This is a genomic window from Mannheimia granulomatis, assembly GCF_013377255.1.
Lineage (GTDB): Bacteria > Pseudomonadota > Gammaproteobacteria > Enterobacterales > Pasteurellaceae > Mannheimia > Mannheimia granulomatis.
The window spans coordinates 2,133,974-2,191,644 of record NZ_CP016614.1 but is presented as its reverse complement, the minus strand read 5'-3'; the positions used below and the strand labels follow the sequence as shown (position 1 = coordinate 2,191,644).

46 protein-coding genes (2 of these 46 running past the window's edge) are annotated in these 57,671 nt (G+C 40.2%); 25 read left to right on the top strand and 21 right to left on the bottom strand.

The window, feature by feature from the left end:
- The 3 genes from mrcB to A6B41_RS10310 all read left to right on the top strand — a co-directional run.
- Positions 1–1,082: the end of a penicillin-binding protein 1B gene (mrcB, locus tag A6B41_RS10320; protein ID WP_027073561.1), read on the top strand. The gene continues 1,321 nt to the left of window position 1, outside the view; 1,082 of the gene's 2,403 nt are visible here — the last part of the coding sequence; its start codon lies beyond the left edge, outside the window; the stop codon is at positions 1,080–1,082.
- A 169-nt stretch (positions 1,083–1,251) separates the two neighbouring features.
- Positions 1,252–1,758 (top strand): Dps family protein, encoded by a 507-nt coding sequence (locus A6B41_RS10315; protein ID WP_027073562.1) that lies wholly within the window; start codon positions 1,252–1,254, stop codon positions 1,756–1,758.
- A gap of 60 nt (positions 1,759–1,818) precedes the next feature.
- Positions 1,819–2,529 (top strand): tRNA1(Val) (adenine(37)-N6)-methyltransferase, encoded by a 711-nt coding sequence (locus A6B41_RS10310; RefSeq protein WP_237052475.1) that lies wholly within the window; start codon positions 1,819–1,821, stop codon positions 2,527–2,529.
- 98 nt (positions 2,530–2,627) lie between these two features.
- Here the strand turns inward: A6B41_RS10310 and dnaJ are convergent, their stop codons facing one another.
- From dnaJ to dnaK, 4 genes are all read right to left on the bottom strand, one after another.
- Complete coding sequence (dnaJ, locus tag A6B41_RS10305) at positions 2,628–3,764, bottom strand: molecular chaperone DnaJ (RefSeq protein WP_027073564.1); 1,137 nt, start codon at positions 3,762–3,764, stop codon at positions 2,628–2,630.
- 185 nt (positions 3,765–3,949) lie between these two features.
- The gene (locus tag A6B41_RS10300; protein WP_027073565.1) at positions 3,950–4,252 is read right to left on the bottom strand and encodes a hypothetical protein; all 303 of its coding nucleotides are present in this window, start codon (positions 4,250–4,252) and stop codon (positions 3,950–3,952) included.
- A gap of 31 nt (positions 4,253–4,283) precedes the next feature.
- Positions 4,284–4,709 (bottom strand): virulence-associated protein VapD, encoded by a 426-nt coding sequence (locus tag A6B41_RS10295; protein ID WP_027073566.1) that lies wholly within the window; start codon positions 4,707–4,709, stop codon positions 4,284–4,286.
- A 140-nt stretch (positions 4,710–4,849) separates the two neighbouring features.
- Positions 4,850–6,748, bottom strand: a complete 1,899-nt coding sequence (dnaK, locus tag A6B41_RS10290; protein WP_027073567.1) for a molecular chaperone DnaK — start codon at positions 6,746–6,748, stop codon at positions 4,850–4,852.
- 354 nt (positions 6,749–7,102) lie between these two features.
- Between dnaK and A6B41_RS10285 the strand changes: the two genes are divergently transcribed.
- The 5 genes from A6B41_RS10285 (at position 7,103) to A6B41_RS10265 (ending at position 26,435) form a co-directional block, all read left to right on the top strand.
- Entirely contained in the window at positions 7,103–13,210 is a 6,108-nt protein-coding gene (locus A6B41_RS10285) for an Ig-like domain-containing protein (protein WP_032847157.1), read from the top strand.
- A gap of 111 nt (positions 13,211–13,321) precedes the next feature.
- Positions 13,322–13,660: a P-II family nitrogen regulator gene (locus tag A6B41_RS10280; RefSeq protein WP_027073568.1), complete on the top strand. Its 339-nt coding sequence runs from the start codon at positions 13,322–13,324 to the stop codon at positions 13,658–13,660.
- Between the two features lie 217 nt (positions 13,661–13,877).
- A complete protein-coding gene (locus A6B41_RS10275; RefSeq protein ID WP_237052474.1) occupies positions 13,878–14,600 on the top strand; it encodes a hypothetical protein in 723 nt (240 codons plus the stop codon).
- A gap of 35 nt (positions 14,601–14,635) precedes the next feature.
- Positions 14,636–14,872 carry a zinc ribbon domain-containing protein gene (locus tag A6B41_RS10270; protein ID WP_027073570.1) on the top strand — a complete coding sequence of 79 codons (237 nt, stop codon included), beginning with the start codon at positions 14,636–14,638 and terminating at the stop codon, positions 14,870–14,872.
- Positions 14,873–15,389: 517 nt separating this feature from the next.
- On the top strand, positions 15,390–26,435 hold the full coding sequence (locus A6B41_RS10265; RefSeq protein ID WP_050436763.1) for a YadA-like family protein: 11,046 nt from the start codon (positions 15,390–15,392) through the stop codon (positions 26,433–26,435).
- A 168-nt stretch (positions 26,436–26,603) separates the two neighbouring features.
- Here the strand turns inward: A6B41_RS10265 and hflX are convergent, their stop codons facing one another.
- The 6 genes from hflX to mutL all read right to left on the bottom strand — a co-directional run bounded on the left by hflX (position 26,604) and on the right by mutL (position 31,985).
- Complete coding sequence (gene hflX, locus A6B41_RS10260; RefSeq protein WP_027073571.1) at positions 26,604–27,989, bottom strand: ribosome rescue GTPase HflX; 1,386 nt, start codon at positions 27,987–27,989, stop codon at positions 26,604–26,606.
- Positions 27,990–28,008: 19 nt separating this feature from the next.
- Positions 28,009–28,284, bottom strand: a complete 276-nt coding sequence (hfq, locus tag A6B41_RS10255; RefSeq protein ID WP_027073572.1) for an RNA chaperone Hfq — start codon at positions 28,282–28,284, stop codon at positions 28,009–28,011.
- A 72-nt stretch (positions 28,285–28,356) separates the two neighbouring features.
- Entirely contained in the window at positions 28,357–29,310 is a 954-nt protein-coding gene (miaA, locus tag A6B41_RS10250; RefSeq protein ID WP_027073573.1) for a tRNA (adenosine(37)-N6)-dimethylallyltransferase MiaA, read from the bottom strand.
- 49 nt (positions 29,311–29,359) lie between these two features.
- Complete coding sequence (locus A6B41_RS10245; RefSeq protein WP_027073574.1) at positions 29,360–29,719, bottom strand: HepT-like ribonuclease domain-containing protein; 360 nt, start codon at positions 29,717–29,719, stop codon at positions 29,360–29,362.
- Positions 29,719–30,009 carry a nucleotidyltransferase family protein gene (locus tag A6B41_RS10240; protein ID WP_027073575.1) on the bottom strand — a complete coding sequence of 97 codons (291 nt, stop codon included), beginning with the start codon at positions 30,007–30,009 and terminating at the stop codon, positions 29,719–29,721. Before A6B41_RS10240 ends, A6B41_RS10245 begins: the two co-directional genes overlap by 1 nt.
- 62 nt (positions 30,010–30,071) lie before the next feature.
- On the bottom strand, positions 30,072–31,985 hold the full coding sequence (gene mutL / locus A6B41_RS10235) for a DNA mismatch repair endonuclease MutL (protein ID WP_027073576.1): 1,914 nt from the start codon (positions 31,983–31,985) through the stop codon (positions 30,072–30,074).
- Between the two features lie 216 nt (positions 31,986–32,201).
- On the opposite strand from mutL, the gene proA reads away from it, so the two are divergent.
- From proA to dtd, 3 genes are read left to right on the top strand one after another with little or no spacing between them, the layout of a single operon-like run.
- Positions 32,202–33,440 carry a glutamate-5-semialdehyde dehydrogenase gene (proA, locus tag A6B41_RS10230; protein ID WP_027073577.1) on the top strand — a complete coding sequence of 413 codons (1,239 nt, stop codon included), beginning with the start codon at positions 32,202–32,204 and terminating at the stop codon, positions 33,438–33,440.
- 1 nt (position 33,441) lies between these two features.
- Positions 33,442–34,284, top strand: coding sequence for a virulence factor BrkB family protein (locus A6B41_RS10225; protein WP_027073578.1), 843 nt, complete (start codon positions 33,442–33,444; stop codon positions 34,282–34,284).
- Positions 34,259–34,693: a D-aminoacyl-tRNA deacylase gene (gene dtd, locus A6B41_RS10220; RefSeq protein WP_027073579.1), complete on the top strand. Its 435-nt coding sequence runs from the start codon at positions 34,259–34,261 to the stop codon at positions 34,691–34,693. Before A6B41_RS10225 ends, dtd begins: the two co-directional genes overlap by 26 nt.
- Before the next feature lie 61 nt (positions 34,694–34,754).
- On the opposite strand, the gene mutM is transcribed toward dtd, so the two are convergent.
- From mutM to ispB, 7 genes are all read right to left on the bottom strand, one after another.
- Positions 34,755–35,579, bottom strand: a complete 825-nt coding sequence (mutM, locus tag A6B41_RS10215; protein ID WP_027073580.1) for a bifunctional DNA-formamidopyrimidine glycosylase/DNA-(apurinic or apyrimidinic site) lyase — start codon at positions 35,577–35,579, stop codon at positions 34,755–34,757.
- Between the two features lie 49 nt (positions 35,580–35,628).
- Positions 35,629–36,924, bottom strand: a complete 1,296-nt coding sequence (brnQ, locus tag A6B41_RS10210; protein WP_027073581.1) for a branched-chain amino acid transport system II carrier protein — start codon at positions 36,922–36,924, stop codon at positions 35,629–35,631.
- A gap of 116 nt (positions 36,925–37,040) precedes the next feature.
- A complete protein-coding gene (gene fabG / locus A6B41_RS10205; protein ID WP_027073582.1) occupies positions 37,041–37,763 on the bottom strand; it encodes a 3-oxoacyl-ACP reductase FabG in 723 nt (240 codons plus the stop codon).
- Positions 37,764–37,793: 30 nt separating this feature from the next.
- Positions 37,794–38,273: a hypothetical protein gene (locus tag A6B41_RS10200; protein WP_027073583.1), complete on the bottom strand. Its 480-nt coding sequence runs from the start codon at positions 38,271–38,273 to the stop codon at positions 37,794–37,796.
- 15 nt (positions 38,274–38,288) lie between these two features.
- Entirely contained in the window at positions 38,289–39,224 is a 936-nt protein-coding gene (gene fabD / locus A6B41_RS10195; RefSeq protein ID WP_027073584.1) for an ACP S-malonyltransferase, read from the bottom strand.
- A 97-nt stretch (positions 39,225–39,321) separates the two neighbouring features.
- Complete coding sequence (locus tag A6B41_RS10190) at positions 39,322–40,068, bottom strand: epoxyqueuosine reductase QueH (protein ID WP_027073585.1); 747 nt, start codon at positions 40,066–40,068, stop codon at positions 39,322–39,324.
- A 105-nt stretch (positions 40,069–40,173) separates the two neighbouring features.
- Positions 40,174–41,169 (bottom strand): octaprenyl diphosphate synthase, encoded by a 996-nt coding sequence (gene ispB / locus A6B41_RS10185; RefSeq protein ID WP_027073586.1) that lies wholly within the window; start codon positions 41,167–41,169, stop codon positions 40,174–40,176.
- Positions 41,170–41,454: 285 nt separating this feature from the next.
- Here ispB and rplU point away from each other — a divergent pair, with 285 nt between their 5' ends.
- The 3 genes from rplU to A6B41_RS10170 all read left to right on the top strand — a co-directional run bounded on the left by rplU (position 41,455) and on the right by A6B41_RS10170 (position 43,058).
- Positions 41,455–41,766 carry a 50S ribosomal protein L21 gene (gene rplU / locus A6B41_RS10180; RefSeq protein WP_027073587.1) on the top strand — a complete coding sequence of 104 codons (312 nt, stop codon included), beginning with the start codon at positions 41,455–41,457 and terminating at the stop codon, positions 41,764–41,766.
- Positions 41,767–41,786: 20 nt separating this feature from the next.
- The gene (gene rpmA, locus A6B41_RS10175; protein WP_027073588.1) at positions 41,787–42,044 is read left to right on the top strand and encodes a 50S ribosomal protein L27; all 258 of its coding nucleotides are present in this window, start codon (positions 41,787–41,789) and stop codon (positions 42,042–42,044) included.
- A 90-nt stretch (positions 42,045–42,134) separates the two neighbouring features.
- Positions 42,135–43,058, top strand: coding sequence for a DMT family transporter (locus A6B41_RS10170; protein WP_027073589.1), 924 nt, complete (start codon positions 42,135–42,137; stop codon positions 43,056–43,058).
- Positions 43,059–43,102: 44 nt separating this feature from the next.
- Here the strand turns inward: A6B41_RS10170 and A6B41_RS10165 are convergent, their stop codons facing one another.
- Complete coding sequence (locus tag A6B41_RS10165) at positions 43,103–43,930, bottom strand: Cof-type HAD-IIB family hydrolase (RefSeq protein WP_027073590.1); 828 nt, start codon at positions 43,928–43,930, stop codon at positions 43,103–43,105.
- 117 nt (positions 43,931–44,047) lie between these two features.
- Here A6B41_RS10165 and A6B41_RS10160 point away from each other — a divergent pair, with 117 nt between their 5' ends.
- Together A6B41_RS10160 and A6B41_RS10155 are read left to right on the top strand one after the other, a co-directional pair.
- The gene (locus A6B41_RS10160; protein WP_027073591.1) at positions 44,048–44,725 is read left to right on the top strand and encodes a phosphoribosyltransferase family protein; all 678 of its coding nucleotides are present in this window, start codon (positions 44,048–44,050) and stop codon (positions 44,723–44,725) included.
- Positions 44,726–44,856: 131 nt separating this feature from the next.
- Entirely contained in the window at positions 44,857–45,267 is a 411-nt protein-coding gene (locus A6B41_RS10155) for a DoxX family protein (RefSeq protein ID WP_027073592.1), read from the top strand.
- A gap of 76 nt (positions 45,268–45,343) precedes the next feature.
- On the opposite strand, the gene A6B41_RS10150 is transcribed toward A6B41_RS10155, so the two are convergent.
- On the bottom strand, positions 45,344–46,678 hold the full coding sequence (locus A6B41_RS10150; protein WP_027073593.1) for an anaerobic C4-dicarboxylate transporter: 1,335 nt from the start codon (positions 46,676–46,678) through the stop codon (positions 45,344–45,346).
- Between the two features lie 279 nt (positions 46,679–46,957).
- Between A6B41_RS10150 and A6B41_RS10145 the strand changes: the two genes are divergently transcribed.
- Together A6B41_RS10145 and A6B41_RS10140 are read left to right on the top strand one after the other, a co-directional pair.
- Positions 46,958–47,806: a PhzF family phenazine biosynthesis protein gene (locus A6B41_RS10145; protein WP_027073594.1), complete on the top strand. Its 849-nt coding sequence runs from the start codon at positions 46,958–46,960 to the stop codon at positions 47,804–47,806.
- A gap of 73 nt (positions 47,807–47,879) precedes the next feature.
- Positions 47,880–48,884: an ornithine carbamoyltransferase gene (locus A6B41_RS10140; protein ID WP_027073595.1), complete on the top strand. Its 1,005-nt coding sequence runs from the start codon at positions 47,880–47,882 to the stop codon at positions 48,882–48,884.
- A gap of 56 nt (positions 48,885–48,940) precedes the next feature.
- On the opposite strand, the gene A6B41_RS10135 is transcribed toward A6B41_RS10140, so the two are convergent.
- The gene (locus tag A6B41_RS10135) at positions 48,941–50,743 is read right to left on the bottom strand and encodes a DUF4153 domain-containing protein (RefSeq protein WP_027073596.1); all 1,803 of its coding nucleotides are present in this window, start codon (positions 50,741–50,743) and stop codon (positions 48,941–48,943) included.
- A gap of 171 nt (positions 50,744–50,914) precedes the next feature.
- Positions 50,915–51,868, bottom strand: a complete 954-nt coding sequence (gene corA, locus A6B41_RS10130) for a magnesium/cobalt transporter CorA (RefSeq protein ID WP_027073597.1) — start codon at positions 51,866–51,868, stop codon at positions 50,915–50,917.
- A 311-nt stretch (positions 51,869–52,179) separates the two neighbouring features.
- Here corA and ubiE point away from each other — a divergent pair, with 311 nt between their 5' ends.
- The 7 genes from ubiE to hemB form a co-directional block, all read left to right on the top strand.
- Positions 52,180–52,968 carry a bifunctional demethylmenaquinone methyltransferase/2-methoxy-6-polyprenyl-1,4-benzoquinol methylase UbiE gene (gene ubiE, locus A6B41_RS10125; protein ID WP_027073598.1) on the top strand — a complete coding sequence of 263 codons (789 nt, stop codon included), beginning with the start codon at positions 52,180–52,182 and terminating at the stop codon, positions 52,966–52,968.
- A 64-nt stretch (positions 52,969–53,032) separates the two neighbouring features.
- A complete protein-coding gene (locus tag A6B41_RS10120; RefSeq protein ID WP_027073599.1) occupies positions 53,033–53,710 on the top strand; it encodes a ubiquinone biosynthesis accessory factor UbiJ in 678 nt (225 codons plus the stop codon).
- 10 nt (positions 53,711–53,720) lie between these two features.
- Positions 53,721–55,358: a ubiquinone biosynthesis regulatory protein kinase UbiB gene (ubiB, locus tag A6B41_RS10115; protein ID WP_027073600.1), complete on the top strand. Its 1,638-nt coding sequence runs from the start codon at positions 53,721–53,723 to the stop codon at positions 55,356–55,358.
- Positions 55,359–55,462: 104 nt separating this feature from the next.
- Positions 55,463–55,708, top strand: coding sequence for a Sec-independent protein translocase subunit TatA (gene tatA / locus A6B41_RS10110; RefSeq protein ID WP_027073601.1), 246 nt, complete (start codon positions 55,463–55,465; stop codon positions 55,706–55,708).
- A 3-nt stretch (positions 55,709–55,711) separates the two neighbouring features.
- Positions 55,712–56,347, top strand: coding sequence for a Sec-independent protein translocase protein TatB (gene tatB / locus A6B41_RS10105; protein ID WP_027073602.1), 636 nt, complete (start codon positions 55,712–55,714; stop codon positions 56,345–56,347).
- A complete protein-coding gene (tatC, locus tag A6B41_RS10100) occupies positions 56,334–57,089 on the top strand; it encodes a twin-arginine translocase subunit TatC (RefSeq protein ID WP_027073603.1) in 756 nt (251 codons plus the stop codon). Before tatB ends, tatC begins: the two co-directional genes overlap by 14 nt.
- Before the next feature lie 58 nt (positions 57,090–57,147).
- Positions 57,148–57,671: the 5' portion of a porphobilinogen synthase gene (gene hemB / locus A6B41_RS10095; protein ID WP_027073604.1), read on the top strand. The gene runs 496 nt beyond the window's last position; only the first 524 of its 1,020 coding nucleotides appear in the window; it begins with the start codon at positions 57,148–57,150; its stop codon lies beyond the right edge, outside the window.

Genomic DNA, 57,671 nt, shown 5'->3' with positions numbered 1-57,671 from the left:
CCGGTAAGGTAAGAGCAATTGTGGGCGACCGCTTAACTCAATTTGCCGGCTTTAATCGTGCGATTCAGTCAAAACGGCAAATCGGTTCTTTGGTTAAGCCCTCTATTTACGCGATTGCATTGGCTCAACCTGAATTATTTCGCCTGAATACGCCGATTCAAAATAAACAGATTTCGATTAAAGTGGGATCAAACTATTGGACACCGCGAAACTATGACCGCAGCTTTAGTGGCTCGGTAATGTTTATGGATGCTTTGGTGCGGTCGTTGAATATCCCAACAGTGAATATTGGGATGAAAGTAGGCTTGAAAAAAGTGATCGCCAAGCAAAAAGAGATGGGCTGGGACAATGCAGAAATTCCGCCTTATCCATCTACCTTACTCGGAGCTTATTCGATCTCACCGTATGATGTTACACGTTCATATCAAGTAATTGCCAATGAAGGGTTAAAAACGCCATTAACTACTATTGAGGCAATTATTTCGCATAATGGGGAAATGTTCTACCAGCGTGATGCTCAAAAAGCAAGTGAGCAAGTGCTTCCACCTGAAGCTGCGGTACAAACAATGTATGCAATGCAGCAGGTGGTTGAGCGAGGTACGGCGCGTAGTCTGCAAAATGATTTTGCTAAATTAAAATTAGCAGGTAAAACAGGGACAACCAATAATGCCCGTGATACTTGGTTTGTCGGTATTGATGGCGAGCATGTTACTACCGTATGGCTTGGTAAAGATAACAATGGTGATACTAACTTAACCGGCTCAAGCGGTGCTTTATATGTGTATAAACAATATCTTGAAAGAGCATTACCTCAAGCTTATAAATTACCGAAATTAAATACAATTCAATGGGTAGGAATTAACAGTTACGGTAGCTGGAACTGCGATAGTGGACGGCAAATTCCGGTATGGCGTGATAGAGGGCAGCGTTACTGTACCAGTAGCGGTACGGTGATTGCCTCTGAGAAACCAAGTGTATGGGATGCGCTTTCACTTAAAAAAGAAAATAACTTAAATCCTAAAGCTGATGAGGCCGAGGGGCAGCAGAATATTCCTAGTGAGGAAGTTGCACCAAAAGAATAGGAATAAATTTAATAGTTATTATCATTTAAATGATTATAGTTAATTGATTTTAATTATCAAGCGTATATATTATAATCATTTGCTATTTGAAGTTTGGCGCAGTAATATAGCAATATAAATTAAGCAGAGGCTTAATTTCAATTTAACTATAAGATAAGAGGAACATATTATGGCGATGTCAAATATCGGTTTAGATAGAGAAGTAGCAAAAAAATTAGCAGATGAGTTAAACGGTTTATTAGCAACTTATCAGGTGTTTTATACAAATGTACGTGGTTATCACTGGAATGTTCGTGGCGTGAATTTCTTTGAATTACATGCAAAGTTTGAAGAAATTTATGATGATTTAGTCGCTAAAGTAGATGAAATCGCAGAACGTATTTTAACTTTAGGTCATACACCAAATAATGCATTCAGCCAATATTTAACACAATCAAAAATTAAAGAACATATCGGCGTTTCAGCCGCTCAAGAGTGTTTACGCGGTACTTTAGACGGTTTCAAAACTCTACTTGCACAACAACGTGAAATTCTTAACCTTGCAAATGATGCGAATGATGAAGGTACTGCTTCTCAAATGAGTGACTACATCAAAGAGCAAGAAAAATTAGTATGGATGTTCACTGCAGCTTGTGCAGAATGTTCAGATTACTCAAAAGGTTGCTCTTGTAACTAATTTGCAATAATCAGCATTAACCCCGATAATTCCTATCGGGGTTTTATTTTTTGAAATGAAATGATGTCAAAAGGTTTCCAATTTAAACAGTTTTTTATTCAGCACGATAAATGTGCGATGAAGGTCAATACAGACGGAATTTTGCTTGGGGCAACTGCTTGCATTGAAAATTGTCGGCAGATTTTAGATTTAGGTACAGGTTCCGGCTTAGTGGCGATCATGCTGGCACAACGCACCAAGGCTGATTGCCAAATATTCGGCGTCGAATTAGAGCCTAACGCCTATCTACAAGCGGTCGAAAATGCCCAAAATTCTGCATGGGCAAAGCGTATTACAATCAAGCAAGGGGATGTAATAAAACAAAGCTTTGAGGTTAAATTTGATTTAATTGTGAGTAATCCGCCTTATTTTGCCGATAGTCTGGCGAGCCGAAGCGAAGAAAGGGATTTGGCGAGAGCCGTTATGCTTCACACTCATTTAGATTGGCTAAAAAAAGCGAAAAATTGGTTGGCTGAATATGGCAGAATTACGTTAATTTTACCAACAGAAGCAGCACAAAGGCTTATTGCTCAAAGTAGCCAAATTAATCTATATTGTATTGAGCAATGGAAAGTGTATACCAAAGTAGGTAAGCCTGCCAAGCGGATGATTGTGAGTTTTAGTTTACAAGCGTTAGCTTGTAAGCAAAAAGAGATTGTGATTTACGACGCAGAGAATCAATATAGCGCAGAATTTAAGACTCTTACGCAAGATTTCTATCTGAATTTTTAAGGTGGAGTGATGTGTAAGGGAAGGGTTAATCCTCCCGTTCAAATGATGTCTGGAGTGCTTTGGGCGGGTTAAACCCGCCACAATACTGCAAGGTAAATTTATTTCCCTAAATTATCAAAGAATCTTTTTACTCCATCAAAAAAACCTTCGTGTTTCGGGCGATGTTTCCCTTTACCGTCTAAACTTTCTTCAAATTGACGTAACAAGGCTTTTTGCTCCTCATTTAAATTCACTGGCGTTTCAATAACCACTTTACAGATTAAATCACCTGCATAACCGCCACGAGGGCTAGGTACACCTTTACCACGTACCCGGAATAGTTTACCGGTTTGCGTTTCTGCCGGAATTTTCAGTTTTAATTTACCGTCTAAAGTTGGCACTTCAATTTCGCCCCCTAATGCCGCTAGAGTAAAGCTGATTGGCACTTCGCAGTATAGATTTGAGCCGTCGCGCTCAAAAATATCGTGTTCTTTGACGTGGATAACCACATATAAATCGCCTGCCGGTGCACCGTTTTCGCCCGCTGCACCTTCGCCGGATAAGCGAAGTTGGTTGCCGGTGTCCACCCCAGCCGGAATAGTGACAGACAGATTTTTCGCTTTTTGTACACGACCATCACCGTGGCAAGCACGACAAGGTTTTTCAATGCGTTTGCCGGTGCCGTGACAACTTGGGCAGACAGCTTCGGTGACAAAGAAGCCCTGCTGGCGTCGAATTCGTCCTGTACCATGACAGTGAGAGCAGGTTTCTACCTTGCTACCGGCTTCTGCCCCGCTACCGTGGCAGGTATCACATTCAGCTAAGGTTTGGATACGAATATCTTTTTTACAGCCTTTTACCGCTTCTTCTAGCGTGATTTCAATGTCGTAACGTAAGTCATCGCCACGTACCACACGGCTGCGGCGACCGCCACCACCAAAACCACCACCGAACATTTCGCTAAAAATATCTTCAAAGCCGCCAAAACCACCACCGCCGAAGCCTCCGAATCCGCCATTGCCACCGCCTTGTTCAAAAGCAGCATGACCATATTGGTCATACATCGCTTTTTTCTCGCTGTCGGTTAAGACTTCATAAGCTTCGGTAATCTCTTTAAATTTTTCTTCCGACTCTTTGCTGCCTTGGTTTTTATCAGGGTGATGCTTTGCCGCCAAACGTTTATAGGCTCGTTTGATGTCTTTCTCACTCGCACCTTTATCAAGCCCAAGGACTTCGTAATAATCTTTTTTCGCCATAGTTTTTCCGTTTTGTAAAATTTTTTATGTTTTTGACCGCTTGTCTTTTTATCTCCCCTCTTTAGCAAAGAGGGGCAGGGGGAGATTTGGCAGAAGTGATTTACGCTCATACGAAACTTTGAAATCGTAATCAAATCTCCCCTAACGCCTCTTTTCTAAAGAGGGGGATCAGATCTCCAGTTATATTAACAATGCGGACTCACCGCAATATAAATCTCGACTTTGCCTTCTGGCAGATGTTTTTCAAAATCAAGCGTATAAGCACGCTTTAATAAACCTTGTTTAGAACGGTTTTCAAGGTTCGCCCAAGTTTCTGCTAGCAAGGCTTCTGTGGTTTGAATTGTTTCAAACCAAATAAAATCCTCTATTAAAATCGGTGCATGACCGTTTTCTACTTCCGTTGCAATAATCGTTTTTGTTGTTTTCCGATCATAAATTTTATAGAACGGTGCTTGCACGTTTTCGGATGTGGGATAGAGTTTTAGCATTTGCAAAATTTTCTTAAAAAATCACCGCTTGTTACGATTGTTCTTCTAAACTAAACACCTGCTTTTTCAGAATTTCATCAATTTGAATACGGCTTAAACCAGTATCAATTAACGTTTGTTCTAAAGCTAGTAACTGTTTCTCAAATTTCTCACGAGCTTTATGCACGTTGTAAGCGATGAAATCTGCATTTAAATCACTTTCAATCCGATAAAATTTGATATTCGATACACAAGGGTAAAACCACTTAAATTTTGCGGTAAGCTCTTGAATTGCAATGGTTCCATGAGCCTCGCTAATGCCTTCATTACCTAAATAAACGCTCCCTTGCAAATTTTCAAAGCCGTGCTGTTTCAATACGTTGCGAATATCGTAATAGGCATTATTGAATGTATTGCCGTGGTAGTTTTCTTTTAGACAATTGGTGTCCATATCGAAAGTGATGAGGTATCGGCTCATAATGTTACCTTTTGCAAAATTTTCTTAAAAAATCACCGCTTGCACAGCGCCGGAGGGCTATGCCTAACCTAGCACGGATTGTGCTAGGTTATATGCAAAAGGGGCGAAAGATGTTTCGCCCCTATATTGGTTAGCAAAGATTATTTATTATCTTTCACTTCTTCAAATTCCGCATCCACCACGCCATCATCTTTTGCTGATTGTTGTGGTTGTTCGCCGGCTTGGGCTTTTGCTTGAGCGGCTTGCATTAGCGGTTCGGAGGCTTTGATTAATGCTTCGATTTTCGCTTCGATGTCTGCTTTGTCTTCGCCTTTTGCTGCAGTTTCTAACTCAGCAACAGCCGCTTCGATTTTAGCTTTATCATCCGCATTTAACGCATCGCCTGCTTCAGAAATTTGTTTGCGGGTTGCGTGTGCGATACCGTCTGCTTGGTTACGGGTTTGCACTAACTCTTCAAATTTCTTATCTGCTTCTGCGTTGGCTTCCGCGTCACGTACCATTTGTTCTACTTCTTCATCGCTTAAGCCTGAAGATGCTTGGATTTTGATTTGTTGCTCTTTACCGGTGTTTTTATCTTTCGCCGATACGTTGATAATACCGTTAGCATCAATATCAAAAGTTACTTCAATTTGTGGCATACCACGTGGTGCAGGGTTAATACCTTCAAGGTTGAATTGACCTAAAGATTTATTGTCTGCGGCACGTTTACGCTCGCCTTGTAACACGTGAATCGTTACTGCACTTTGGTTATCTTCCGCGGTTGAGAACACTTGCGATTTTTTGGTTGGAATCGTGGTGTTTTTCTCAATAAGCGTTGTCATTACACCGCCCATGGTTTCAATACCTAATGAAAGTGGAGTAACGTCTAACAATAATACATCTGTTACCGAGCCACTTAATACACCGCCTTGAACTGCCGCACCGATTGCAACCGCTTCATCCGGGTTTACATCTTTGCGAGGTTCTTTACCGAAGAAGTCTGCTACTTTTTTCTGTACTAACGGCATACGGGTTTGGCCGCCCACTAAAATCACATCATTGATGTCGCTAACCGATAAGCCTGCGTCCGCTAATGCGGTTTTTAATGGCTCTAATGAACGGTTTACTAAATCTTCCACCAATGCCTCTAATTTCGCACGGGTTACTTTGATGTTTAAGTGTTTCGGGCCTGTTGCATCTGCTGTGATGTACGGAAGATTCACTTCTGTTTCTTGTGCGGAAGAAAGCTCAATTTTCGCTTTCTCTGCAGCTTCTTTCACACGTTGCATCGCCATTGGGTCATTGCGTAAATCAACACCTTGTTCTTTTTGGAACTCTTCCACTAAGTAGTTGATTACACGGTTATCGAAGTCTTCACCACCTAAGTGAGTATCACCGTTGGTTGCACGTACTTCAAAGGTTTGCTCACCATCAAAGTTATCAATTTCGATAATTGAGATATCGAATGTACCACCACCTAAGTCGTAAACCGCGATTGTTTGGTTCTCTTTCTTAGAATCTAAACCGTATGCAAGAGCTGCCGCTGTTGGTTCGTTGATGATACGTTTAACATCTAAACCTGCAATACGCCCTGCATCTTTAGTGGCTTGACGTTGTGCATCGTTAAAGTACGCAGGCACAGTGATTACTGCTTCGGTTACCGGCTCACCTAAGAAATCTTCTGCGGTTTTCTTCATTTTTTTCAAAATTTCAGCAGAGATTTGTGGCGGCGCTAATTTTTCACCTTTTACTGTTACCCACGCATCACCATTATCTGCTTTGCTGATTTCAAACGGCATAATTTCAATATCGCGTTGTACTTCTGAATCGCTAAAACGACGACCGATTAAACGTTTAATTGCAAATAAAGTATTTTTCGGGTTTGTAATTGCCTGACGTTTTGCCGGCTGACCCACTAATGTTTCTTTATCGGTATAAGCAATAATTGACGGAGTTGTACGTGCACCTTCTGCGTTTTCAATTACGCGTGGTTTGTCGCCGTCCATTACTGCCACACAAGAGTTTGTTGTACCTAAGTCAATACCAATGATTTTACCCATTTTATGATTCCTCTAGTTATAAATTCATTTTTAAAAAGAAGCGAGATAATATTCCCGCTTAGACGAAACCATAAATAGGGGCGAAATTTAAGCCTTCAAGAGGGAAATTAAAAAAATTGTAAAATTTTTGCAAAAAATAACCGCTTGTTGTGTGAGTTTGGCTATAAATTTACCTAAGTCCGCATAATCATTATGCGTTCTTATTTCAACTATAGTAAAATATCGGGAAATTTTGTTCATTTTAAGGAAATTTTGGTGTGTGAATTAAGATAACTCTGAATGAACATTTTTGGATAGCAGATTCAAGGATAATTTGCCCAACTTTAACCCCCTTTTACAAGGATAGTCTCAGTTATGACAGCACCTACCTATCAGTTGATTATCACACATAATAATCAAATTGAAACCTTACCTTTGGACGATAAAAATCTCCTTACAATCGAGGCAAAAAGTAATACAAGTTATAAAATCACCAAAGATGGTGAGTTGCTTGAAGAAATCACCACTAAAACTGTAGGGGATGATCTCTATATTTATTTGCCAAATGAAGAAGCACCGATTCTACTTTTAGAAGACTATCATGATTATGTGCCGGTAACTGACCCGGCGACGTTAAAGCAGTTGGAAGCAAACATTGCAACTGCAACAGAAGTAATTGCACCTTCAGCGACTCTATTAAGCACATTAGGGTTTTCGGCATTAGGTCTTGCTACATTAGGCAGTGTAGCACTTGTGAATCGGGGTGGTAAGCAAACCTCTACCTCTAATAGCAGTACTCAGCCGGAAAAACCGACTCAACCGGAAAAACCAGCTCAACCGGAACAGCCAGCTCAACCGGAACAGCCAACTCAGCCGGAACAGCCAACTCAGCCGGAACAGCCAACTCAGCCGGAAAAACCAGCTCAGCCGGAAAAACCAGCTCAGCCGGAGCAACCAGCTCAACCGGCACAACCCTCTCAACCGGAAAAACCAGCTCAGCCGGAAAAACCGACTCAACCGGAACAGCCAACTCAGCCGGAGCAACCGACTCAACCGGCACAACCAGCTCAACCGGCACAACCCGCTCAACCGGAAAAACCAGCTCAGCCGGAGCAACCAGCTCAGCCGGAACAACCAGCTCAGCCGGAAAAACCAGCTCAACCGGAACAACCGACTCAACCGGAACAACCGACTCAACCGGAACAACCGACTCAACCGGAACAACCGACTCAACCGGAACAACCGACTCAACCGGAAAAGCCGACTCAGCCGGAACAGCCGACTCAACCGGAAAAACCAGCTCAGCCGGAACAGCCAGCTCAACCGAAACAACCAGCTCAACCGGAACAGCCACCAAAGGAGGATGAGCCGGTTAAACCAGCAATCACTATAAACTCGATCAATAATGGTTTGATCAACCAAGCAGACAGCAAAGGTAGCTTTGTGCTTTCGGGCGATATTACTCTTGCAGACTCGGCGACATCGCGCTCAGTCACTGTGTCGATTAACGGGATGGAGCAAGATGCACAAATTAGCGAAGATGGCAAATCTTGGCGTTTATTAGTTGCAGGCAGCGATTTAGTGAAAAATCAAGGCTTGCAAAACGTATCGGTCAAATTAGCTGCAGAGGAAAAAGGGCAGGCTGTATCCGCTGAAAATGCAATGACTTATAAGGTTGATACTCAAATCGAGAAGCCGGTGATAACTTTCAATAAAATTGCTGAAGATGACATTATAAACCTTGAAGAAAGTCGACAAGCGGTCAAAATTTCAGGAAATGTTGCAAATGCCAAAGCAGGCGATAAAGTCCTGCTTAGTATTGGTTCGATTGTGAAAGAGGTGGAGATTACTGCAAATGGCGACTTTAATTTACTAGTCTCTGGCGAAACGTTAATCAATCACCGTAGTATCGATGCCAGCATCGTCACCAAAGATGAGGCAGGCAATACGGCAACGGCAAGTGCCAATAAAAATTATGATGTGGATATTGATCCGCCTGCACCGACTGTAACCTTGAACCAGATTACGGGAGATAATTTCATTAGTAATGATGAGTTGAAGGCTTCTGATAAAATTACGCTTACTGGTACGATCAACAGTTTTAATGCCGGAGATAGTAATAATGTCGTGTTGGCTCTGTGTAGTTGCGAGAGTTGTTCGACATCACGTAAATTGATCAATGCAACGCTATCTGATAATGGAACATTTACGGCGGAAGTTGATGGTTCGGAGTTAATTAAATATGACACCGTTATTGCAACTGTAAGTGGTAGAGATAATGCTGGTAATGTTGGTGGAGAAAAATCGGATTCACAGAAATTTACCAGTCAGGCTAACCCGCCAGAGTACAAAATTGTGTTAAATCCTATTACAGGGGATAACTTCATCAATAGTACAGAGAGTGCTAGGACGGTTAAAATTACCGGTCAGTTAGAAAATGCACCTGCCTCTGCACCTCGATTGGCTCGTAATGTAAAATTGGAGTTTATTAAAGACGGCGTGGTGGCTGTAACAAAATCAGTAGGGTTTGATGTAGATTCAAAATCGACCCAAACGGTTAAGCCATTACTTTCAAGCTTTACCTATGAGATTGCCGGTACTGAGTTGCAAAAATATGATTCGGTTAAAGTCAGTACATCTTGGGTAGAGTTTGATCCAAATACGGGGCCTAAATTTACCAATATCAGTGATAGTAAAAGCTATGTCTATTCAGCTTCTGCACCAACTTGGACTAGTCTGAATTTAACAAATGTTACTGATAATAATGTTATAGACAGCCAGGAAATTCAAAAAGCGACGACAATCGTACGCGGTAACTATGTAGCGAATGCCGATGCAAACGCTGCAAATGGTGTAGGTGTTTATGTTGATTTGCAACTTAATGTAAATGGCAAAATTTATACTAAGCGTGTAGACGGCGTGAGCGGTGACTTTGAGATTGAGGTTGCAACGCGTGATTTGGTTGCAGATCAAGATAAGACCTTGAATTTGACAGCGAACTTGCGTGATACCGCAGGGAATTCAGGTGGTGCTCGCAGTGCAAATGTGCAATATACGGTAGTGGATACTCAGATCAATACGCCTGAAATCACGATTGACGATCTGACTCCAATTAACCAAGCTTATGTAGCTCAAAATCCAACAACCCGAGTCAGTGGTAAAGTTAAAGTAGATGGTGATGTGCCGACCGAAAATCAGACTGTTATACTCAATGTGAATGGTAAAGAATATAACGCCATTCGCAACGGCGATACTTGGTTTGTAGAGGTAGAAACCGCAGTACTTGTGGCAGCCAATGGCAATATTTCTGCCAAAGTGAAAGCGACCGATTTAAGTAACAATTCGGCAGAAAATAGTGCAACGAAAACCTATATCGTTGATATTACACCACCGAAACCGCAGATTGAGCTAGACAAAGTCGGCAGTGATAATGTACTGACATCAGGCGAATTGAGCGGTGATGTGGTTATCAGTGGAAAAGTCAGCGGCGATTACAATCCGACTGATAGCGTAACGTTACAAATTGGTAAAGAAAGTTACCAAGTTGCGATTGGCAATGGTGGAGTGTTCAGCCAAGCTGTGAGTGCCGATGTGCTACGAGCAAACAGTAATGTATCCGCAAGTATTGAGAGCAAAGATGTGGCAGGCAACGTTGGCACAGCAACTGCAAGCCAAGATTATGAAGTCAAAGCACTGGATATTCAGATTGAATTTGACAAAGTGACCACCGATAACCTAATCAACGTCACAGAAAAATTGGCGGACGATATTGTTGTTTCAGGTCGATTAACTGGCACGGACGCAGCACAGGGTAAAACGGTATTGCTCACGATCAACGGTGTGCAACACAGTGTCGCCGTTGGTAGTAATCAGACATTTAGCCTCAAAGTGAGCGGTAAAACACTATTGGATAACCCGAATTACCGTATTGACGGACAGGCGCTGGACAGCAGTTTGCAAGTTCAAGCGACAAAATCGCACCAATATCAAGTGCAAGATCGTGCCGCAGCGGATATTCATATCACCAGTGTGGGCGATTATGCACTGAGCGTAAACCAAGTTTACGGCGGTGTGCGTGTGGGCGGTAAGCTCAACTTTAATGACAGTGTGTATAAGCAGGGTTATAACAGCGATGCGATCAAAGCGTTGATTGTGACCATTGACGGCAAAGAGTTCTCCGCAGGCTTTAACCGTGCCGATTTCTCATTCCATTTTGATGTAGAAAAATCGGTCTATGACACCTTAGTCGGCAAATCGATCAGCTACAAAATTCTGACCGATAATACGCATAAAGAGATCTACTATTTAAGCGGTACGGAAACGCAAAAAACGTTCAATACGTTAGCAACCAACAGCGTTCAAGCGAAAACTGAATTTGAGAAAATCAGTGTAGAGTTTGATAGCAACACTATCGCTAACAATATGGTTCAGCCGGTTAAACAGCAAACCGTAGTCAGTGGCGAAGTGTCAGGCACAGCACAAGCTGGTGATACGGTTGAAATTGTTGTAAATGGCAAAAAGTACGTTGGTAGTGTGGGACAAGATCTGCGTTTTAATCTCTCTGTGGATAATGCAGACTTGGCAACCGTTGCTGCTCAAAAACTCACTGCAACCTTGCTTACGAAAGATATGGCAGGTAATGCAATTCGTGTAAATGATTCTGCAGAAATCGCTTTGACTGATGCAGTCGGTAGCGAGTTTGTGAACCCTCATAAAGAGATTCCGTTAGAGAAAGATCGTAAGACGACTCACGGCGAAGAGGGTTATAACTTACCATATTTTATTCACGCGATTGCAAGATCGGCCGACTTTAAAGCGGGCTATGTGAGGAAAATTCCATTTGGCGGATACGATAGCAAGAAAGCTGATCCGCTTGAACCAACGGTGATTAAATATCATTTTGTGAACGGTGCTGATTACGATAAAGGTTATCGTGATTCGGGGATTAGCAATCGTGATGCTTATTTGGAATTTACCGACAGTATGAAAACACTTTTCCGTGCGGTGTATAAGCAGTATAGCGAAATTTCAAATATTCAATTTGTAGAGACGGACAACCTTGATGAAGCAGATACGAAGTTGCTTCGTGCGGATTTCAGTAAACGAGATCCAGGACAAGATGGTCGTTTGGGAGGCGCATTAGGTGTTGCTGGATTAGGCGGAGACTTTATTATGGATAAAAGTTTCGGTGGGGAAAGTACATATGATAAATTTGCTGCGTTCCACGAAATTTATCATACGCTGTCTGCACAACATACAGACGGTAAGTTCAGCGAGTTTAAAAACGGTCAAGGGAAGCGTTATGTAGAAGGCGAAGATAAATCGACCGAATTTAGTATTATGTCCTATGGTTTTGATTATGCGACTGCTCACGCGAATGTATTTGGTGTATCGATTTATGATCTTGCCTTTATGCATTATCATTTCGGTATTAACAAAAATGTACGAGCAGGTAACGATGTGTACGGCTTTAATCATTACGCCTCACAAGTCAAAGATGGTACGACTTATATTTGGGACGGTAATGGCATTGATACGTTCGATGCCTCTTATGAAAAAGAGGGGGTCATCGTGAACCTGACACCAGGTTCGTGGAACTACTACCGCTCTCAATTCTCCGATGCCTTTATTGTGAAAGAGAAAGTCAAAGTGTCTGCTTATGACTATTCGAGCTACTTTAAAGAGCAAAACTTGGCGAATGTGAGCGTAGATGGCAATCTAAGCAAAGATTATTTCCACTCAGAATACACCAAAGGGCAATCATTTATCGGCTACGGCACGCAAATTGAAAACCTCAACGGGTCAAAATATGCGGATATCTTAATTGGCAACAAAGCGGATAATAATATCAGCGGTGGGGCAGGTGATGATGAAATTTATGGTGGGGAAGGTAATGACTATCTAGATGGCGGTTTAGGTGTTGATTTGATGGAAGGTGGTATAGGCAACGACCGCTATGTAGTGGACAATATTGCTGACAAAGTAACAGAAAAAGCCAATGCAGGTGAAGCCGATAGCATATACAGCAGTGTAACTTACACCTTATCGGAAAATGTGGAAAATCTCTCTCTTATTGGAAGTAATGATATTGATGCTACAGGTAATGATGGCAACAACATACTGATGGGTAATGACGGTAATAACGTATTACGTGGTAACGGCGGTAATGACATCTTAGATGGCGGGCGAGGCAGCGATACGCTGATTGGAAGTGCAGGCGAGGATATTTTCCGTTTTAGCTCCGTGCTTGACGGCTCGGTAGATAAAATCGACAATTTTGTAGTGGGTGAAGACAAGCTCCTGTTTGATGATAGCATCTTTACTGCATTAAATGATGCAAACATCAGAAACCATATCCAATATAATAGTACAAGTGGCGAATTAAGCTATGATTCAGATGGCGCAGGCTCGATCAATGCGATCCACTTTGCAACCCTTAGCGCGGGGCTTGATGCAAACTTGATTCGCTATGAGATTATTTAATAGAGGTAAAAATAGAAAACACTCTATAATACTTACGTAAATCTGCCTCCGCTTGCGGAGGCAGATTTTTTTAAGGTATTATTGAGTGAAAAATACAAAGCAGGAAGCAATATGAAATTAATCACTACCATTATTCAACCCTCAAAACTAGAACAAGTGAGGGATGCCCTGTCCGAGATCGGCATTCAAGGAATGACCATTACCGAGGTCAAAGATTTTGGACGCCAATATGGACATACGGAACAGGAGCTTTCCAAAATCAATACGGTTGATTTTCGTCCGAAAATTAAAGTGGAAGTACTGATTTCTGATTACCAAAGTGATGAGGTGATTGATGCCATTTTAAATGCTTCTTACTCGGGACAAGTTGGTGATGGAAAAATTTATGTGTCAAAAATTGGGCAACTTATTCGTACCCGAACTGGTGAGACTGATGATGAAGCTGTGTGAGTATTATATACGTTGTTTATTAATGAGATAGGCTGCTTCAACCCTTATTGTGCAACATATTTGCACTATTTTCGGAGATATCAAATAATTTTTCTTTCTATCATATATATTTTTAGTATAAAAAATGCAAGGTAAATATTTCTTTCCGAGCTAAAAAACGATATCATAATAACTCGAATGTATTAAATCCGATGAAAAAAGTATACTATTTATTCTTATGTTTATGATCAATACTCACATTAATAAAATTATAAATTCTTCATTTTCTCTTGCATTTTTAACAGTGATTAGCTTTTCCACTGCATATTGCTATGGCTGGGGACAAGCGATATTTCACGGTTATCCTTGGTGGCACGTTGAAATTAGCCATGCAAGTATGGCAAGAAGCCTGACTTATGTATTTGCTATTTCAGTGCTTCTATTCTTATGCTACTCCTTAGGTTACTGTTTGATAAACAAGGTGTTTAAGCTACGCTACTTTCGCAACTTAGGTTGGCTGAGAGTTATTGTGTTGGTGTCAGTATTTGCAGTACCGGTGATACTTAGCTTTTACCTGTTTGTTGGCATTGTACCGATTTACATTTCTATCACTTATGTTTTGATTACAGGTGTTAGTGTATTCTTCTTTCAGAAGAGATGGAACGATACTAAGCTGGACCTGGATTTCAGAAAAATGGTGGTGAAAGAAAATTTCTGGTTCTTCAACCTGTTTATTTTCCTATATTTCAGCTTGCTGGCGCTCCATATTGGTTACCTGCGGGCAGATTTAAGATGTGGTTATGACTATATGGAACTGGAAAATCAGAGGTATTATATTCTTTCTACCAACAGTGATAACGGTTACATAATGGGTAGGAAATCCAGAAACAATGGCGATTTTATCTTTTTCAATAGAGATACTCATAAGCACTATCATATTTATATTGAAAAGTCTGACTAAAAAAAGACCGCTTGTAACCCTACATCGAGGAAAATATGGCATTACATCGTTGCCCTGAATGCAGAAACCGCATTAGTGACAGCCTAGAGAGCTGTTTGCACTGTGGCTTCTCATTTAAAGAGGCGGACTTAGAGATTTACCGTCAGAAGCTGGAACAACGAAGATTGCATAATCAAGAGATCAACCGTAAAAGTGTAAAATTACAGCTGATCTGGCTGCTTATTTTCATTGCGGTGATTGGCATAGCAAGTTGGATAACTCACCTTGGATAACCTACGTAAAGAAGCTCGGTATTTGCCGGGCTTCTTTTTTATATCTAAATGGCATAAAAAATAAGAAAGGTAATGTTTAACCTGTGAAAATTGGAGTGAAATTCCAAAACGCCTACATTTTATACTAAAAATAGTGTGAAACTTATCGCGATATGCGATTAATAATATGGTCTATTGTTATGTTATTGTTAATCAAAAATAGGTAGATTGTTAATGGCTTTGGCTGGTGAGAATGATTTGTAAATTAACGTATTTATCATTTATTTTTTGATTTGTAAGGGGTTTTTGTTGATTTTTTGACTGAAGTATAAGGAGATTGTAAAGATATTAAAAGCTTGTTGAGGTTTTGGAGTGAAAAACTTAATATTATCGCGAGGACTGTCCAGTTATAAGAGGCAGTTAAATCGTGTGTTTATTCAGTGTTTGTTGTTGCTGAATTTTTTACAAGTAAGCTTATTTCTATAATTAATTTTAATATAGAAATAAGCTCTTTTTTATATCTAAAAGGTATTAAATTATGAATAAGATATTTAAGGTTATTTTTAACCGAACGACGCAAAAAATGGAAGTTGTATCTGAGCTTGCTAGATCGCAAGGTAAGGCAGCAGCTTCAACTGATGAGCGTGGTGAAATTAAATTAGCAGCTGGTATTCTAAATGGAGCAACTCTCATTGGTGGAATAGCAGTTTTTATGCTTTCTGCTACTTCTGCAGAAGCTGCAGTTGTTATTGATAGTATTACAGGAACTAATGGTAATTTGGTTGTAACAACAAATATTAGTGTACCAACAGATTCTACAACTAATCCATATAACTATTTTAACCCAGGTAGTTTATCTTATGATGATAGAACTAAAACTCAGGCATCGGGAATGCAAGGTGAGGGTGGTGAGAATTCAGGGTTGTTGTATAAATCTAATACTACCTCGGCAATTGTAATCGGGCACCATGCGACAGCCTTAGAAGATAGAAGAGGAAATAGAGCATCGGGTGTAGCGATTGGTGATTATTCACATGCGGGTGGGGCATTATCTGTTGCTATTGGCCCATTCTCTAGAACATCAGATACTGGTTCGGTTGCTTTAGGTACTTCTGCCCGAGCAGAGGGGTTTAACTCATTTGCGGCAATGCGTCAATCTGCTGCTATTGCGGACTATTCTGCGGCAGTAGGCTCTTCTTCTTGGGCAAATGAAAAAGCAAGCTTTGCGATGGGGGCTTCAGCAACTGCATTAGGTGAGCGTTCTTTTGCAATTGGTAGTGGAACACCACAAACCGTTGATGGAAATCGAGGTGCGGAAAATAGACGCTCTATTTATGATGGACAAAATAATACCTTAGCTGCAGGTACAGATGCATTTTCTATTGGTACTAAAGCAAAAACCAATGGTGAAAGTGCGTTTGCAATTGGTACTAATGCCCAGGCTGGTGGTTTTGTTGAAAATACGGTAGGTAATATTACTTTACTAAATGGAACAAATATAACTATTCCTGAATTATCAAAAGGTAGAAATGGGGAGATCATAGCAGTAGTTAATGCAGATAGCACTAAAAAAGCAAATAATGCTTATGCATTAGGGACAAATACCCGAGCTTTGTCAAATGATACAGTAGCTTTCTCAACTAATGCAACGGCACAAGGTGATGGTGCGATCTCATTTGGTAAAGATTCTAAAGCAAATGGTACGGGAGCAATTGCTTTTGGTAATGTTTCAAATGCAACTGGTGCAAATGCAATCAGTATTGGTTGGAATGCAACTTCAAAAGAAGAAAAAGTTATTAGTATCGGTGCTCACTCTGTTGCTGAAAAAGCTGGCGGTATTGCGATTGGTGAAACTGCGAAATCTTTGGGTAATCAATCTGTTACTGTAGGTTATAACTCTAATGTAAGTAGTGCAAATGCAACGGCTATCGGTTCTTATGCTAAAGTAGAAGGTGAGGCTGGTACATCTGTAGGTTATGAAGCGAATGCAAAAGGTAACTATTCAACCGCAATGGCTTATAAATCAGAGGCAAGCGGTAACTACTCTTTAGCAGTAGGTGCGAATACAACTGTTTCTGGTGATAACTCAGGTGCATTTGGTCAAAATAACCGTGTTTCTGGTACCGATACGTTTGTGCTGGGGTCAAATGTAACCGTAGCAAGCAATGGTTCTGTTATTTTAGGTAACCATTCAACTGCGGCAGAAGCAAAAGCTATAGTAAGTAAAGAAATCAATGGCGTTACTTATAACTTTGCTGGTCATGATGCTGTAGTAGCGGGTGACTATGTAAGTGTGGGTTCAGATGCTAACGAACGCCAAATTAAATTCGTTGCACCAGGTGAAGTTTCAGACTCTTCAACTGATGCTATTAACGGCTCACAATTATATGCAGTAGTTACTCAAGGTAGCTGGACAGCAAAAGCGAGTGGTTCAAATGCAGAAAGCAAAGTGAATTTTGGTGATGTGGTTGATTTCAAATCAAGTGATAAATCTGTGACCATCACGCCAACATTTGGTGAGAAAGATAATGCATTAGATTTCACTGTGAATGTAGATGGCACCACTATTACCCGTAATGCGGATGGTAAGTTATCTGCTGTTGCAGCAAAAGTGGAAAAAGGCACGAATATTGCTGAAGTAAAATCTGAGAAAGACCCAGCAACAGGCATTACAACCTACACTATTAATGCTGACGGCACAACAGCAAGCCATGCTGAATCTTCTAAAGAATATTTAACTGTTACTGCTGGTGCAAAAGATCCTGCAACTAATAAAACTAACTATGAAGTTAAGTTAACAGACAAAGCACTTCAAGACTTTAAGAAAGATGATGACACCAAAACAGGTGTAATTGCTAATCCTAAAAATAGTGAGTACCTTATTGTTACAGAACACACTTCTGGTGTAGAAAAACGTGAAGGTGATGATCGTACTTATATAGTTGGTTTGAGTGAGAAGGCAATTACTGATTTCACTAAAGATACTCACGTAACTGGTGGTACAGTAACTTATGATAATCAAGGTAATGCAAATGTAATCTTAAACAAAAATGATGGTACAACTGCAGCGGTTACCGGCATTAAAAATAACTTCGTAACCAGTTCAACAACAGCTGAAGATGGCAAAAAAGCGACTTTAACCCGTAATGATGGCGATACAGTTGATATTGATCTAAGCAAAACTGTTGATACAGCAGTAACTGAAGCAACAAATAAAGGTTTTGGGTTACAAGCACAAGATGGTAATAAAGTAAACAAAAAGCTAGGTGAGTATGTTGAAGTAGTTGGCGGTAACAATAATATCAATACTACTGCTACAGATGGCAAAGTTAAAGTTAATTTAAACAATACGTTAGATTTAACTGATGCTGGCTCGGTGAAAATCGGTGATACTACATTAAATAATAACGGTTTAACCATTACTAATGGGCCAAGTGTGACTAAAGACGGGATCAACGCAGGTGATAATAAAATCACTAATGTATTAAATGGTACTATTAGTGTAGATAGTAAAGAAGCGGTTAATGGTTCACAACTTTATGCGACCAATCAAAATGTAACCAACTTAACGAATAAAGTGAATCAAGGTTTCAATATTGATGCTGATAAACGAGGTGATAATTTAACTGCTGCTGATAATGTTCAGTTAGGTGAAACAGTTACATACAAATCTAGTGATAAAAATATTGTTACTACCGTTACTAACAACGCTATTGATTTTGCTCTAAATTCCACTTTAACAATTGGTGGTAAAGATGGTGCTCCTGGTATCGGTTTAGATGGTACTAACGGCACAATTGGTTTAACTGGACCAGCGGGCGAAGATGGTAAATCTGCAACGGCAAATATTACCGTTAAAAATGGTCAGCCTGGTGTTGATGGTAAAGATGGTGAGACCAAAACTCGTATCGTTTATGATGGTGAAGAAGTTGCAACCCTTAACGATGGTTTAAAATTCGTAGGTGATGATAATAAGGTTATCGCTAAGAAACTTAACCAAACTTTAAATGTAACGGGTGGTGCTGATTTAGCTAAACTGTCTGACACCAACATTGGTGTAGTAAATACTAATGATGGCTTAGTTGTTAAATTAGCAAAAGATGTAAACTTAACTGAAGCTGGCTCTGTAACCATTGGTGATACTAAAGTTGATAATAAAGGTTTAACGATTAAAAATGGCCCCAGTGTTACTAATACAGGCATTGATGCTGGTAACAAACAAATTACCAATGTATCAAGCGGTTTAACTAATGCAGCCGGTGATAAAACTGATCTTGCAAATGCAACAAGAACCAATGCGGTTAACGTAGGTGATTTAAAAGATGTTGTTGATAATTTAACCAATGCAACAACAGGTGGTTTTGGTTTAACTGGTGATGATAAGAATACTGAAGTTAAACAAGACTTAGGTAAAACTATTCAAGTTAAAGGTAAAGATGGCGTAACAGTAACTGCAAATGTTGCTGAAAAAGCATTAGAAATTGCGTTAGCGGGTGATGTATCTGTTGGTGCTAAAGACGGTAAAGATGGTTCTATCGGCGTTAAAGGTAAAGATGGTGAAAATGGCGTAACCATTAGTGGTGACGGTACAATTGTGGTTGGTAAAGATGGTCAGCCTGGCAGTGTTGGAATTAATGGTAAAGATGGAACTATTGGTATCAATGGTAAAGACGGCTCAAATGCGAAAATGGCTGTTGAAAAAGGTGCTCCTGGCTTAGATGGTGCTAAAGGTCTTGATGGTAAAGACGGCGAACAAACTACGCGCATTATTTACACCAATGAAAAAGGCGATAAAGAAGAAGTTGCTAACTTAAACGATGGTTTACGTTTTACTGGTAACGATAACGATACTGAAAACAAACACAAGCTGAATAGTTTAGTAACTGTAAAAGGCGAAGGTGTAACTAAAGAGCAATCTAAAGCGTTTGAATCAGCAGCAGGTAACATCAATATTAAAGCTGATGGTGCAGGTACTCTAGAAATCCAGTTGGCGAAAGACTTAAATAACTTGAATACAGCAACCTTTACACCGAAAGATGGTGCTGATAAAGCTCCAACGACAGTTGTAAGTAATGATGGCATTACCATCACACCAAAAGATGGTGTAAAAGGAGCGGATGGTCAGCAAAAAGCCCCTGTTAAGTTAACACAAGACGGTTTAGATAACGGTAACAACCAAATTGTTAACGTTAGGAGCGGTATTGACGGTGTGAACGGTGCAGATGGTCAGCCAGTTAAATCTGTAAATGATTTAACGCCAGAAGATTTAGCGAAAGTTGGTACGAATGCAGCGAATATTAATGATGTTATTAATACAAGCAAAGACTTAATTGCAAAAGGCTTCAAAATTGATGCTGACAAGCGTGATGGTTTAACAGAGGCTGATACTGTAGAGTTGGGTCAAACTGTTAAGTACACGTCTAAAGATAAAAACGTGATTACTACATTGCGTGATAATGAAATCGACTTTGGTTTATCAAGCACATTATCTGTAGGTAAAGATGGTGAGCCAGGTAAACCAGGCGAAGCGGGTTCAATTGGCGTTAAAGGTCAAGACGGTAAAGACGGTATTTCAATTAAAGGAGATACTGGTGCAAACGGACAACCAGGTGAAGCGACAGTTGTAGTTGGTCGTGACGGTCAAGACGGTATTGACGGTAAAGTTGGCGTAAACGGTAAAGACGGTGCATCTGTTGTGTTAAACGGCAAAGATGGTTCAATCGGCTTGACTGGTGCTAAAGGGCAAGATGGTAAAGATGGTGCAAGTACCAATATTACTGTTAAAGATGGCAAACAAGGTGTTGATGGTACAGGTAAAGACGGCTTGCCAGGTGACAATGGTGAAACTCGTATCGTTTACAAAAATGGTGAGAAAGAAGAGCAAGTTGCTAATTTAAATGATGGCTTAATCTTCACTGGCAATAATGCAGATACACTAAATCGTCATAAGCTAAATACAGTAGTAAATATTGTGGGCGAAGGTGTCGATAAAACAGCATCAGCAGCGTTTAAATCAGCAGCAGGTAACATCAATGTTAAAGCTGATGGTACAGATAAGCTTGAAATCCAGTTGAACAAAGATCTGAAAAACCTAAATAGTGCAACTTTTGCACCAAAAGATGGAGCTGATGGTCAGCCAACTGAAGGTCCAACTACTGTTGTAAATAATAACGGTATCACTATTACACCAAAAGATGGTAATAATGGTGCAGATGGTAAAGCTGTTAAATTGACTGAAGATGGTCTAGACAACGGTGGAAACCAAGTTGTTAATGTTGATAGTGGCTTAAAAGATAAAAACGGTCAACCTGTAGATCTTAAAGATGCAGAAGGTGATGTTCTTAACAATGCTGTTAACGTAGGTGACTTGAAAAATACTGCAGAAAAAATTTCTACAGATGCCTTCGGTCTGAAAGACAAAGAGGGTAATGAGTTTAAACAAAACTTAGGTACTACAGCTCAAATTACTGGTGATAACAACATTAATACGAAAGTAATTGATGTTCAAAACGCAGATGGTACAACGAGTAAAGCTCTTGAAGTAAGTCTTAACAACGATATTACTGTCGGAGGACCTAGAGACGGTAAAGACGGATCTATTGGTGTTAAGGGTGCAGACGGTAAAAATGGTGTAACGATTAAACCTGATGCAATCGTATTTAACGGAGTAGATGGTAAAGATGGCAAAGATGGCGAAGTAACATTCAAAGTTGAAAAAGCAGCTCCTGCATTAGACGGTAAAGATGGTCAGAATGGTGCTGATGGTCAAACTCGTATCGTTTACGAAAAACCAAACGGTGAGAAAGAACAAGTTGCAACACTTAATGATGGCTTAAAATTCGTAGGTGACGATGGCAATGAAATTGCTAAGAAACTAAACGAAACATTAAGCGTTACTGGTGGTGAGAAAGATGCAGCTAAACTTTCTGATAGCAATATCGGTGTTGTGAATTCTGAAGATGGCTTAGTAGTTAAACTAGCTAAAGATCTTAAAGACTTAAGCACAGCAACGTTTACCAAAGAAGGCGAGGGTGAGCCGAAAACTGTTGTGAATAATAACGGTATTGAGATCACGCCAACTAAAGATGGTAAAGAGCCTGTTAAATTAACCGAAAATGGTTTAGATAACGGTAATAACCAAATCGTTAACGTGAAGAGCGGTATCAATGGGGTTAATGGTCAGCCTGGTAAAGATGGTAAAATAGTTGAATCTGTAAATGATTTAACGAAAGAACAGTTAGATAAAGTAGGTACGAATGCAGCAAACATCAACGATATACGCAATGCGACAGATAGTTTGGTGAATACTGGTTTCAACATTACAGCTGACAATAAAGACCTAAATGGTGCAGAAAAAGACAATGTTAAACTAGGTGAAACGGTGGCTTATACTTCAACAGATAAGAACATTGTTACAACTGTACGTGATAATACAATTGACTTTGGTCTAGCTAACAATCTAACTGTTGGTAAAGACGGTAAAGATGGTAAGCCAGGTGAGGCTGGTACAATTGGTGTTAAAGGTCAAGATGGTAAAGACGGTGTTTCAATCACAGGTGACAACGGCAAAGACGGTCAACCAGGTGAAGCAACAATCACTGTAGGTCGTGACGGAAAAGACGGTGCTGATGGCGATAACGGCATTGATGGTAAAGTTGGCGTAAACGGTAAAGACGGCTCAGCAGTTGTACTTAACGGCAAAGACGGTTCAATCGGCTTAAATGGTAAAGACGGTAAAGACGGCTTAACATTTAAATCAGCTGATGGGGCTCAAGGTGTTGATGGTACAAATGGTGCAGATGGTTTACCTGGTAAAGATGGAAAAACTCGTATTGTTTACCAACCTACTGATAAAGAAGGTAACCCAATCAAAGATGATGAAGGTAACCCGATTACAGAAGAGGTGGCAACACTTAACGATGGTTTAATCTTTGCAGGTAACAACGATAAGTTAAATCGTCACAAGCTAAATAGCGTCGTGAACATTGTTGGTGAAGTAGCACAAGGTATTAATGACAAAGCGTCATCTGAGAACTTCAAATCAGCAGCAGGTAATATTAATGTTGTTGCTAATGAGAAAGATCAGCTTGAAATCCAACTTAACCGTGAGCTTAAAGATTTAACAAGTGCGAAATTTGTTGAGTACAAGCCAGGCGAAAATGGAGGTAAAGATGTTGTTGACAACACTAAACCATCAACCGAGATTACCAATAACGGTATCACTATTACACCAGCAGAACCAGTGGACGGAAATGGTGAACCGAAAGATCCAGTTAAGTTAACCCAAGACGGTCTAGACAACGGTAACAACCAAATCGTTAACGTGAAGAGCGGTATTGACGGCTTAAATGGTCAAAATGGTAAAGATGGTCAGCCAATTACTTCGGTAAATGACTTAACAGATGAGCAGTTAGAAAACGCAGGTACTAATGCTGCGAACATCAAAGATGTGCGTAATGCAACTGATAGTTTGATCAATAAAGGCTTTAACATTACTGCGGATAATTCTGAACTAGCAGATGGTGCTAAGGAAGATAATGTGAAATTAGGGGAAACCGTAAATTACACCTCTAAAGATAAGAACATTATCACAACTGTGAGCAATAATGCGATTGACTTTGCATTAAACAATGATTTAACCGTGGGTGGCCCAGGCAAAGATGGTGCTCCGGGTAAAGATGGTTCTATCGGTGTTAAAGGTGCAGATGGTACAGCTGGTGTAACTTTAAACGGTAAAGATGGTTCTATCGGTTTAACTGGACCTCGTGGTGCAGATGGCAAAGATGGTGCAAGTGCAACTATTTCTGTAAAAGACGGTGCAAAAGGTCTTGACGGCAACGACGGTAAAGATGGCGAAAGCAAGACTCGTATCGTTTATGAGAAACCAGATGGCAAAACAGAAGAAGTTGCGACACTTAACGATGGTTTAAGATTCGTAGGTGATGACGGTAAAGTTATTGATAAGAAACTGAATGAAACCTTACAAATTTCAGGCGGCGATACAGATTTAGAAGATTTATCTGATGATAATATCGGTGTTGTGAATAAAGACGGTAAGTTAATGGTTAAATTAGCGAAAAACATTGACTTAACGGATGAAGGTTCAATTACAATCGGTGATACATATCTTGATAAGAATGTAATTGGTGTAGGTGATTCAGCATTAACCGGTGATAGCTTAACTGTTGGTGGTGATAACTCTATTACCGTTGACGGCAACAAAGGTACAATTGGTGGTTTAACCAATAAGACTTTTGATCCGAATAACTTCACTAGCGGTCAAGCAGCAACAGAAGACCAATTAAAACAGGTTTATGATGTGGCTAACTCCGGTTGGGATATCGCAGCAAATGGTCAAAACACTACAAATGTTGGGCCGAAAGGTAAAGTTTCATTCAACAATGAAGATGGCAACATCATCATTACGAAAGAAACTACAGATAACAATGTAACCTTTGCGTTGAATAATAACCTAACTATCGGTGGCCCGGGTAAAGATGGTTCTATTGGTGTGAAAGGTGCAGATGGTACAACCGGTGTAACCTTAAACGGTAAAGACGGTTCTATCGGTATCAACGGTAAAGATGGTACAAATGGCACAGTGACATTTGCACAAGGTAAACCGGGTGTTGATGGTAAAGATGGCGAAACGAAATCTCGTATCGTTTATGAAACCAAAGATAAAGACGGTAACCCTGTTAAAGAAGAAGTTGCAACACTTAACGATGGCTTAAAATTCGTTGGTGACGATGGTAAAGTAATTACTAAGAAACTAAATGAAACTTTAAGCATCACAGGTGGTGAGAAAGATGCGACTAAACTATCTGATGCTAATAATATCGGTGTAGTAAATAACAACGGTACTTTAACTGTTAAATTAGCGAAAGATATTGATTTAACTAAAGATGGTTCTGTAACTATTGGTGACACAACGGTAAATAATGATGGTTTAACTATCAAAGGTGGACCAAGTGTAACTAAAGCCGGTATCAATGCGGGTGATAAGAAAATTACTAACGTTCAAGATGGTGAAATTTCTGAAACCAGTAAAGATGCAGTCAACGGTAGCCAGCTATACCAAGTGCAACAAGTTGCTAACGCAGGTTGGAACTTAAGTGCAAACGGTAAAGATCTTGGTAACGTTAAACCTGGGGCAACGGTTGATCTCAACAACAAAGACGGTAACATCGTTATTACTAAAGAAGGTAATAATGTCACCTTCGGTTTAAATAACGACTTAACCATTGGTGGTAAAGATGGTAAAGACGGTCAAATCGGCGTTGCAGGCAAAGACGGTAAAGATGGCGTAACCATTAAAGGTGACGGCACAATTACTGCAGGTCGTGACGGTGCTGATGGTGTTGATGGTAAAATCGGTGTAACAGGTAAAGACGGTGCATCTGTCGTATTAAACGGCAAAGATGGTTCAATCGGCTTAACCGGCCCGAAAGGTGCTGATGGCAAACCGGGTGTAAGTGCAAATATTGCAGTTAAAGACGGTGCTGAAGGTGTTGATGGTACAAACGGTAAAGATGGCTTACCGGGTGAAAATGGTAAGACTCGTATCGTTTATGAAACCAAAGACAAAGACGGTAAACCTGTAACAGAACAAGTGGCAACCTTAAATGATGGTTTAATCTTCTCCGGTAACAATGAAGACACTAAGAACCGTCAGAAATTGAATACTGAAGTTAAAGTTAAAGGTGAAGGTGTTGATAAAGCAGCTTCTGAAAACTTTAAGTCAGCAACAGGTAATATCAACGTTAAAGCAAATGGCTCTGATACTTTAGAGATTCAATTAGCGAAAAACGTAGATTTAACCCAAGATGGTTCTGTCACTGTAGGCGATACTAAAGTTGATAATAAAGGCTTAACCATTAAAAATGGCCCAAGTGTAACCAAAGATGGTATCGATGCTAAAGGCACGAAGATCACTAATGTTAAAGATGGTGATGTAACTGCAACAAGTAAAGATGCTGTGAACGGTAGCCAGTTATACAACGCAGTTCAAAACTCAGGTTGGGAACTGACAGTTAATGGTGAGGCAGAATCTCAACGTATTAACAACAATAGTAAAGTTAATATTAAATCTGGCAGAAATATTGAAGTTTCACGTAAAGGTTCAACCGTTGAAATTGCAACTTCAAGTAACCCGGAATTTGATACAGTGAAAGTAGGTGGTACAACGCTAAGCTCAACTGTAGCAAAAGACGGTGTGAATGAACTCAATGTTGCCGGTAAAGATGGTTCTGCGACACGTATTACTAACGTTGCACCGGGTGTGAAAGGCACTGATGCAGTAAATGTAAATCAATTAAGAAGTGTTGCTAACCATGTTAACAATGTTGATAAAGACTTACGTGCAGGTGTTGCAGGTGCATTAGCAGCGGGTAACTTATACCACGTAACACAACCGGGTAAATCTATGGTTTCAGCTGGTGTGGGTACTTACCGTGGTCAAGGCGCTCTTGCAGTTGGTTACTCTCGTTTATCAGATAATGGTAAAGTGGGTATCAAATTCAGCGTGAACTCGAACAGTCGTGGTCATGCCGGAGCTGCGGCAAGCGTAGGTTACCAGTGGTAATAGCGTGTAGCTAACTGATAACAAAGCCCTTCTCGAAAGAGAAGGGCTTTATTTTTGCGTATAGATAAGAAAACAAGCGGTTATTTTTTACTATTGTTTTGCAAATGGATTTTGCAATTTCTTAGTAAAAAATAACCGCTTGTCGTTTAGGAATGGAGTTAAGAAGAATTAATTATCCCACTTTGCCAATTCGGCATATTCTGTCAATTCGGGGAACTGCTTTAGCCATTTGTTCCATTGTACTTCATTCACTTCAATTTTAAGAATTCGGTCGCCGAAATCATTAAAATGCTCTGCCTTAATACAATTTTCCGCTTTAAATTGAGTGTAAATTGCTCCTGCGGTAACGGGCAGTAGCACAGTTTCTCGCACTAGATTACTACGCAGCCGCTCTTGAATCGCTTGGAACAGTAGCTCAATGCCAAGATTTTCTTGAGCGGAAAGGTAAACCGCAATCGGTGTGCCGTCATCATTTCGCTCAATATGAGGCTCAATCCCCTCTAGCTTATCGACTTTGTTAAACACCAACAGTGTTGGAATTTCCAATGCCTCAATTTCATCAAGTACTTGATTTACTGCATCAATATTCTCATTTTTACGATCATCAGCAGCATCAATAACGTGCAGAAGTAGCGTTGCTTCAGTGGTTTCTTGCAGGGTAGATTTGAAGGCTGAAACCAAATCGTGCGGTAAAAATCGGATAAAACCTACCGTGTCGGCAAGAATAGTTGTACCAACATCTTTCACTTGAATACGTCTAAGGGTAGGATCTAGCGTAGCAAATAGCTGATCAGCTGCATACACACCGGCATCAGTAATAGCGTTAAAAAGGGTCGATTTGCCTGCATTAGTGTAACCAACTAATGAGACGGTAGGAATATCTGCTTTTTGACGTGTTTTGCGGTTTTGGTTTCGCTGTTTGTTGACCTTTTCTAATCGATTTAACAGTTGTTGGATCCGTACTTTAATTAAACGGCGATCGGTCTCTAACTGCGTTTCCCCCGGGCCGCGTAAGCCAACGGATCCACCTTTTTGCTGATCTTGGTTGGTGACACGGCGGACAAGACGTGTGGATAAATGGCGAAGTTGTGCCAGTTCTACTTGTAATTTCCCTTCGTGCGATCTTGCTCGTTGAGCAAAAATATCTAGGATCAACCCTGTTCTATCCACCACTCGGCAGCCGCATAACGATTGTAGATTACGAGCCTGTGCCGGGCTAAGTTGATGGTTTACCAATACAACTGTAGCTCCAAGTGACTCAACAGCATCTGCAATTTCCTCTGCTTTGCCTTGTCCAACGTAGTATTTAATATGTGGGCTTGGCCGACTGGTAGTCAGCGTTGCCAGTACTTCTACACCGGCAGATTCGGCAAGGGTTTTAAATTCAAGCAGATTTTCCACATCTTTATGTTGACCAAGATAGAGATGGACAAGAATGGCTTTGTCTTTTTCGTGTTCGGTTTGCGCGTTGATTGCTGATATTTGGCTTGCTTCAGATAAAGCAAAGCCAAACGCAGAATCGTCTTCTGAGTTTGGCAGTGATTCGTTTAACATTTTCGTGTTAATAATTCAATTATTCCGTTTGTTCAGTAACTTCAGCTACAGGCTGGGCTTGCTGGTGTTGGTTGTTGTTATTGTTGTGTGATAATGCACGAGCAGGAACAACCGTTGAAATAGCATGTTTATACACCATTTGGCTTACTGTATTTTTTAATAAAATCACAAATTGATCGAAAGACTCGATTTGACCTTGTAATTTAATGCCGTTAACTAAATAAATTGAAACAGGAATACGCTCACGACGAAGTGCATTCAAATATGGATCTTGTAAAGATTGACCTTTTGCCATTTTGTTTTCCCTTTTTATTGTTGTGTACTGTGTTATTAAGACAGTGAATAATTATATAAGTGCCAAAGGCGGTTAGATATTATCACAATTATTTAAATAATGATCGATCTTTTCAATCATTTTTGTTTGAGAACTGGTCGGAGCTAAACTATCAAGCCAAGTTACTTCACCTGACCAACTACGTAGCCATGTAATTTGGCGTTTAGCCAGCTGCCGGGTTGCACAGATTCCTTTAAATATTGCCTCGTCGAGTGAAATATCTCCTTGCAGATATTCCCACATTTGGCGGTAACCCACACAACGAATAGAAGGTAAGTTAATGTGTAAATCTTTGCGTAAAAACAACCGCTTGACTTCATCCTCAAAGCCTAAATCGATCATTTTATGAAAACGTTGCTCAATACGTTGGTGTAAAACAGCGCGATCTTCGGGGGCGATCGCAAATTGTAAAATGTTATAAGGCAAAGCCTCACCTTGTTGAGCAGTGAGTTCAGTCATTGTTTTGCCTGTGATGTAAAACACCTCTAACGCACGGTTGATCCGTTGGCTATCATTTTGGTTAATTCTAGCGCCGGCAACAGGATCGATTTTTGCCAGCTCTTTATGCAAGCTAGCCCAACCAAATTGTTCCGCTTTGGCTTCAATTTCTGTTCGAATAGTAGGATTGGCAGAAGGCAATGGAGATAACCCTTCAAGCAACGCTTTGTAATAAAGCATGGTGCCGCCGACAAGCAGCGGAATTTTGCCTTGAGCGGTAATTTCTGCCATTTCACGTAGGGCATCGGCGTGGAAATTCATCGCTGAATAACTTTCCGCCGGGTCTAAAATATCAATTAAACGATGAGGAGCTAATGCTAATTCCGCTTTGCTCGGTTTCGCCGTGCCAATATCCATGCCTTTGTAAATTAAGGCGGAATCGACACTAATCACCTCAACCGGCAATTGCTGGCGTAACGCAATCGCTAAATCGGTTTTACCTGACGCTGTCGGGCCCATTAAAAATATTGCGAGGGGTTTTTGAGTCATTGTTATCTTTTTAAAATGAGAAAGCGAACTTGGGTTCGCTTTCGTCTGGTTATTTATCTAATTTATCAATTAATTCATTAATTTGAGTTAATAATTCAGGAATTGATTCATTTGCTGTTTCATATATCACTTCAAAATCTAATTCAAAATAACCGTGAGCAATAATATTTCGCATACCACGCATATATTTCCAAGGAATGTGTTTATGTTCCAGCAAGAATTCTGGGTGTTTGTGATGAATTACAGTGACGATTTCACCCATTGCAATCAAGCTCATTGCAACTGCATTTTCAATACATTTATCGTCTAGAAATTCTTCAAGTGAAACACCATCAATAAAGGCTTGAATATCTAGACATAAACCACGTATTTTTTCTAAATAATCAGGAATTCGATATTCAGTACTCATTATAATACCCTTGCTTCATTTAATACCTGCTGGCGGAATTTTTCAGGCAAACTACGGGGTGTAAGCACATCTACTTTTATTCCCAATAATTCTTCTAACTCCATTTGTAAACCACATAAATCAAAGATTGTAGTTTTAGGTGTGGTATCAACTAAAATATCCAAATCACTTTCTTCGGTGTCAATTCCTTTGGCAACAGAGCCAAAAACGCGTAAGTTTTCAATTGCAAATTGACGGCTAATAGCCATAATTTCCGCGTGTTTTTCTTTTAGAAGTTGAGACGGAATCATATTTCCCCCTGTTTTCAAGGAAGTATAGCATATTAAGCTAGATATTGACCGATATTTAACAGCTATAATAAATGAGAAAAATCCACTTCTTTCCTAACCTCCTCAATCTCCTTTTTTCCATTCGGGTAAAGTTCGATTTCTGAGAGCTGTGTCACCACATCACTCAGCGTGCAAGCGGTTGGAATTTCGCATTTTTTTGCAAAAAATTTGGTTAAATTAACCGCTTGTGTTTGGTTAAATAACGCAAATAAAAGCTGTTGTAAGTTCTGCTCCCGAAGTGGTTGCGGCACTGATAACACCGTTAAGCGGGTTTGCTGTTGCCAATGTTTTTCGGTAATGGAAAAACCGAGCTTGGCTAATTCCTCTTTATACTTTTGCCAATGTTCGGCTTGTTGCTCATCTAAAGTAAGGTTAAGTGGAATCAATAACGCTTGAGATTGCCCTTTGCTTAGTTGGTAAGCAAATTTAAGTTGTGATAATTGAGCTAGAGAAATAAGGTAAAAATCCTCGTTCTCTTTCATTAATATTGCTTGGTTTTTTACAATCGCTAACGCCTGTGAATGATGGCTTGCAAGCGGTGTAATATCGCTAATTTTTTGCGAAGCCGTTTTAGTTTGAACATCCTGCTTGATTTCTACGTTTGATGCAAAGTTTGGTGTTTCGAGTGTGGTTTTTGGGCCGGATTCAGTTTGTGGAACATCATTTCGTCCATTGTTGCTGATTAGCTCTTTATACCATTTTTGAGCTGGTGAACTCACGCTGTGGCTTCGCTCAAATTTAGGCGTATAGCTTGAGCGATTTGCATTTTTTTCGGAAAATTTGACCGCTTGTGTTGGCTGAAATTCTACAGATTCTACAAAGATATTCTGTCCTGCCGCTTGGCGGTTGGTATCTTTTCCATAAGTGGGTGGTAATGGCTCATTGAGTTCATCATGCAGAGCTAGAGTTGTTTGCCCTTGCTCTAGGCTATTGTTAACCCCTTGTAAAATAAAATCGTGTACCAGTCTTCCTTGATGAAAACGTACTTCATGTTTGGCAGGGTGAACGTTCACATCCACCATAGCCGGATCTAAATCCAAAAACAACACAAAAGTTGGATAGTTTCCGGCAGCAATGCTGTCGCCATAGGCTTGGCGAATGGCGTGGTTGATGGTTTTATCCCGCATCATTCGCCCGTTCACATAGCTATAGCAGAGATCGTTTTGTGGGCGAGCAAGGGCAGGCGAGCCAATCCAACCGTGTAAATGTAAATCGCCATGTTGCCAGTCAATATGAGTGGCTTGTTGAATAAAGTCATCTCCACAAATCGCGGCAACTCGTTTTTGTTGCTGTTCAACCGAGTTGTCTTGTACTTTGCGGTACTGGCGGACGATTTTGCCATTGTGGCTTAGCGTAAAGCTGATATTCGGTTTGGCAAGCGCAATGCGGCGAACCACTTCATCAATATGGGTAAATTCGGTTTTATCGGTGCGTAGAAATTTACGGCGTGCAGGCGTATTGAAAAACAGGTTTGCCACTTCAATGGTTGTACCGATTGGGTGAGAAGCAGGTTGAATTTCCACTTCCATTTCCCTCCCTTGAGTGTAGGCTTGCCATGCCTCGCTTTGTTCTGCGGTGCGAGAGGTTAGCGTGAGGCGTGAAACCGAGCTGATACTGGCAAGTGCTTCTCCACGAAATCCAAGACTTAAGATTGCTTCTAGGTCTTCTAGACTACTGATTTTACTGGTAGCGTGACGGGCGAGAGCTAACGGCAAGTCTAATTTGGCGATGCCACAGCCGTTATCTCGAATACGGATTAACTGCGAGCCGCCTTTTTCAATATCGATTTGAATATGATTTGCTCCGGCATCTAAGCTGTTTTCTACCAACTCTTTCACCACAGACGCTGGGCGTTCCACCACCTCACCGGCAGCAATTTGGTTTGCCAGTTGTGGAGGTAGAATATGGATAAGTTGTTTTGGGGTTTCGTTTGTCATTGTTTTGCCTAGAGTATTTTATAGTAAGGTAAATATATTTTATGCCTGATGTAGCTCCCTCTCTTTTCTAAAGAGGGAGGAGATATAGAGAGTTTAACAAAAGTCATTTACCTACAAATTTCCCCATTTTATCCAATTTTCTTCCCTTTTGCATATTTCTTCACATAAAAGAACATGTTAGATTATGGTTAATGTTAATAAAAAGAGAATTAAAGTATGCAAATGAAAGACCTTGCCAAGCAAGCTAAACAAGCCAGTTTTGAGCTGGCACAATTCGGTAGTCTGCAAAAAAATCAAGCCTTACTTACTATTGCTGATAATCTTGAACAACGTGCAACAGAAATTTTGTATGCCAATGCGAAGGACATTGAATTTGCTCAATCACAAGGGATATCTTTGGCGATTATTGACCGTTTATTATTAAATGAAAGCCGTTTAAAAAGTATCGCAAATGATGTACGAAATGTAGCGAAATTAGCTGATCCTGTGGGGCAAGTGATAGACGGTGGCGTATTAAATAGCGGATTAAAAATTGAACGCCAACGTGTGCCTTTAGGGGTGATTTTAACCATTTACGAAGCTCGTCCGAATGTCACGATTGATGTCGCTTCCCTTTGCTTAAAAACAGGCAATGCGGTGATTTTACGTGGCGGTAAAGAGACGAAATTTACCAACGCGGTGTTAGTTGATGTGGTGCAAGATGCCCTAGAAAAAGCCGGTTTGCCGAAATTAGCAGTACAGGCAGTAACCGATCCGGATCGCACTTTATTATTAGAATTGCTGAAATTAGATCGCTATATTGATATGGTGATCCCACGTGGCGGAGCAGGTTTGCACCAATTCTGTAAAGAAAATTCCACTATTCCGGTGATTGTTGGTGGTATTGGTGTGTGCCATTTATTTGTGGAGAAAACCGCAGATCAAGAAAAATCCCTTGATGTTATTGCTAATGCCAAAACCCAGCGACCGAGCACCTGCAATACTCTTGAAACCTTATTGGTGGATAAAGCAATCGCCGTTGAGTTTTTACCTAAATTGATCGCAAGAATGGATAGTTTGGGGGTTACTATTCACAGTAACGATTTGCAAAAAATTGATGGAATTGAACCGCTTGATGTAGAAAAGTTAAGCCAAGAATGGCTTTCACTTGATTTAAATGTTGTAGTGGTTAATGGTTTAGAGGAAGCAGTGGCACATATTCGCCGCTATGGTTCGCAACATTCAGAGGGGATTTTAACCTCAGATTACCAACTTGCCCGCCAATTTGTGCAACAAGTGGATGCTGCCGCTGTTTACATTAACTCCAGTACCCGTTTTACTGACGGCGGTGAATTTGGGCTAGGAGCAGAGGTAGCGGTCAGCACCCAAAAATTGCATGCTCGAGGTCCTATGGGGCTTGAAGCATTAACTACCTATAAATGGGTGTGTGAAAGTGATTATTTAGTTAGAGGATAGTATGTTAAAGCGGACTTTTGAATTTATTAAACTCTTTGCTAAACGTTACTCGGAAAATAACATTGCAATTTCAGCAGGTTATCTGACGTATAGTACAATGCTTGCAATTGTACCGTTAATTATGGTGCTGTTTTCAATGTTTACGTTTTTTCCTGTTTTTAATGAGGCGACCGAACAGCTCAAAGCTTTTATTTATGATAATTTTGCTCCAAGTTCAGGAGAGATGATTTCTGAATATATTGAGTTATTCGTGAGTAATTCGAAGAAAATGGGGCTTGTGAGTATTATCGGTCTATTTGTGGTGGCGATTATGCTGATTAAAAGCATTGATGAAACGCTTAATACCATTTGGCACAATAGTCGCAAGCGGTCGATTTTGATCTCTTTTTTGCTCTATTTTGCCATTTTAATATTTGGACCTTTACTTGCCGGTGCAAGTATTGCCATTAGCACTTATGTGATGTCGTTAGCGATATTTAATGGTAATGGGGCATTATCCTTTAGCCAATATTTATTAGAATTTACCCCTTTTTTATTGATTTGGTTATTGTTCTCTCTTGTGTATAAATTTGTGCCGAATACCGAAGTTGAATTTAAGCATGCAGCAATTGGGGCATTATTGGCGGCAATTTTCTTTACTTTAGGAAAACAGGCCTTTATTTGGTATATCACTACTTTTCCGTCTTATCAAGCCATATATGGTGCATTAGCCGTGCTGCCTATTATGATTGTGTGGATTCAATTAAGTTGGCAAGTGGTGTTACTTGGCGGTCAATTTACTGCTATTTTAAAAGAGATTAAAGAGGATAAGGAATACGATGATAGGCTTAATTCAGCGGGTTAAATGGGCGAAAGTAGAAGTAGAAAACCAAATTGTGGGTGAAATTAAACATGGTTTATTGGTCTTACTTGGTGTTGAACAAGATGATGATGAGGCGAAAGCAGATAAACTGCTGGAAAAAGTACTAAATTACCGTGTTTTTTCAGACGAGCAGGGCAAAATGAACCTCAACGTTCAGCAAGCCGGCGGCAGTTTGCTGGTGGTTTCGCAATTTACGCTCGCAGCCGATACTAACAAAGGTTTACGCCCAAGTTTCTCTAAAGGTGCAAAACCTATGGATGCCGAGCGTTTATACAATTATTTTCATCAACAAGCCAAGCAAAAAATCCATACGCAAACAGGGCAATTTGCTGCTGATATGCAAGTAAGTCTACAAAATGACGGTCCGGTAACTTTTTGGTTACAGGTTTAGAAAATATCTTATTTGAAAAGTATGGGCAGACTTGTCTGCCCAAATAATCCTAATAAGCTATTTATTTCGGCAATTTCTGGCAGTTTGGACAGAAAAAGCTGTTACGCTGCCCGATCACTTTGGCTTCAATCGTGCTACCGCAATCATTACAGCTTTCACCTTTTCGCCCATATACTTGCAGCACTTGGGCGAAATAGCCCGGTTTTCCATCCGGTTGAATAAAATCTTTTAGGGTGGTGCCACCTTGAATAATTGCTTTGGTTAGCACTTCTTTAATCACTTTTACTAAGCGTTCGCACTGTTTTTGAGTCAGATTCTGTGCTGCTAATTCGGGGTGAATTCCCGCCATAAACAGACTTTCGCAAGCATAGATATTGCCTACGCCAACCACCACTTCATTAGTCATAATAAAGGTTTTGCAAGCGGTCGTTTTTTTGCGACTTTTTGCAAATAGATAATCTGCCGTAAAGGCTTCAGAGAGTGGCTCCGGCCCTAGTTTACGCAGCAGTTCGTGTTCTTCTGCTTTTTCTGCCCAAAGCCAACAGCCGAACTTGCGTGGATCGTTATAACGCAAGATAGTGCCATTTTCAGTAACAAGATCAATGTGATCGTGCTTTCCGGCTTCTTTTTGTTGGGCTTCTTTTAAGATCCCCAGCGAGCCGGACATGCCCAAATGCAGCAAAATATCGCCTTGAGTAGTTCGGATAATGAGATATTTAGCCCGTCTTTCTATAGCATGGATTTTTGCATTTTGCATAGCGATAATTTCCGGGCTTACCATCCAGCGTAATTTAGGTTGGCGAACAATAATCCGTTTTATCGTTTGCCCCACCAAATAAGGCTCTACACCTCTCACGCTTGTTTCAACTTCGGGTAATTCAGGCATTGTTTTCTCCTAAAAAATAGGCAGTGAATTATCACTGCCTTGACTGGATTTATGCTTTTCTGCTGATAAGTGGGTGCAGTATTGCTCCAACTACGCAACCAATAACGGCAAAAGGTAACCACTCCATAGAATAGGCTTTCAGTGGTAAACTCTCAGTAAATCCTACACCGGCAACCGAGGCAATCGCAACAACTGTTACCAATAAAAGTGATAGGCGTTGTGCGGTAAGAGGCAGCTTAATCACTAAATTAATTAACAGCATAAAAATGATAGTCATCGCAATCGGATAGAGCACCAATAACACTGGAATAGATTTGCTAATAACCTCTTTTAAGCCTTGGTTTGCGATAATAAAGCTAATAACAGTAAAGAGTATTGCATAGACTTTATAAGATATTTTCGGGAAAATCTCATTGAAATATTCGCTTACTGATACTGCTAAACCTACAGCAGTTGTTAAGCAAGCAAGGGAAACGATAATACCTAATACAGCGCGTCCGAGTTCACCAAAAGCTTGGGTAGTAATGGTATTGAGAATATAGGTTCCCATATCCAATTTTTTTTCAGCAAGCATTGCCAGCGTTTCTGCACTCATAGGAATGTTATTCCCAATCCAGCCTAATCCAATATAAATTACCGCAAGAGCTACTGCTGCCACTAAGCCTGCGGCAACGGTTTGTCTTTGTAGTGAGGCTTGGCTAGTGCTTTTTCCTCGAATGGCATGGAGTACAATCACTGAGTAGGCTAATGAAGCAAGCGCATCCATAGTAAGATAGCCATCCACCATGCCTTTAAAGAAGTAAGATTGCTCAGTCGGTTGAGTCGTTGCTAATGGGCTGTCACCAGTTAAAATCATGCTTGCCCGTACCACTAAGGCAATGATAGCGATGAGTAAAATTGGGGTAAGTACTGCACCAATTCGATCGACCACTTTAGTCGGATTAATTGCCAACCAAAGGGTAAGGATGAAATAAACCAGGGTAAAAATCAGCATGGAAAGTTGGCTTGATTCCCCTAAAAACGGCATTAAGGCCATTTCGTATGCAGTTGCCGCAGTACGAGGTCCGGCAAAAAATGGTCCGATTGCCAGATAAATAGAAATTAAGAAAATCAGCGAAAAATAGGGGTGGATTTTGTCTAGCGCTGATTTATAGCCACCATTATAGAATGCGCTAACCACAATGCCTAATAACGGAAGACCGACACCTGTTAATACAAAACCTGAAATAGCAGATGCAAATTCCGCACCGCTTTCAAAGCCCAATTTTGGCGGAAAGATTAAATTCCCCGCCCCGAAAAAAATGGCAAACAGCAAAAAGCCGACCACTAAGGTATTTCTAGTCATAACACATTTACACTTTTTTGCCTGCTAAAGGAGGCAACAACACAAAATAAAAAACGATAAAACCGAACTTTGTAATATTTACAAAGTTCGGCTGAAAAAAGACCGCTTGTTACAGCTTAGCCCATGTATAAACCACCGTTCACATGAATGGTTTCACCATTGATGTAACGAGCATCATCTGAAGCTAAGAACGCTACGGCTTTAGCGATATCCTGTGGTGAGCCGAGTTCGCCTGCAGGGATTTGGCTTAAAATAGCATTACGTTGATCTTCGTTTAATTCATCGGTCATATCTGTTGCGATAAAGCCCGGTGCCACCACGTTTACCGTAATGCCACGACTAGCAACTTCTTTTGCTAACGATTTTGAAAAGCCCACTAAGCCGGCTTTTGCTGCACAGTAGTTTGTTTGACCCGGGTTACCCATTGAGCCAACCACGGAGCCAATACTGATAATACGACCGCCTTTTTTCATCATCGGGCGTAACACAGCTTTGGATAAGCGGTAAACAGAAGTGAGGTTGGTTTGGATAATATCGAACCAATCATCATCTTTCATACGCATTAATAAGCCGTCACGGGTAATACCGGCGTTGTTTACTAACACATCAATATCACCAAAGCTCTCTTTGATTTGTTTTAACACTGAATCAATAGATTCTGCATCAGCAACATTTAATACTAAGCCTTTGCCGTTTTCGCCTAAGTAAGCAGAAATTGACTCGGCACCTTTTTCTGAAGTCGCGGTACCGATTACGGTATAACCTTTTGCGACTAATTCTTCGGCAATCGCTTTACCGATACCACGAGTTGCACCCGTGACTAATGCGATTTTTTTCATACATTCTCCTGAATAATAACTATTGCTTAGTTAAATAGTTAAAACATAAAAAATAAAAAGAGTGAGTACATAGTTTATTGCAGTTGTTAAACCACCAAATAAAGCATATTTTACGGAACCTCCTTGCAATGGATAAATGCAAGGTGGGAGAGAAAATGCCCAGATGCTTGAAAGCAATAAAGGTCCTACACTACTAAATAGATAAAGTTGGAATAAGACGACCGTACCTTTGGGATCGCCGTTGCTTAACAGCACACCATAAATAACCCATGCCTGAATAGCTGCAGCTGTAAGAGCTGCACCACCAATAAAGGCATGGCGGATTTTAGGATTGAATCTAAGGAAATAGACTAAAAATGAACAACCTGAAACGATAGCAAGTATCCCTGTATTTATTGCGAGCAGATTAAATTCATCAATTTCTTCTATTACACTAAAAAGATAGCTAATAGGTACAATTACTAAGGCGATTAATACGCTTATCAGCAAAAATACTGTTTCTTTTTTCATTTTTAGCTCCGTAATTTAAGCCTCAATACCCTCAAAGCTTGCCACATCATTCACTGCTTTAGCATTCAATTCTTTTACAATACGGCTTGTTAAGCCTGTCAATACTTTACCCGGCCCGATTTCGTATAAAGTGGTAACACCGTCTTGAGCCATTTTCTCGACCGTTTCCGTCCAGCGAACAGGGCTATACAGTTGGCGCACTAATGCGTTGCGAATTGCTTCTGCATTAGTTTCAACTGCAACATCCACGTTATTGATAACCGGTACAAGCGGTTGATTTAGGGTGATATTTTGCAAAGCGGTTGCTAATTTTTCTGCCGCCGGTTTCATTAATGCACAATGTGAAGGCACGCTTACGGCGAGTGGTAAAGCACGTTTTGCTCCAGCTGCTTTACATAATTCGCCTGCTTTTTCCGCTGCGGCTTTCGTGCCGGCGATTACCACTTGCCCCGGGCTGTTGAAGTTTACTGCCGACACAATTTCACCGGTCTCGCTTGCTGCTTGCTCACACGCCTTAATAATCGCCTCATTATCCAAGCCTATAATCGCAAACATCGCACCGCTGCCAGCAGGAACAGCTTGTTGCATTGCATTACCACGCAATTCGACTAATTTGATTGCATCTTGGAAATTTAACACGCCGGCACACACTAATGCGGAATATTCACCTAAGCTATGGCCAGCCATTACTGCCGGTTTTTGCTCAGGGAATTTCTCTTGCCATACACGATAAAGGGCAACCGACGCTGCCAATAAAGCCGGCTGTGTGCGTTGAGTTTGACCTAAATCTTCAGCTGTCCCGTTTTGTACTAAATTCCATAAATCATAGCCTAAAACCTCACTTGCCTCAGCAAATGTTTTTTCTATGATAGGAAATTGTGGTGCAAGATCAGCAAGCATACCAACAGCTTGTGAGCCTTGTCCTGGGAAAACCATTGCGAATTTTGACATTGTTTTTTTATCCTCTTTTTGAAATTTTAGTGATCAGTTCCCCTCTTTTCTAAAGAGGGGAGCTTGTTCATTGGAGCATTAACAGCTACACCATAGTCTAATCCGGCGAATAATAAAGTTTGCCGATTTCAATTCGCTCACGGCCTGTTTCTAATCGCCATTTGTTGGAATCACGTAAGGAATAGACACAGCCGCAATACTCTTGTTGGTAGAAGCGTTCACGTTTGCTGATTTCGATCATTCGTTGCGAGCCGCCGCCTTTACGCCAGTTGTAGTCCCAATAAACTACATCATCAAATTTCGCTGCCGCACGGTGGCCGCAGTCGTTGATTTGGTTCATATCTTTCCAGCGAGAAATGCCTAAACAGCTGGTAAACACAGGGAAGCCGTTGTTGTGGGCGTATTCGGCGGCTTTTTCAAAGCGCATATCGAAGCACATGGTGCAGCGAATACCACGCTCCGGCTCCCATTCCATACCTTTGGCTTTTTGGAACCACTCACGGCGGTCGTTTTCATAGTCGTCATCAAAATCGATAAACGGAATGCCCCACTTTTCGGCGAAGCGGATATTCTCCTCTTTGCGGATCAGGTACTCCTTCATCGGATGAATGTTCGGGTTGTAGAAGTAGATGGTAAATTCTATTCCCGAGGCGTGAATCGCTTCCATCACTTCGCCCGAGCAAGGCGCACAGCAGGAGTGGAGCAGCAGTTTGTTATGTCCGTTCGGAAGACTCAGCTTTTCACGCACAAACGGGGTGTTCGGGTCTTTTTTCTGATTTTGCGCACGGCGACGGGCACGAACGCTTTCAATATGTTCTTGAGGTTGTTGTTTTTGTTCTGTCATTTTTTTCGTATAGGTGGAGTTCAACCCACCCGAAATTCTATTTATATGGTGGGCGGGTTAAAACCCGCCCCTACAAGCGGTTAAATTTGGCTGATTTTTTGCAAATCAGTATGAACGATCGACCGACAAATACGCCAGTGAGATCAGAGCCTGTTTATATTCACTTTCCGGTAATACAGCTAAAGCATCTACTGCTTTTTGGGCTTCTTCACGGGCTTTTTGCATGGCGTAATCCAAAGATTGATATTCTGCCATAATTGCCAAGACGTCGGGAATTTGTTCCAATTCGCCACCGTTTTCAATAGCTTTACGAATGAGTTCAACTTGGGCTATATTACCGGCTTTATCGGCAGCGTGCATTGCGTGTAGTAACGGTAGGGTTGGTTTTCCTTCTACGAAATCATCTCCTACATTTTTACCTAAACTTTCACTTTGGGCAGAGTAATCTAAAATATCATCAATCAATTGGAATGCAGTGCCTAAATAGCAACCATAAGCTTTTAACGCATTTTCGATTTCTTCACTTGCTCCTGCTGCAATAGCAACACATTGAGTAGCTGCTTCAAATAGACGTGCGGTTTTATTATATATTACACGCATATAATTTGCTTCAGTAGTGTTTGGATCGTTTACATTCATTAATTGTTGAACTTCACCCTCTGCTAAAGCATTTGTAGCCGCAGACATGACTTTTAGCACTCGAAGTGAATCTAAATCTGTCATCATTTGGAATGAGCGTGTATAGATATAATCACCTACCAACACACTTGCGGCATTGCCAAAAGAGGCATTCGCAGTCGGTCTGCCACGACGCATATTAGATTCGTCCACCACATCATCATGTAGAAGGGTCGCAGTATGCACAAATTCGATAAAAGCCGCTGCAGTAATATGTTTTTTACCCGTATAATTCAATGCTCTGGCTGCTAATACTGCAATTAAAGGGCGAATACGTTTACCGCCGCCGGCAATAATATAATGCCCTAACTGGTTTATCAGTAAAACCTCCGAATTAAGTTGTGCCAGAATTTCAGCATTCACTGCTTGCATATCTTCTCTAGCAAGAGCGTGGATTTGTTCCAAAGAAAAGCGCATTGTCATCGAACCTATTAATTTTTTTAAGATGAAAATTGTGTCAATTCTACCTTAAATTAACCTTTGTTCAAAAAAGAATTGCGGTTTTCTTATAAAATCGGACGAGTCATTTCATCTTTTAAAACAGCAAGCGGTCTGATTTTTGAGATTTTTGAAAAATTTTGCTAATTTAAAAAAATTATCAAAATCTCACTTGCTCTTTTTTTCGTTTTTCCGTAGAATTGCAGCCCTATTTTTATGAATTAATTGAGTGCCTAAAAGCAAAAGCAATTGGCACGTAGCGGAGTAAATATGTACGCAGTTTTCCAAAGTGGCGGCAAACAACACCGAGTAAGTGAAGGTCAGGTAGTTCGTTTAGAAAAACTTGAAATCGCAACCGGTGAGAAAGTTGAGTTTGACTCAGTGTTAATGGTCGTTAACGGTGAAGATGTTAAAATTGGTGCACCTGTATTAGCTGGTGCGAAAGTAGTGGCTGAAGTTGTAGCACAAGGTCGTGGCGATAAAGTTAAAATCGTTAAATTCCGTCGTCGTAAACACAGCCGTAAACAACAAGGTCATCGTCAGTGGTTCACAGAAGTGAAAATCACTGGGATTCAAGCATAATTTCAGAGGAGATCAAGTAGATGGCAACTAAAAAAGCTGGTGGTTCAACTCGTAACGGTCGTGATTCTGAAGCTAAACGCCTTGGTGTTAAACGTTTCGGTGGTGAATCTGTATTAGCAGGTAGCATCATTGTTCGTCAACGTGGTACTAAATTCCACGCAGGTACAAATGTAGGTATGGGTAAAGACCACACTTTATTTGCAACTGTAGACGGTAAAGTTAAATTTGAAGTGAAAGGCGAAAAGAGCCGTAAATACGTGAGCATTATTGCTGAGTAATCATTTCAACATGAATTATAAAAACCTCGCTTTAGGCGGGGTTTTTTACGTTTTAGCATCAGTACTCAATTTTTTATATAAGGAACAAAAATGAAACAACAACGACCCTTATTAGGTTTTGCTTTTGCCTTAATTACCGCTATCGCTTGGGGAACTTCACCTATTGCGACACAGCAAGTAATGGCAGTTATGAATGCGCAAACGCTCGTTTGGTTTAGATTTCTAGCTGCTGCGTTGGGGTTGTTATTCATTTTAGTTTTTACAAAAAAATTACCAAACTTGGCCGCTTGTAGAAAAAAAGATTTCGGATTGCTCATTTTAGGGGTGCTGGGATTATCGGCGAATTTCTTTTTATTTGCACAAGCATTGTATTATATTTCTCCGACAACTAACCAAGTATTATGGCTGTTGGCACCTTTTACTATGATTTTACTTGGTGTATTTCTTTTTAATGAAAAATTTGGCTTTTTTCAGAAACTGGGTTCGAGCCTACTAATTCTGGGGTTGATTGCTTTTTTTAATGATAAATTCAGCGAGATTTTGCAGCTAAATACTTATACATTAGGGATTTTATTCAGTATAGGCGCAAGTTTTGTATGGGTAGTTTATGCTCTTGCCCAAAAATTGCTATTGGCCCAATTTAAGGCACAACAAGCATTGATGCTTATCTACTTTGGTTGTGCAATCACAATGTTCCCTTTTTCTGCACCCTTACAGATCACCAACATTGAGGGTGGATTTCTCTGGGCGTGTTTTATTTTTTGTTGCTTGAATACGGTAATTGGTTATGGCGCTTATAGTGAAGCACTTAATTATTGGGATACATCTAAAGTCAGTGTTGTAACTACTATGCTGCCGATTTTTACTATGATTTTTTCACTTATCGGTCATTATTTTTTTCCGGATATTTTTGTTGAACCTGACATGAATTGGATTAGCTATATAGGGGCTTTTGTGGTGGTGACCGGAGCCATTTTAGCCATTTCGGGCGATAAGCTATTTAGGCGTATTTAATTGCAAGCGGTTATAAATTAGAAACAATTTACAACCGCTTTTCTTTAGATCACTCCTAAGGTTTCAAGGGCGTATAAGATTCCATCTTCCTCAATCGGTTTGGTTACAAAGTCCGCCACTGCTTTTAATTCAGGTTCGCCATTTCCCATAGCAACTCCGAAACCGACGGTTGGTAACATTTCTAGATCATTAATACCATCACCAAATGCCATTGAGCTTTCAATATCAATATTGAGGCGTTCTAATACATCTTTTATGCCTCGGGCTTTTGAATTTTCTTTTCTTAGAATATCAACTGCATAGGGATGCCAGCGAGCCTCTTTTAAATCATTTGCAAAAAGTCCGCTATTTTCAACCGCTTGTTTTTGACTTTCAGGATAGAATAGAAGCATCTGAACTATGGCTTCCCTTTCTTGGGAATCTTTTTTGTGATAGTCAGGATCGATTAGATAATTTGGGGTAATCGGTAATACTGCTTCATGTACGATGGGGTTAGTATCTGAAACTGCAATTGTCATTGGTGTAACAAAGGCGTAAATAATCCCCAATTCATTCGCTTTCGTGATAATTCGCTCAATTTGTTCGCAGCTTAATGAATAATCACTGATTATCCGATCTTTATAGAAATTATATTGCCCGTTAATAGTAACAAAAAGCTCAAAACCGGTTTCCGGATTAAGATAAGGTTTTAGGGCATTGGGAAAGCAACCGTGATTTCGTCCGGTAGCGATAGCAGGAATGATACCCTTTGCTTTTAGGCGAGGTAGCACTTGTTCTGTGATAGATGCCGGAATATAAGTTTTATGTTTAACATATAAAGTGTCATCAATATCGAAAAAGACAATTTTTATTGGTTGTTTTAGTGCATTCATCTACTTTTCCTTTTATTTGAACAATAGCAAGATTTTACTCCTTTTTCGAGCAATGTCACAAAAATAGTCCGAAAAAACAGCCGTAATTTTGATAATCTGCAAAGAAAAGGAGGGGATGTGGGGATATTAGGCTTTCGTTGTTTTCATTGTGATAGACCTTTAAATGTTGGAATCCATGGTTTTTGCACCAGTTGTCAGAAATTAATTAAAAACCGGCCTTATTGTGGGCATTGTGGAATGAGTTTGAGGGAGAACCGACAGTCTTGTGGTTATTGTTTACGAAATGAACCGAAATGGCATAAGTTAGTACGTGTTGCAGAGTATCAGATGCCCCTTTCTCATTGGATTCACCGCTTTAAATTTCAGTCTCAATATTGGTTAGATCAGGCTCTTTCTCGTCAATTACTGCTTGCGATTAAAGAAGCTCAGCGAGAAAGAGGGCTTGTTCTGCCGGAGGTGATTATGCCGGTGCCGCTATTTTGGCAGCGAAATTGGTCAAGAGGATTTAACCAAGCAGCATTGGTAAGTCAATGGCTGGCAAAATGGCTACAAATTCCGTTAGATACCCAAAGTTTAACCCGAACTCGTGCAACAACTTCTCAGCGTGAGCTAACAGCACACGAACGGCGAAAAAACTTACGTGGAGCATTTGGTTATCATCCTTTAAAGGCGTATAAACGAGTTGCTATTGTTGATGATGTGATCACCACAGGTTCAACGTTGAATGTGATTTGTGTCGAGTTATTAAAAGCGGGCGTTGAAGAAATACAAGTTTGGACATTAGCTAGAGCTTAATGATTATTTTCTTATAGTAAATAATGTATTTTGTAAACGTGATATTATCAAGTTAGAGTTTTTAAATTAGAATGCGCATCTCAAATTTATTTACAGTTATTTAACAAATTTCATACATTAAGGAAAGCGTTATGAATGCAACTTTAGACAAATTACAACCACTTGCTCTTTTAATCACCCGCGTTGTTGCAGGTTATATGTTCCTGCTTCACGGCACATCAAAATTCTTTGAGTTCCCAATGTCAATGACCAATGGAAACGGTAGTGTGCCACTATTCTCAATTTATGGTGTTGGTGGCATTTTAGAGATTGTTGGTGGGACATTCTTTATTTTAGGGTTATTTACTCGCCAAACTGCCTTTATTCTTTCGGGTATGATGGCGTATGCATTTTTTATTATTCATGGTGCTCAAGGTAATGTTTTATTACCATTATTAAATGGTGGCGAGTTGGCAGGGCTTTACTCTGTATTATTCTTAACCTTTATTTTTATTGGTGGCGGAAAATATTCATTAGATGCGAAATTATTTAATAAGGCATAATCGTACTTATTTAAGCTAACAAGCGGTCATATTTGGTAAATATTTTACTAAATATGACCGCTTGTTTTTTTATGGATTAAATTAAGACATTTGCAAGCGCAATACCGACTAAACATGCAGTGATAACACCGATTAAACCCGGTGCCATAAAACTGTGGTTGAAGTAGTATTTTCCGATTTTGGTTGTGCCTGTTACGTCAAAGTTTACAGTTGCGATATCTGAAGGATAGTTTGGAATAAAGAAGTACGCATAAGTTGCAGGCATTAAACCCACCAATAACGGGGCAGGTAAGCCCATGGCGATACCGACAGGTAATAACATTTTTGCTGTTACTGCTTGGCTGTTTACCACAACAGACACCGCAAACATTGCGAAGGCGAATGTCCAAGGTTGAGCTTTAACCATTTCAGTTACGCCTTCTTTAAATGCCGGCATTGCGTGAGTGAAGTAAGTGTCACTCATCCATGCAATACCGAAAATGGCAATTGTCGCTACCATACCGGATTTAAATACAATACCGTTTGGTACTTTTTTCGGATCGGTTTTGGTTAAAACTAAAATTAAGCCGCCGAAAGTCAACATCACGATTTGAATGATTTGATCCATTCCAGCCACTTTGCCTGTTGCTGCAACAGTCGGTTTGATAGATGGCATCATTGCAATCGCAACAATAGTTGCAATTGCCGCTAGGAATAGATAAACCGAATTTTTTGCACTTGCAGGAAGTTGCTCATCCAAAGAGGTGGCACTGGTTTCCTCAATTTGTTTGCGTAATTCGGGATCTTGCATACGGCGTTGATATTCAGGATCGTCTTCCAGCTCTTTACCACGACGTAAGCTGTATAAAGACATTGCAATCACACCACAAAATGTTGCGATAATCGTTACCCCAACTACATTTAATAATGTCACCCCTTCAAAGCCCGGTAATTTGGTGATTTCTGTTAAGTAATAGGCAACTGCTGCAGATAACGGGCTACCTGTAATCCCCAACTGGGAAGCGACAGAAGCTGCTGCCATTGGACGTTCCGGGCGGATTTTATTTTTAAGGGCAATATCACCGATAATCGGCATAATGGAGTACACAGAATGGCCCGTACCTAGCATTAAGGTCATAATATAGGTAACAAGTGGGCCTAAAAAGGTAATACGTTTCGGATTACTACGTAAAATGCGTTCTGCGATTTGCAGCATAAATTTTAAACCGCCGGCTGCTTCTAAAATAGAAGCACAGGTCACTACGGCTAAAATAACCAGCATTACACTAATCGGTGGCGCTGAAAGTGGCATTCCGAGGAAGAATACTTCCACGAATAAACCGATTCCTGAAACAACCCCTAAGCCAATACCACCGTAGCGGCTACCGGCATATAAAAAGGCTAATAAAAGCAAAAATTCTGCATATAGCATATAGAACCTCAAATATAAAATTAAAAATAATCACTAGGTAGCAGTTTACTCCTAGCCATTTCCGAATACTTTGAAATAAATCAAAAATAAATAACTCTATAAGGGTAGATGTTATAAAAATTTAAACAATATGATTGTATATTGTACAATATGAAAAAATTGAGGTTATATAGGCAAAAAAGTAGAGCCTTGATGGTATTTCTTGGCTTTGATAAACTACATTCGATAAGCATTTAAACATAAGGTTTTATTGCATAATTATTCGTTGGTGAGGTGTGTATGCGAAAATATGCGTATTTTTTGGTGAATGTTTTTGCCGAGAGTCATTTTGGGGGTAACCTACTCGCTGTCTTTTATGAGGCAGATGGATTAAATGATGCTGAAATGCAGTTGATTGCTCGTCAATTTAATTTATCTGAAGTCGTGTTTGTTCAATCTTCTCCCTTGCCGCAAGCGGTTAAAAAATTAAAAATTTTTACACCTGATTACGAAATGCCGTTTGCCGGTCATCCGACTGTGGGAGCGGCATTTGTTTTACATTCTCTCTTACATTTACCTGCCGATTACTTCCTACAAACTAACGCCGGTTTAGTTGAAATTCAACATCAAGGCGAGCTTATTACATTGGCTATTAATCATGATGTGGAAGTAGAGGATGCGCCTTTAACTAAAGAGGAATGTGCTGAAATTTTAGGATTAACTATAGGCGATATTGCTTCTTCTCCTAGCTGGGTAAATACAGGTGTCGCACAATTACTAGTTGAGCTATCTTCTGAACAAGCGGTCAAAAATTGCAAAATAAATGCAAATCTCTTTATAGAAAAGGCGATGTCTAAAGATAACATTTCGCAAATGTATGTTTGGTTTAGAGATACTCAACAGGCAAAAGTGCGTCTGTTTTTTAGTAGCCAAGGTGCAGTGATAGAAGATCCGGGAACTGGTTCAGCTGCGGCAAACTTAGGTGGTTGGCATATTAAACAAGGTTTAACACCGCTCGAATTAAGAATTTTACAAGGCGATGAAATGGGCAGACCAAATCGCTTATCCTTAAAAGTAGATGAGCAAAATACTATTTTTGTGGGTGGAAAAGCAATTCAGGTTGGAAAAGGAGAGTTTTATTCACCTTAAAATTATTTCTATGAATTGAATTTTTATGCAATAATTAAGCATAAATATAATTGGATTTTACAGGGAGAACATAATGGCATTTAATTTAAAAAACAGACATCTTTTAAGCTTGGTGAATCATACCGAGCGGGAAATCCGCTTTTTGTTAGATTTGGCACGTGATTTAAAGCGGGCTAAGTATGCAGGCACAGAGCAACAAACTTTAAAAGGCAAAAATATCGCCTTAATTTTTGAGAAAACCTCGACTCGCACACGCTGCGCTTTTGAAGTGGCAGCTTACGATCAAGGGGCCCATGTAACCTATATTGACCCAACTTCCTCACAAATCGGGCATAAGGAATCTATGAAAGATACTGCCCGAGTGCTTGGCAGAATGTATGATGCCATTCAGTATCGTGGTTTTAAACAATCGGTGGTGCAAGAGTTGGCAGATTATGCCGGCGTGCCGGTGTTTAACGGTTTAACGGATGAATTCCACCCAACACAGATGCTTGCCGATGTTCTAACAATGATTGAAAACTGTGAGAAACCGTTAAGCCAAATTAGCTATGTCTATATTGGCGATGCCCGCAATAATATGGGTAACTCGTTGTTATTAATTGGGGCAAAATTGGGTATGGATGTGCGTATTTGTGCACCGAAAGCCTTGTTGCCGGAGGATTCGTTAGTTGAAATGTGCCGGAAATTTGCTGCGGAATCCGGGGCGAGAATCACTGTTACTGAAGATATTCATACAGCAATAAAAGGCGTTGATTTTGTCCATACAGATGTATGGGTTTCAATGGGCGAGCCACTAGATAGCTGGGGGGAGCGTATTAATTTATTAATGCCTTACCGTGTTACACCTGAATTAATGAAAGCAACAGGCAACCCGAAAGTGAAATTTATGCACTGTTTACCGGCTTTTCATAATAGTGAAACCAAAGTAGGTAAAGAGATTGCAGAAAAATATCCGGAGTTAGCAAATGGCATTGAGGTAACAGAAGAGGTGTTTGAATCACCGGCTAATGTGGCATTTGAGCAAGCGGAAAACCGTATGCATACGATTAAAGCGGTAATGGTAGCAAGTTTAGCTTAGTTTTAGCTGATTAAAAAACGGATTATCTTTTTAGATAATCCGTTTTTGTGTTGGTCTTACTTCAACATTAAATAGTTAGTGCTAATGCTTTCAACCACATAGCCGGTATTTTCAAGAAACTTTAATTCGATATAATTGAGTGATAATTCCGCATTACCCAAATCGAGTTTAAGTAAATCAGCCTTAACTTTATCTAATATCTCTGTTTTATGACGTTCGTTCATTGATAAATTATGCTTATCAAAGACTTTCTTCACTGCATCGTTAATATTAAATTTGATATTTGGCTCAATACCTGAAAATTCAATAATAAACTCAGTTGGCGTTTCTTGAATTTTATTGCACTCTTGGTTGATATCTTCATACTTAGCTTGTCTATCTGATGTTCTGAAATCATAAGCTTGGCTGATTAATTTTTTGCACTGTTTATTATCAGCAGCCGCATGATTATTGAGATGATTTGGACGATAGTATCTCAAATTGAAAATAATATATTCTTGAGCATTTTTCATATCGTCTTTGGTTAATCGAATAAGTTCGGAATTGCTCGCCTCAAAAGTAGTTGTATCATAATTTCTTTCGCCTGTTTTATAGATCAGGTCATAGCCGGATTCTATGCCATATTTTTGCTTAAATTGTTCGGCAGTATATTCTTTTGCAATGTAGCGAATCATTGAGTCTAAATGCTCAATTTCATCACGGTTTTCACCTAATGCTTTTTTATGTTCAAGCACGGCTTGTGTGTCGATTTTATTATTAGCATCTAATAATTTATGTTTTGCTAAATAGCTATCTAAACGTTGGGTTTGGTCTTCAAGGGAGATTTTATGTGGATCTAAAATAAAGACCGAGAACAAAATCACTACAATCGAAATAGCTGAGAAGAAACGATATTGTGCCAAGTGTTTTGAAATTAATAAGCCGTAGCAGATAGAGAGTGTGATGGCTCCAATCACTAAATAAATGCGAGCTTCGGTTAAGCCGTAGTGATTTAAGCGAATGTAAATGGCATACCAAATTAACGCTAACGGCAATAATGCCAAGTAAGCGAAGTAACGGTAGAACCATTGCCATTTTGCATTTTGTAACAATAATTGCACCGCTTGTATTGCCAAGCCGATAGTTAAATAAGGGAATGCAACGTTTGCCACCACACCATTTGGCATTTGACCTTGTAAAGCAATAAAGACCACATAAGCGTAAATAATAGCAGTGTAGATAATCAAAGCCGGTGATAAAATCCAATTCAGCAACATTTCACCTACACGATTTAAATAGGAGGAATCATTGGCAGAATGTTGATTCTCAAGGGTTAAAAACAGAACGGGGAACGCCCAAAGGATAGAAAACACCCAAAACTGTTTGAAAATAGTGTAGTCGTATTTATTAAGATTAAACAGCTCTGTAATGGCAAAAGTAATGCAACTGAGAGCACTAAAAATAACGATAGCGAGGACAAAAGCAAAGGTGATATTCACCAACTTATTGGTCATTTGACTGACGAAATTATAGTTATTTTTATGCCAATGCTGGCTAATCAAACAGAGTAAAGTACAAAGTGCTACCGCCCAATAGCGGGAATCTTCTAAAAGCTCAAGTTTGATATCGCTATAAAACAGTGCGGTTGCAATTGGCAACGGAATTAAGAACCAGTAAGCCTTTGTATTACGAGCCAAATAAAGCGCGATAAAACAAATCGGGGCAAGAGCAATTAAATTATGAAACACGTTGAATAAATCATAATGCTCAACATTTGGCATTAATATTACTGTGACATAGGTTACAAATAAAATTTCAATCGGATGCTTGATGATCGCATTTTTAATCATCACACTAAAATGTTGTAGTTTGCTAAACATAAATATCTCCTATTTAATGAGTATGCTTGCAGTATAACAAAATTTATTTTCATTAAAAGTGAAAAGTAAAGCTTTTTACTTTTTGTTGATAATTTGGTTGTTAAATGAACAGTGTTTTGTGAATAATAAAGCCTATAGTCCAATAAACTATAGGCTTTATTTATTAAAAAGTTATAACCAACCCTTCCGTTTAAAGTAAATATAAGGTGCTGACGCAGCGAGAATCATTAAACCAATCGCCATTGGGTAGCCGTATTTAAAATGCAGCTCAGGCATAAATTCAAAGTTCATACCGTAAGTAGAGGCAACCAATGTTGCCGGTAGGAACATTACCGACACTACTGAGAAGAATTTCATAATACGGTTCTGCTCAATATTGATATAACCCATTGCTGCTTGCATTAAAAAGTTCACCTTCTGGAATAACGATTCATTATGCGGCTGCAGAGATTCAATATCTCGCATAATATCACGGGCCTGTTCAAGTTGATTATTCGGCAAGCGAGTTTTACGCAGTAAGAAACTTAAGGCACGTTGGGTATCCATCAAACACAAACGTACTTTTGAGCTGGCATCTTCAAATTCAGTTAAGCGAGAGAGAGCATCATTAAAGTTATCTTTTTCTTGTTGCCCGTCTAAAATCACACGGCTTAACTTCTCCAAATCGGCATAGACTTCTTCGATTACATCGGCTAACTGCTCAATTTTGGTTTCAAATAAGTCAAGTAAAAGCTCATAAGCATTACTGTCGATCAGCTTTTCACGGCGTGAACGCATACGATATAAACGAAATGCGGGCAAATCGCGATCACGAAGAGTAAATAAGCGCCCATCACGGATGGTAAAAGCAACGGTGGCAATATCAGCATAGTCTTTCTCATCTAAACAATAGAAAAACGAGTGCAGGTGCAAACCGTCTTCATCCTCAAAGAAACGGGCAGAAGCCTCTAAATCTTCCAATTCGTGTTCTTCGGCAAGGGTTTGGTCTAAACGGTTTTCTAATACGGTTCTTTCCGCATCTGATGGGTCGATAAGATCGATCCAAATCGCATCGTTGAGCAACGTTGGGTTAGTTTCATCAACGCTGGTTAAACGTGCGTTGTCTAATGCAAAAGCACGGATCATTGTAATCTCCAAGTGGTTAGGAGGTAATGACAAAAAGGAACAAAAAAGATACTAGGCGAGCATTACCGACCTTGTCGGTAACGTTGAGGTTAGACAAGATAGGTTAAAAAGCGAATAAGTATCGACTGTGACTGTCCAAATGTGTAATCCTCAAGAAAAAATAGTGTGCGAATGGTACAGAATTTGGCTTTTATAGTCAAGTAAGAGCCAAGCAAGCGGTTATTTACTTAAGAAAATTTGCAAAAAATTAAAGAAAAACGACCGCTTTTTTGCTATGGTTACACCAAAATTTTGAGAAAGAGAAATTGACTATGAATGATGAGCAACAATCCGAAAAAAATGAGAGCCTAAGCTCACAGGTGGAAACCACTCATTTTGGTTTTAAAACCGTCGCAAAGGAAGAAAAACAGCAGCTGGTTGCCAATGTGTTTCACAGCGTTGCCGGCAAATACGATTTAATGAACGATTTGCTTTCTTTTGGTATTCACCGCGTTTGGAAACGTTTTACTATTGATTGCAGTGGTGTTCGTAAAGGTCAAAAAGTGTTAGATTTGGCCGGTGGAACGGGCGATTTCACTGCGAAGTTTTCTCGTATTGTGGGAGAAAGCGGAGAAGTGGTGCTAGCTGATATTAACAGTTCAATGCTCGAAGTCGGGCGGGAAAAATTACGCAATTTAGGCGTAGTTGGTAATGTGAGCTATGTACAGGCGAATGCAGAATGTTTACCGTTTGCCGATAATACCTTCGATTGTATCGTGATTAGCTTTGGTCTACGAAATGTGACTGATAAAGATAAAGCTCTTCGTTCAATGTTGCGAGTGTTAAAACCGGGCGGTCGCTTGCTAGTGTTGGAGTTTTCTAAGCCGATCATTGACCCAATCAGCCAACTTTATAATTTCTACTCTTTCAACATTTTACCAAAAGTGGGCGAAGTGGTGGTCAATGACGCGGAAAGTTACCGCTATTTGGCAGAATCTATCCGTATGCACCCGAAACAAGATGAATTGAAAGCAATGATGGAAAATGCCGGCTTTGATAGCGTCAATTACTACAATTTGAGTGCAGGCATTGTCGCACTACACCGTGGCTACAAATTTTAATTTTCTTCTAAGCTAGTGACGTTTTACTCTCCCACAAGGGGAGAGGGTAAAGTAAAGGGATTCTATGTTAAATACACTCTCACAACAGCTAATGCTCCCCCAGTTTGCATTTGGTTTAGTTGAAACAGCTTTTAATGCATTACTCAAACGTTCCCCTCATATTGAACCAAATTTGCGTAAATTGTCGGGAAAAGTATTAAAAATTCAGCTAACCTCGCCGAAAATCGCCTTTTTTGTGCTGTTTAATGAAAATCACACTGATTGGTTAGGCGTGTATGAAGATGAGGTGGATTGCTCGGTAGAGCTAGCGTTTGAAACGCTGCCGAAATTGGCTGATAAACAAAAGCTCACTGATTTAATCAATAATAAGTCGCTCGTGCTAAACGGCGATATTCAGGTGTTGCAGCATTTCACCACGCTGTTAGAGCAGTTAGAAAAAAATCCGGCAGAGCTGCTTTCTCCTTTTGTGGGAGATGTAGTTGCTCAAACTTCAACCGATTTTGCTCGAAAAATATTCGAAAAAGCGAAAGCTCAATTTACACAAAACAACCAACATTTGGTCGAGAATTTAATGCAAGAAAGACCGGTGCTGGTTCACCGTTTACAAGCAGTCAATTTTTACGATCAGGTGGAAGAATTAGCACAACAAGCGGTCAAATTAGAGCAAAAATTTACTCACTACGTTCGCTCTTCGAGCCATCAGCAAACTGATGTTCAAACACAAGCATTTGTGCGAAATTAGGGATTCATTAATGCAATTTAAAAATAGCCGCCGCCTTTACCAAATTATCCACACCTTTCTACGCTACGGCATTGATGAAGCGATTCCTGATGTGCCTTTAACCCGCAAAATGAAGTGGGGACGTAAAGCGTTATTTTGGCTGCAAAATCAGCATAAAGAGAAATCTTACGGTGTACGCTTGCGTTTGGCGTTGCAAGAGCTTGGTCCGGTTTGGATTAAGTTAGGACAAATGCTTGCTACCCGCCGTGATCTTTTCGCTCCAGAGCTTGCTGATCAACTCGCATTATTACAAGATAAAGTAGAACCGTTTGACGGTAAAATTGCCCGTCAAATTATCGAACAAGCCTTAGGTGGCAAACTTGAAATGTGGTTTGATGAATTTGATGAAAATGCGTTGGCATCGGCTTCGATCGCTCAAGTGCATACGGCAAAATTCAATCAAAATCAAGCACTTGCCGGCAAAGATGTGGTGTTGAAAGTAATTCGCCCGGGCATTGAACCTGTAATTAAATCTGACTTGGAATTAATGTACAAACTTGCCCGTTTGATTCCGAAATTATCCAATGACGGCAAACGGCTGCGTGCGGTTGAAGTGGTGCGAGAGTATGAAAAAACCATTTTGGACGAGCTGGATTTGCTCAAAGAGATGAGCAATGCAGTGCGTTTACGTGGTAATTTTGAAAACAGCGAAATGCTTTATGTGCCGGAAATGTATCAAGACTTTTGCCGTAAAAATCTGATTGTGATGGAACGTATTTATGGCATTCCGGTATCGAATATTGCGGAGCTTGAAGCCAATGGCACTAATATGAAATTGCTGGCGGAACGTGGTGTGCAGGTGTTTTTTACCCAAGTGTTCCGTGACAGTTTTTTCCATGCTGATATGCACGCCGGTAATATTTTCGTCAACCGTGAACATCCGCATAATCCACAATATATCGGTATTGACTGCGGCATTGTTGGTACTTTGAACCATAACGATAAACGCTATTTAGCAGAAAGTTTTGTTGCATTTTTTAACCGAGATTATCGCCGTGTGGCACTAATGCACGTGGAATCGGGTTGGACACCGGCAGATACCGATATTGATAAATTCGAGCAGGCATTTCGTGAGGTGTGCGAGCCGATTTTTGCCAAGCCGTTATCTGAGATTTCTTTTGGGCATGTTTTGCTGAATCTCTTTAATGTCGCTAGAGAGTTTAATATGGAAGTGCAGCCGCAGTTGGTGCTACTGCAAAAAACCTTACTTTATATTGAAGGTTTGGGCAGACAAGTTTATCCACAGCTTGATTTATGGCAAACGGCAAAACCGTTTTTGCAAAACTGGTTAAATGAACAAGTGGGCGTAAAGGCGATGATCCGAGACATTAAGCAGCGTTTACCGCAATATCGGGAGCATTTTGCCGAATTTCCGGAAGCCGTATTTAAGGCACTCCAACAGCAAAAGCAAATTAACTTTAGGCTGGCAGAAATTAATGAGAGTTTAAAAGTACAAAATGTAAACAAAAACAGTCGATTTGTTATTCTCTTGCTTTCCATGACTGTGATCCTTGGCACATTTTGGAAATTTGAGTCTTTGCCTCTGTGGTTGAGTGTGCCATTATTGACCTTATTTCCTCTTACAGCGATTTTGAGTCAACGCAAATAAGCGGTCGTTTTTTAGGAATTTTTTGCAAAATCGCTTTTTTATATGTCAAAGTGACATATAATAAGCAAAGTTTTATTCACCCAACTAAAATGAAAGGAGTTTTTATGGGCGGTATTAGTATTTGGCAGCTTCTGATTGTAGTAGCAATCATTGTGTTACTTTTTGGAACAAAAAAATTACGTACTTTAGGTTCTGATTTAGGCGAATCAGTTAAGGGCTTTAAAAAAGCAATGTCTGATGAGAAAAAAGATGCAGGATTTGAGAATGTTGAAAAAGTTGATGTGGTTGAAGTAAAAGAAAGAGTTTCAACAGAGCAACAAACTGTTGTAAAAGATAAAGAGCAGGTTTAATCCGTGTTTGATGTAGGTTTTTCTGAATTAGTATTGATTATGATTGTGGGCTTAGTGGTGCTAGGTCCCAAACGCATGCCGATTGCGATTCGCACTGTAATGGGCTGGATCAGTACAATTCGAGGTTTAGCCGCAAATGTACAGAATGAACTGGCCCAAGAGCTGAAGCTGCAAGAGTTAAAAGAGAGTATTAAGAAAGCGGAGGAATTGAACATCGGTTCGTTTTCGCCTGAATTAAGCAAAACTGTTGAAGATTTGAAAATGTCGGCAACGCAATTGCAAGACTCTTTAAATTCTGCCAAAAATGACTTGGAGAATCAGGCAGCAGAAGTCAGTACTGCTGCGAAATTAACTGATGAGCAAGTTGCTGAGATCCAACAAAAAATTGAGCAGGAAAGCCAAGAATTAGAAGCGCAAGAATTGCAAAAAAATGCAAAAAATCAACCGCTTGATACCGATGGTTGGGATGCACAATTAAATGTGGCTAAAGCAGAAAATGAACTTTCTGCCGATGAAATTGCAGAGCATGCGGAGATGGACGAATCACTCCTAAAGCTTGAATCTTATTATCCACCGGATGATGATTTTGCAGTGGTAGAGGCAGAGCAAAAAGCGGAGGGCGAAGATGGCAGAAGTTGATGAATCCCAACCGCTGATCACCCATTTAATTGAGCTGAGAAATCGATTATTACGTTGCTTTTTATGCGTTTTAATCGTTTTTTGTACTCTGGTCTATTGGGCAAACGATATCTATACTTTACTCGCCACACCTTTAACCGATAATTTACCCGAAGGGGCAACGATGATTGCAACGAATGTTGCCACACCGTTTTTTACCCCGATTAAATTAACGATTGTTGTGTCGGTATTTCTGTCCGTTCCTTTTATTCTGTACCAAATTTGGGCGTTTGTTGCACCTGCGCTTTATAAACAGGAAAAGCGTTTGGTGTATCCGCTGTTAGTTTCAAGTACTTTGTTATTTTATTGTGGTGTTGCGTTTGCCTATTACGTTGTATTCCCATTAGTGTTTGGTTTTCTAACTTCAACCGCGCCGGAAGGGGTAACAATGGCAACGGATATCAGCAGTTATCTTGATTTCGTTTTAACCATTTTTATGGCATTCGGTATCTGTTTTGAAGTGCCGGTAGCGATTATTTTGCTCTGCTGGTCTGGTGTAACCACACCGGAAGATTTAAAGGAAAAACGTCCGTACATTATCGTTGCTGCGTTTGTAATTGGTATGCTACTGACTCCACCGGATATTTTCTCGCAGACTCTATTGGCAATCCCAATGTGTTTGTTGTTTGAAGTCGGTGTGTTATGTGCCAAATTCTATCGGCCAAAAGATGATGAAGAACACTCAGAGCAGGCAGCACAATAATATTTTTACAAAGGCATAGCACCTGTGGCTGTGCCTTTATTATTTTAGGAAATTTAAAATGCAAGTGATTCAATCTCAATTCCCTTTACGCCGTATGCGTCGTTTACGTAAACATGATTTCAGCCGCCGTTTGGTAGCGGAAAATCAATTAACGGCCAATGATTTGATTTATCCTGTCTTTGTGATTGAAGGCGAAAATCAACGTGTGCAAGTGCCTTCAATGCCGGGTGTGGAGCGATTAACTATTGATCAGCTTTTACTTGAGGCAGCAGAGTTAGTGAAATATGGTGTGCCTGCGGTGGCATTATTTCCTGTAGTTGGCGAGGAAAAAAAATCCTTAATGGCAGAAGAAGCGTACAATCCGGAAGGCTTAGCACAACGAGCGGTACGAGCATTAAAATCAGCTTATCCTGAATTGGGTGTGATTACCGATGTGGCGTTAGATCCGTTCACAACCCACGGGCAAGATGGCATTATTGATGAAACAGGCTATGTGTTGAATGATGTGACGACTGAGGTATTGGTTAAACAAGCGCTTTCTCACGCCAAAGCAGGTGCAGATATTGTTGCTCCAAGCGATAT

Coding starts and splice junctions, on each gene's coding strand:
- mutL (WP_027073576.1), bottom strand. CDS start 31,985: ATGACAAACGAAACCCCAAAACAACTTATCCATATTCTACCTCCACAA.
- A6B41_RS10150 (WP_027073593.1), bottom strand. CDS start 46,678: ATGCTATATGCAGAATTTTTGCTTTTATTAGCCTTTTTATATGCCGGT.
- A6B41_RS10270 (WP_027073570.1), top strand. CDS start 14,636: ATGGCATTACATCGTTGCCCTGAATGCAGAAACCGCATTAGTGACAGC.
- A6B41_RS10315 (WP_027073562.1), top strand. CDS start 1,252: ATGGCGATGTCAAATATCGGTTTAGATAGAGAAGTAGCAAAAAAATTA.
- A6B41_RS10295 (WP_027073566.1), bottom strand. CDS start 4,709: ATGAGCCGATACCTCATCACTTTCGATATGGACACCAATTGTCTAAAA.
- A6B41_RS10225 (WP_027073578.1), top strand. CDS start 33,442: ATGTTAAAGCGGACTTTTGAATTTATTAAACTCTTTGCTAAACGTTAC.
- fabG (WP_027073582.1), bottom strand. CDS start 37,763: ATGAAAAAAATCGCATTAGTCACGGGTGCAACTCGTGGTATCGGTAAA.
- brnQ (WP_027073581.1), bottom strand. CDS start 36,924: ATGACTAGAAATACCTTAGTGGTCGGCTTTTTGCTGTTTGCCATTTTT.
- ubiB (WP_027073600.1), top strand. CDS start 53,721: ATGCAATTTAAAAATAGCCGCCGCCTTTACCAAATTATCCACACCTTT.
- A6B41_RS10265 (WP_050436763.1), top strand. CDS start 15,390: ATGAATAAGATATTTAAGGTTATTTTTAACCGAACGACGCAAAAAATG.
- A6B41_RS10135 (WP_027073596.1), bottom strand. CDS start 50,743: ATGTTTAGCAAACTACAACATTTTAGTGTGATGATTAAAAATGCGATC.
- tatC (WP_027073603.1), top strand. CDS start 56,334: ATGGCAGAAGTTGATGAATCCCAACCGCTGATCACCCATTTAATTGAG.
- mutM (WP_027073580.1), bottom strand. CDS start 35,579: ATGCCTGAATTACCCGAAGTTGAAACAAGCGTGAGAGGTGTAGAGCCT.
- fabD (WP_027073584.1), bottom strand. CDS start 39,224: ATGTCAAAATTCGCAATGGTTTTCCCAGGACAAGGCTCACAAGCTGTT.
- dnaK (WP_027073567.1), bottom strand. CDS start 6,748: ATGGGTAAAATCATTGGTATTGACTTAGGTACAACAAACTCTTGTGTG.
- A6B41_RS10155 (WP_027073592.1), top strand. CDS start 44,857: ATGAATGCAACTTTAGACAAATTACAACCACTTGCTCTTTTAATCACC.
- dnaJ (WP_027073564.1), bottom strand. CDS start 3,764: ATGGCGAAAAAAGATTATTACGAAGTCCTTGGGCTTGATAAAGGTGCG.
- corA (WP_027073597.1), bottom strand. CDS start 51,868: ATGATCCGTGCTTTTGCATTAGACAACGCACGTTTAACCAGCGTTGAT.
- A6B41_RS10140 (WP_027073595.1), top strand. CDS start 47,880: ATGGCATTTAATTTAAAAAACAGACATCTTTTAAGCTTGGTGAATCAT.
- A6B41_RS10275 (WP_237052474.1), top strand. CDS start 13,878: ATGTTTATGATCAATACTCACATTAATAAAATTATAAATTCTTCATTT.
- tatA (WP_027073601.1), top strand. CDS start 55,463: ATGGGCGGTATTAGTATTTGGCAGCTTCTGATTGTAGTAGCAATCATT.
- dtd (WP_027073579.1), top strand. CDS start 34,259: ATGATAGGCTTAATTCAGCGGGTTAAATGGGCGAAAGTAGAAGTAGAA.
- A6B41_RS10145 (WP_027073594.1), top strand. CDS start 46,958: ATGCGAAAATATGCGTATTTTTTGGTGAATGTTTTTGCCGAGAGTCAT.
- ispB (WP_027073586.1), bottom strand. CDS start 41,169: ATGACAATGCGCTTTTCTTTGGAACAAATCCACGCTCTTGCTAGAGAA.
- A6B41_RS10200 (WP_027073583.1), bottom strand. CDS start 38,273: ATGAAAAAAGAAACAGTATTTTTGCTGATAAGCGTATTAATCGCCTTA.
- A6B41_RS10170 (WP_027073589.1), top strand. CDS start 42,135: ATGAAACAACAACGACCCTTATTAGGTTTTGCTTTTGCCTTAATTACC.
- A6B41_RS10285 (WP_032847157.1), top strand. CDS start 7,103: ATGACAGCACCTACCTATCAGTTGATTATCACACATAATAATCAAATT.
- ubiE (WP_027073598.1), top strand. CDS start 52,180: ATGAATGATGAGCAACAATCCGAAAAAAATGAGAGCCTAAGCTCACAG.
- A6B41_RS10240 (WP_027073575.1), bottom strand. CDS start 30,009: ATGATTCCGTCTCAACTTCTAAAAGAAAAACACGCGGAAATTATGGCT.
- A6B41_RS10190 (WP_027073585.1), bottom strand. CDS start 40,068: ATGACAGAACAAAAACAACAACCTCAAGAACATATTGAAAGCGTTCGT.
- A6B41_RS10165 (WP_027073590.1), bottom strand. CDS start 43,930: ATGAATGCACTAAAACAACCAATAAAAATTGTCTTTTTCGATATTGAT.
- A6B41_RS10300 (WP_027073565.1), bottom strand. CDS start 4,252: ATGCTAAAACTCTATCCCACATCCGAAAACGTGCAAGCACCGTTCTAT.
- hfq (WP_027073572.1), bottom strand. CDS start 28,284: ATGGCAAAAGGTCAATCTTTACAAGATCCATATTTGAATGCACTTCGT.
- miaA (WP_027073573.1), bottom strand. CDS start 29,310: ATGACTCAAAAACCCCTCGCAATATTTTTAATGGGCCCGACAGCGTCA.
- rplU (WP_027073587.1), top strand. CDS start 41,455: ATGTACGCAGTTTTCCAAAGTGGCGGCAAACAACACCGAGTAAGTGAA.
- A6B41_RS10280 (WP_027073568.1), top strand. CDS start 13,322: ATGAAATTAATCACTACCATTATTCAACCCTCAAAACTAGAACAAGTG.
- A6B41_RS10310 (WP_237052475.1), top strand. CDS start 1,819: ATGATGTCAAAAGGTTTCCAATTTAAACAGTTTTTTATTCAGCACGAT.
- proA (WP_027073577.1), top strand. CDS start 32,202: ATGCAAATGAAAGACCTTGCCAAGCAAGCTAAACAAGCCAGTTTTGAG.
- A6B41_RS10245 (WP_027073574.1), bottom strand. CDS start 29,719: ATGAGTACTGAATATCGAATTCCTGATTATTTAGAAAAAATACGTGGT.
- hflX (WP_027073571.1), bottom strand. CDS start 27,989: ATGTTAAACGAATCACTGCCAAACTCAGAAGACGATTCTGCGTTTGGC.
- rpmA (WP_027073588.1), top strand. CDS start 41,787: ATGGCAACTAAAAAAGCTGGTGGTTCAACTCGTAACGGTCGTGATTCT.
- A6B41_RS10120 (WP_027073599.1), top strand. CDS start 53,033: ATGTTAAATACACTCTCACAACAGCTAATGCTCCCCCAGTTTGCATTT.